This window comes from Pseudomonas fluorescens, assembly GCF_902497995.1.
Taxonomy (GTDB): Bacteria; Pseudomonadota; Gammaproteobacteria; order Pseudomonadales; family Pseudomonadaceae; genus Aquipseudomonas; species Aquipseudomonas fluorescens_BK.
Genome location: NZ_CABVII010000018.1, coordinates 57672 through 115342, shown reverse-complemented (window position 1 = coordinate 115342; position 57671 = coordinate 57672). Strand labels below are relative to the sequence as shown.

The following is a 57671-nucleotide window of genomic DNA, read 5'->3' as shown; positions in this document are numbered from 1 at the left end:
AAATCGCATACGATCATCAAATTCCGCTTGTTGAACCTGTCGATGTAGACACCGGAAGGTATTGACGCAAGCAGCACGGCAATAGAAGCCATGGCACGGAGTAAGCCAATCTCACCTGGAGTTGCACTTAGCGTGGTAATAGCGAGCAGCGGAAGAATTATATTGGTGATAGCCGAGCCCATCTCGCTGACGGACTGCCCCATCCAAAGGCACATGAAGGTTCTGTCCCGCCAGAGCGAATTTTCTTTAATAGTCAAACAATAAACCCCCTACATTTCTTCCACCCGTAACGGGCGGCTCCATACTCCTTTATACCGCTTACTACTTTTAAGTAACCAAGAGCTCAGACTTGTCAACTTGCAAACTGAATCCATTAATTTCGTCAGCAGTTTTTTATTGGCGACACAAAAAAACGAAGGCGTAAAGACTTTTTCGCAATCAAAAAACCGCAACACTTCCTACACTTCCTACACTTCCTACACTTCCTACACTTCCTACACTTCCTACACTTCCTACACTTCCTACACTTCCTACACTTCCTACATGGAGCCGGCCGGCAGACGGTGTAGTTGAACGTGCAAATCGCGACCAAACTCAATCGCAGCCACTTGCTGCCTGCGCCAAACCTGTGGCTATTGCCCTGCCTGGGGCGCATCAAGATCGACCGGTAGAACGGCGTCATGCAAACCTGCACCACCGAGGACAGCACCGGGTGCATCCATGGCTGGCACGGCAGCAGTGAACCCGTCGGCCTTCAGGTGCGTTCGGAAGTCAGCATCATCGCCGGTCTGACCATGACCACCCTGCCCTCAGGCAACGCCATCGACTGGCAAATCTGGAGCGACGACTACTCAAGGGTCAGGTCGAGCCGTTCGAGATCATTGCCTATGAATTCCAGAAGGTTGTGCCGCTGGGTATTACCCCGAATGCAATCCACTGGCGCCACTCTGGCACCCTGCCGAACGCAACGAGGTGCCGGCCGCCAAATCGGCACCGGTATGATTGAGGTCGGCGAGGCTGAAGCTGGGAGACTGAAGATCAAGCCCCGAAAAGATTCCGGGGCTTGAAGTGGCACACTCGGCATCAGGACTTGCGTCCGCCACCGGGGGTTTGTTCACCTCCTTTGCGGCCCGCCTGGGAGGCTTTTTCCTTGTCATCGGCCATGTTGCCGCCGCGGCCGCTTCCTTGCCCACCGCCGGTCATCCGATCAGCGTCGTCCGACTGGCGTCCACCCGAACCCTGGCCACCCTTTTGGCCAGTTTGTGAGGCTTTTTCCTTGTCATCGGCCATGTTGCCGCCGCGTCCACTGCCCTGCCCGCCGCCAGTGGAGCGATTTGGATCACTCGACTGCCCGCCCGAAGCCTGGCCGCCTTTTTGGCCCGCTTCAGCAGCACGTTGTGGATCGTTGGCAAAATTGCCACCTGATGCCTCTCCGCCTTTCTTGCCGGCTTGCGAGGCCTTGTCCCGGTCATTGCCAAAGTTTCCGGGATTGTTGTTTCCGGTATTGGCCATTTCTGTTTACCTCTTATTGTCAGTAACGAGCGCATTGCTCGTATACTTCCGAGGGCACGGAAAATCGAAAGTTTGAACGCAAATGCAACTCTCGCGACGAGCGGAACCGGGCGCTTGGTTCCAATTAAATGCGGGCGAATCGACTGGCGGCGAGGTCGATGAGAATCATCCTGTTTCCTGGATTTTTTTCAGAATGGGTCAATCCTTTATTAAGGATAAAGAGCCGAAAGAGTTCCTTGCAACTGAAGAGTCGAGAGGCAAGCCGATGACCGAACACATCATCCATTTCCACTGCCAGATCGATCAGGGAACGACCGAACGCTTCAGGGACCGTTGCCTGGAAGCCATCGACGAGGGCGCGACTTCGCTGCTGCTGAATCTTTCTACCTGCGGTGGAAGCACCAACTTCGGCTTCACGCTTTACACATTCCTCAAGTCATTGCCCGTGCCGCTGTGCGCAATCAACGCCGGCAACATCGAATCGATGGGCATCATCATGTTCCTGGCGGCAAATCGCCGTATCACCTCGCCCCACTCGCGCTTCCTGATACACCCGATGAACTGGTACTTCAGCCAGAAATCGGTTGACCATCAACGCCTGCGTGAATACCTGTCGAGCCTGGACAACGACCTGGCCCGCTATGTGCAGATCTATGCCCTGGAAACCGCCGAAGCCACCACCAAACTCGATATTTTCCATTGCCTTTCAGCGGAAGAGAAAGTCATCGCCGCCCACGAATCCCTGGCCTATGGCATTGCGCACGAGATGAAGCAGATGGTATTTGCCGATGACGTCAAACACTGGAAAGTCAGTGGTGGATGAAAGCGGCACATTTGCCAATATCAGCTAGAGTAAAAAAACCCTGATTAGCAGTATGTTGATCCAAATCAACCAGTAATCAGGGCTAAGCAATCCTGTTGAATTTTTTTTGACGCGGCCACTCCCTTGTCTGTGAACAAATGGAGGGGCTCCCCTACCTGAACCAGGCAGAACGCCGCTTAAATCATCTCCAGGCCTCAAGCGCAGAAGTATGGAGTGACTGACGTTAAATGGCGCGAATCCGCAACATTGGATTGGACGGAGGTTTCAACGTCATGGCCCCAAGCTATCCGCAGCACGCCGTGGTCACCGATATCAATGATCAACGCAGTGTGATGTTGAAGAAAATCGGCAATACCGCTATCCGCATGCATCATCGAGCCAGTTGTCACTGTGGCGCCGTCATTCTGGAGATCCATTTACCGGACGGTGTTCCCAGCCCACACCGCTGTGACTGCTCGTTCTGTAAACGCAAAGGCGCAATCGTCGCAGCAGTCGCCTGGGCAGATCTCAAGGTGATCAGGGGCAAGTCCGCGCTGTCGAGATACCAATTTGGCAAGCATGTGGCCGAGCACTACTTTTGTAAAAACTGCGGCACCTATACACACCACCGACGCAGCACCAATCCGGAAGAGTTCGGTTTCAACATCGGCTGTCTGGAAGGGGTCAATCCCTTCGACCTGAACGATGTCCCGGTCGCGGATGGCGGGGTCTGGAACTCACTGTGAACCCGGTGACTGCGGGGTTTGGCGATGCTCTCACGTCAGACGGGAGGTCCGTTGCGGACCTCCCGTCACACGCCCGGTCAGGAAGTGCCCAATCCTCGCGACAGGTCGGCGGCACTCGCTGCGTTCGTGGATGCCGGGCGCTGCTCCCCATCCGGCTTGACGTCCATATCGGCGTGATCCGTGGTCTTTGTCACCGTATCGCGCACCGCCTCAAACCCCTCCCGGGCCTGCTGCTTGACCTTGTCGGCCAGGCCGGCGCTGGTCTTGCCCAGGTAGCGTTGCTCAGTCGCCGTCGAAGGTAATGCCGCGCCCAACATGGCGCCCAACGCGATGCCCGCAGCAGCGACCATCAGCGGTTGCTCCTGCAGCAAATGGCGCAATTGATGACTGACCACCTGGGTGCTGCGGACCAGACGGTCACTGGCATCATGCATGGCATGGCTGATGTTTTCCGTGGTCGCCCCCAGATTATCGCTCAGGTGCGCCGCCTTGCCTTTGACCGACTGATAGCCCTCCTTGAGGGTATCGGCGCCTTGGTGCAGATGGTCACGCGCGCTGTCGATACCATCGGTCAAGCCATCGACCCACTCCCCCGCCTTGTCGAGCGGGCTCGGCCCGACTCGATAGGACGGACGTGGCGTCGGCGGACGGTTCTGGCTCATCATCATCCACAGCAGCCCAACGGAGGTCAGGACCACGGGCATCGGGTTATTACGTACGCTGGTCCCCAGGTTGGTCAGGAATGTCGTGCCATTGCTTTGCATCATGCTCAACGCCTGATCGAATACCTGACCCGGCGTGAATTTGCTTTCCAGCGCATCAACGATATTGCCGATGTTTGCCCTTTGCGCATCGATTTCACGTTCGATGGCTTCGGGACTTTTGTCTGCTTCGGTTTCTAATTCACGGTTCATGAGACTTTCCTCCGCAGCGCTTCCTGGTCTTTACTCAAGGCGCCCAGCGTACGATCGGGCTTGAAGTGGGACGGCTCGAATTGTTTCTTGCCTGTCTGCAGCATGGCGAACCCGATGATCATCACCACGACCCCGACTATCAGGGCGGCCAACCACGACGCCATGAACAGGCTCAGGCCGTAGACGGCGGACATCAACAAGATGATGAACCCCGCCAGCAGCACAATCGCACCACCCGCCACACTGGCAATGCCGGCCTTGAGCGTAGTGAGGCTGGCTTGCAGCTCAGCCTTGGCCAGCGCCAGCTCCTTGGTGAAGAGATCGGGCACTTCGCGGGACAACTGCCGCAACAATCCAATGACCGAAGCGTCCTGTTCAGGAACGGACAGCGGCCTTGAGTTCGGCAGATCCGGATCTTTTCTGTTCATCACAGCTCTCCTTTGAAGGATGTCGAGCCAGGTGTCGACATCGTGGCAACGTCCGAAGGGTGGTCTTGTTCATTCGGCGAGGCAGGTGTGATACCGGTGGCCAGGCCTGCCCCTGAATCGGTGCGCGGTGCAACGGAGGTTTCATAAGGGCGTTGCGCACCATAACCCTCCGATGCAGGCATCGAGTTGCCGGTGGCCGGTTCACCGGCAGCGGAAAAGGTCGCCGCGGGGCTGCTGCCGGCTTTCAGGAAGCGCGACAAGCCGAAGCCCAGCGCGATACTGCCGGCAATGAACAGGGCCGGATTGTTACGCGCCAGGTCGGCACTGTCATGGAACAACTGTTCGGCACTTTTACCGCGCAGACTCCCTGCCAGGCCACTCATGGATTGCGCCATGTCCGAGAGGTAGTCGGACATGCCAAGCGTGTCGTTGCTTTGCAGCTCGGACACGAAAGACTTGGCGCCCTTGGCCAGTGCCTCGATCTGATCCGCCGCGGTGTCACGGTACTGCCCGAACTGCGCATCGACCTGTTGCCTCGCGCCGCCGAGCACCTCTGTGACGTCTTCCTTCAAATGTTGAAAGTCTTGTTCGGGTCGCCCAATGTCGTCTTGATTGTCTGTCTGAGTCCCAGCTCTGGTGTCTGAAGTATTCATGACGTTCCTCGCCTTCCATATAAAAAAAGCGTTACAGGGTTCGCCACGAAATACCCGCAGCCCCCCTCATTTCAAAGGACGGAGCGCAGCTGTCAGGAGTTCCAAAGGAATGATGAGCGATGCGGTGTGGAGTGAGAAAGACGACATTCAGTCATCTCGATGGAACCCTGTTTTCACCCCGCCCTCTATCGCTCACCATCCCCGCGCAACGGGAGCATCTGAGCATGGACAACCTGAGCACAGTCCTTAAGGAAAACGCCGAGCCCCTGCCCGATGCCGACAGCGAAGACTTTGCCGGGCTATTCGATCGTTTCGGCCAGGCCCGGGTGGTACTGATCGGTGAAGCCAGCCATGGCAGCCATGAGTTTTATCAGGCGCGTGCCGCGATCACCCGGCGCCTGGTGACCCATCATGGCTTTACCATCGTCGCGGTGGAGGCCGACTGGCCGGACGCCGATCAGATCGACCGTAGCGTGCGAGGAAGGGACAAAGGTGGCTGGCACGAAGCGGCCTTCACGCGCTTCCCCACCTGGATGTGGCGCAACACCGAGGTCCAGCGGTTCACCCGTTGGTTAAGCAAGCACAATCAAGCGCTGGCGCCTGAAGTGCGCGTGGAGTTTCGCGGACTGGATGTGTACAGCCTGCGCAGTTCGATTCGCGAAGTGCTGGGCTATCTGGAAGACACCGAGCCGTCCATGGCCCGTGAAGCCCGGCAACGCTATGCCTGCCTGACTCCGTGGCAAAACGACCCGGCGCTTTATGGCCACTACACCGAGCGTGGCGGCATGGCCACTTGCGAGAGCGCCGTGCTTGAACAACTGCAGCAGCTATTGAACCAGCGTCTAGCGTTGATCGGACAGGATGGCGAAGCCCTGTTCAACGCCACGCAGAACGCCCGGGTCGTTCATGCCGCCGAGCAGTATTACCGGGCGATGTATCGCGGCAGCACTACGTCCTGGAACCTGCGCGACCGGCACATGTTCGAAACCCTGCAAGGGGTGCGTTCGCGCCTGGGTCGCAATGCCAGGGCGATTGTCTGGGCGCATAACTCCCATGTCGGTGATGCCCGGGCGACGCAGATGGGTGACAGCGGCCAATTGACCCTTGGCCAACTGTGTCGCGAAGCCTGGGGCGACGACACCGTGCTGATTGGCATGGGCACCGATCAGGGCACCGTGGCTGCCGCCAGTGACTGGGATGGCCCCATGCACATCAAGCAGGTACGGCACGCCCTGCCCCATAGCTGGGAACATGCGTTTGTCGAGGCCGGCCATGCCAAGGCCCTGTATGACTGGCGCTACAACCTTCGTCAGGCCTTGCGCCCGGCGCTGTCGGCACGCTTGCTCGAACGGGCCATCGGCGTCATTTATCGACCGGAAACCGAGCGTCAGAGCCACTACTTCGAAGCCTCCCTGAGTGATCAGTTCGACGCTTATCTATGGTTTGCCCATACCCGGGCGATCACGCCGTTGGCTACCGAACACTCCTCGAGCCATGAACAGGACACCTTTCCCTTTGGCATTTGACTCAGTCTTGGGTGTCGAAACCATTGAGGAGCTCAGACGCGCACTGCTGCGTTGAATGGGCTGCCGCCTTCGCGGGCAAGCCCGCTCCTGCATCTCAACTCATCCAGTTACCACCATCGACGTTATACGTTTGCGCCACCACATACTCGCTCTCGGACGACGCAAGAAAAATGGCCATCCCCGTCAAATCTTCAGCCGTACCCATTCTTCCAAAAGGCACCTCCTGCCCCACGAGCTTTTTCTTTTCACCCAGTGGCCGGTTCTCGAACCTGGCGAACATGGCATCGACGCCATCCCAGTGTTCGCCATCCACCACACCGGGTGCGATGGCATTCACGTTGATCCCGTGCTTGATCAAATCCAGGCCGGCTGACTGCGTCAGGCTGATAACGGCGGCTTTGGTGGCGCAATAAACCCCCACCAGCGCCTCTCCCCTGCGTCCCGCCTGACTGGCCATGTTGATGATCTTGCCGCCGTGCCCCTGACGGATCATCTGCCGCGCCGCAGCCTGCAGGGTGAACAGGGTTCCGGCGACGTTGATCGAAAACAGGCGTTCGAAGCTGTCGCGGGTGATGTCGACGACGGGCGCCAGGTCGAACAACGCGGCGTTGTTGATCAGGATATCCAGCTTGCCGGTCTGCTCGATGACGGCGGCAATGGCGTTATCGATGGACGCCTGGTCGGTCACGTCCATTTCCACGGCGTAGGCGTTTGGCCCTAATTCGTCGGCCGTGGCCTGGGCTCGCTCCAGGTTGATGTCGGCGATGGCGACCGTTGCCCCTTCGTTGATGTAGGCCTGGGCGAAGGATCGTCCTATGCCGCGGGCCGACCCGGTGACCAGTGCACTTTTGCCTTGCAGTCGTTTCATTGATTGTTTATCCGTTTGTTTGAAAAGGTCGGCGATCTTCATTTCACCGCGCCAGACAACTCGATTACAGCAGCTTGGATTGCCCCGGACAAACCCATAGCGGATGCTCGACCGATACTTTTTTAACCCGCCGCTGGATAACAGCCCAGAGAGCAAAAAAGTATCAGTCGTGGGCAATAACGGCGCTAGCAGGCACCCGCCGAGAGGGGGTATGTTGGTCGCACACAAAGATCAAATAACAATAAAAGGGGCATGCCATGCCTGATAGCCGAGCCGCTCTGTTCGAACAGCGACCCGCCGAGCTGGAGGTCATCCTGCCTGAGCCCGATCATTGCTTTCGTTGGTACGAACACGACTACCCCTACGCCCTGGCTCGCTGGAATCATCATCCTGAATTCGAGATTCATCTGATCCGCCAAGGCAGCGGCAAGCTGGTCGCCGGCGACTACATAGGTGCGTTTGGCGCAGGTCATGTGGCGCTGATCGGCCCCGACCTGCCCCATGACTGGATCGGCGACCTGGCGTCCGGTGAATACCTGGCGGGGCGCGATGTGGTGCTGCAGTTTGACGGTGCAGCCCTCCTGGCCTTGCGGGGCACCCTGCCTGAGCTGGGTGAGTTGCAGCACCTGTTTGCACGTGCCCGTCGTGGCCTGGAGTTCACCGGGGCAACGGCCGTACAGGCCGCTCGACTGCTCGAAGACATAGGTCCCGCGCAAGGGCTCGAGCGCTTGATCCTCTTCCTGCAATTGATCAACACGCTGTTGAAAGCGCCCCTGCAGGAGGCGCACCTGCTGGCCAGTGCCTGCTATGCGCCGACGCTGGATGACCGTAGTTCCGAGCGAATCAACAAGGCCTTCGACTACCTGCTGACCGAACTGACAGGTGATCTTCGGCTGTCGGTCATCGCTCAACGCCTGGACATGAGCGAGCCGGGGTTTTCGCGCTTCTTCAAAAGGATTACCGGCCACGGCTTCATCGATCTCATGCGCAAGCTCAGGGTCCAGCGTGCCTGCCGGCTGCTGTTGCAGACAGAGATGTCGGTGGCTGACATCTGCTTTGAAGTGGGCTACGCCAACCTCTCCAACTTCAACCGGCATTTCCGGATCGAAATGGACCAGACACCGAGCGAATATCGTCGCGCAACGGCAATGACGCTGTTCAATCGCAACGCGATTCATCCCGCCCTTCCCTACACCACAGCCCATTGAACGAGTGATGCCAGGCGATCGCCCTGATCAGCCAACAGCCATCACTCCAGGAAAAAAAGAGGAAATGACCATGGTATTGCCTCGCGCAATCGTATTTGGCGAAGCCCTGACCGACCTTGTCCAGGGTACGCCCGGACAGTGGCAAGGCTATCCGGGCGGAGCGCCCTGGAACGTGGCTCGAGCACTCAGTCGACTGGGCGTCGACAGCGCCTTCGCCGGATCCGTCAGCACCGACTCCCTGGGCGACGAGATCGCCCGGCAGACGGAAGCGGCAGGTCTGGACAGGCGATTTTTACAACGAGTAGACCGCGATCCGCTGGTCGCCATCGTTCCATCGAGCCGCCCTCCACGGTATTTTTTTGCGGGAGAGGCCGATCTGTTTTTTGATCCGGGCCTGCTGCCGCCAGGATGGATCGAGCAGGCGCAAGTGTGTCATTTCAGCTGCATCAGCCTGGCTCGTCAGCCGCTGGGAGACCGCCTGGTAACACTCGCCGAACAAGCCAAAGGCGCCGGCAAACGAATCAGCTTTGACCCGAACTGGCGCAATTTGATGGACAGCCATTATCGGCAACAGACGTTCCCGACGATGACCGCCCTGGCCGACATGATCAAGCTGTCCGACGAAGACCTTCGGCACATTTATCCAGGGCTGAGCGAACACCGGGCACTGGATGAGCTTCGCGCTCTTAACCCGATGGCCGAGATCCTGTTCACCCGAGGTGAACACGGAATGCTGCTTCACACCCCCGACAGCCAGTACGAGCAGCCGGCGATTCCGGTGACCGTGGCCGATACTGTCGGTGCGGGCGACGCGTGCATGGCCGGCTGGCTTGCATCGGATTTGCTCGGCATTACCGAGGTGCGCGAACGCCTGCAATTTGCCGCAGCCTGCGCCTCCCTGTCGTGCCGCCATGCCGGAGCCCATGCGCCGACATTGGCCGATGTGAACAGTCTGCTGCAAGCGACTGGCACAAGCTTGTAACCCCGCTGATACACCCCTCCAGCGCTTTGTCAATACCCGACAGACAGCCGGGGGGTGCAGCCGTTTCCGATGCTACGCTTCACATTCCCGAACAGGTTGAAGCGATGCATAACGAACTCTCACTCCCCCGCCGCTCGACGGTGCTCCCATGAGGCGAAGCCTGATGATGGGCGGCATTACCGTGGCGATTTTCGGTGCGATGGCCTACGGACTCATCCAGTGGAACACTGTCGAAAACCGCAAGCAGAGCGCTCAGTGCAGCGAAGCCAAGCAGGCACTCAAGGGCGTGGAAATCCGTGCACGTGCGTTAGCCGCCGGCTTGTCGGTAGAAGAGTATGCCAAGGATGAGGAAGCCAAGGTGGCGGCTCTGATCGAAGCGCTCGACGCAGCGACCAATGAAGCCGAGGTCAACCGTGTGATCGAAGCTCACGCTGCCTCCATCGAAGCCCAGGCAGCGGCTATCGACGCGGAGATTAATGCTCCAGGCGAGCAGATATTCCTCGACCAGCGACCCTTGAAACGTCGGATACCGGTCGAGGTCAAACAGGAACTGCAACGCGCCGCGAAAGCGGTCAGCGTGGCTTGCAGTTAGCGTTGCGATCGCTCTGACACTTTATGTCAAACAATATTCAGACCATCACCCGCTCAAAACCGCCTGCAGCCATTGATACCCAGGCCAGTTTTGTCGCCAGTTGATACCATCCAGCACACTGGTATGAAGCTTTAATGTCTGGAAGAACTTTTGTGAACATCATCCGTCAGTGGCTACGGCAACCCTACGCACGTCTCATCGCCCTCATCGGCCTGGTTCTGATCACACCCCTGTGCCTGCGTGCAGCGCTGGGATGGTCGAATCCACATGGATACCTGTCGGACCTGTGCATTGCGAGCGTGCTCATCGTGCTCCTGCACCGTCGCCCCTGGTGGCTGGCCCTGCCGATATTGTTGGCCTGGGGCTTCATGACCGTGGCGACCGCCGAACTGGTCAGCGCGGTCGGTCGGCTGCCCAACCTCTCGGACTTGCACTACCTGATCGATCCGCAGTTTCTGGAAAACTCCGCCGGCGGCGGACTCGCCCAACCCTGGCTAGCCGGCACCTTGCTGCTGGGGCTGATTGCGTGGCTGTGCACCCATTGGCTGGGCGCTACGACACCTGCACCGCGCTTGCCCCGTCATGCCTGGTCCGTGCCGCTGCTGCTGTTGATCGCTCACTGGGGGGCGCAACACCTGCAACCTACCGACGCCGACCAGTGGCACGTGTTCAACTTGCCGCACCAGGTGCTGGCCGCTGGCGTGGGCGAGGTTCAAGCTCGCGCAGAAGACTGGCTGGAAGGTGACGAGATCGATGTCGCCCCGCAGATGGCGGGCCTCACCGAACTCGACCTGACCGGCCAAAAACTGCTGGCAGCCCCGGGACGTGCGCGCAACGTCTTGATCATTGCCCTGGAAGGCATTCCCGGCGCCTATGTCGGGGTCAACCGCCAGGCCCTGCGCAGCAGTTATCAAGAGAACCTGATGCCCCATCTCAGCCAGTGGGCGGGACGGGGCATGAACACGCCGGACTACGTGCTGCACAGCCACCAGACCATTCGTGGCCTGTACGCGATGCTCTGCGGCGATTACGACAAGCTCGACAACGGCACCCCAAAAGGGGTCGAGATGCTGACCCAGAGCGAACGCAACCAGGCCTGCCTGCCGGCACAATTGCGCAAGAATGGCTTCTCCACCCACTACCTTCAGGGCGCCGGGCTGCGCTTCATGGCCAAAGACAAGATCATGCCCCACATCGGTTTCGACGCGACCCATGGCCTCGAATGGTTCACCAATGCGTCCTATCTGGACTTTCCGTGGGGCAAGGATGACAAGGCCTTTTTCGAAGGCGCGCTGGACTACGTCGGCCAGCTTGAGAAAAACAACAAGCCGTGGATGCTGACGCTGCTGACCGTGGGCACCCATCAGCCCTACTCGGCCCCGGACGACTATTTGCAGCGTTATGACACCGCCAAGCAAGCCGCCGTGGGTTACCTGGACGATGCCCTTGGGCAGTTTCTCGGCGGCCTGGAACGCCAGGGCATCCTCGAGGACACCCTGGTGGTGATCACGTCCGACGAATCCCACGGCATCGACGGCGTGCGCCTCGCTTCCTCCTGGGGCTTCAACCTGACACTGGCACCCGAACAGGAACAGCTCCCGCAGATCAAGACCGGGGTCTACGGACATGTCGACCTGAGCACCTCGATCCTCGACTACTTCGCCTTGCCTGTCCCGCCGACCCTGAGCGGTCGCTCGCTGTTTCGCCAGTACGACACCGGCCGCGAGATCATGTCGTTCACCAATGGCAAGCTGCGCTACCACGATGGCCAGGGCACTTTCACCGAGTGCGACTTTCAACAGCGCTGCCGGTATTACGCCAGCGAAGGTTTCATCGCCGATCGTGCCACCTTGACCGGTCAATACGGGGGCAAGCGTGCGCGCCAGATCGCGGCAAGGGCCGCAGCCCTGGATCAAACGCTGTTGCAGACACCGCTGAACCTGCACTACCAGTTCGGCAGCCCCACCATCATTCCTCTCCAGGCGCAGATAAAGGATGACTGGGCCGACAACCTGATCGGCGCGCAGTACCTTGAAATGCCCAAAGGCTCGCACACCCGCGTGCGCCTGACCGTGCGCTCGGTAGACCCCCAACAGAACGCCTACATCCAGCTCAAGACCAAGGAGCTGGAACAGGATGTGGAATTGGGCCTGCCGACAGAAATGCTGGTCACGGCCGACCAGCCGCTTGAGATGGATTTCAGCTTCCCCAATCCGCAGTCACGCAAGGCATTCTCTTTCCACCTGCTGGGGTATGGGTCGGGCGCGGTCGAAGTCAGTGACTTCAGTGTGATCACCGAACTACCGGGGCAAGAGGCATCGCCGACCGAGCCCCTCGACGCTGACATCGCCGAATCGAGCTGACCGGCGAAGGGCTCCTCGCCCACTCCGGGGATGGTCAAGCCGACTGCATCCCGGCCTCTGCCTGCATGGGGGAGTCTCCTTGAAATCGTTAGAACCCTGGCGGCCAACAGCTGGCCGCCGAGGGGGGCATCAGTGCTGTTGCACAAAGTCCAGGATCAGCCGGTTGACCTGCTCGGCCGCTTCCATTTGGACCATGTGTGCCTGACCCGGCAGGATCTCGACTTGCGCCGACAGCCCGGCGCTGTGGGAGGCCGGAATAATTGCGTCGTCACTGCCCCAGATCAGCAATACCGGCTGCCGGCCTTCCTGCACCACGCCGCGTAGATCCGTGGTTTGCCGGCCATCGGCAAACACCCCCGAGATCAGCAGGCGCAAGGCCGCGTCCACCCCTTCCAGGCGCTTGTACTTGAGCATGTCTTCAAGCATCTGCCGGTTGACCAGTTCCGCATTGGAGAACAGCTGGACCAATTGAGGCTTGAGGGCGTTGCGGCTGGCCGCATCGACAAAACCTTGCAGGTATTGGCCGTTGATTTCGGCGCCCAGACCGGCGCTGCCGATCAAGGTCAATGAACGCACCCGCTGCGGCGCCAGCCGTGCGGTATTGAGCGCTACCGCACCGCCCATGGAGTGGCCCGCCCAATGCGCAACGGGAATATCCAGATGGTCGAGCAGTGCCAGCAGCACTGCGCTCAGCTCATCCAGGTCGCCCCGCTCCAGTTGCTTGGTCGACTCGCCGTGACCCGGCAGATCGAGGGCGATCACCCGCCGCCCGGCGGCCAATGCTTCGTGATTGAACAACCAGTTGTTCAGATCGCCGCCAAAGCCGTGCACCAGCACCAACGGCACCCCGCCTTCGCCGCGCTCGAAGTAACGGATCAGCCGCCCGTCCAGCTCGACCTTCTGTGGCTTGGGCCCGCTGTCCTCCTCGGCACCGGCGCCGGGAACGAACGCGGCCTGGAACTGTTCGACCACCGCATCGATCTGCGCCTCGCTGGCCTCGCCGTCGACCACGATGCCGAGCAAGGCACCCACCGCCAGGGTTTCATCCTGGCGCGCGATCTGCCGGCGCAGCACGCCGGAAAACGGTGCTTCGACGCTGCTGGAAATCTTGTCGGTTTCCACATCCAGTACTTCGTCGCCCTTGGTGATTGCCTGCCCCTCCTCCTTGAGCCAGACATCGACCCGGCCTTCGGTCATGGACAAGCCCCATTTGGGCATGGTCAAGGTATGGATCTGGCTCATGAACGCTTGCTCCACTCGATCAGTTTGAGCACGGCGTTTTCGATCTTCGCCGCGTCGGGGATGTAAAGGTCTTCCAGGGCGTCGGAAAAGGGCACCGGCGTATGTGGCGCGGTCACCATTTCGATCGGTGCCTTGAGCGCGGCAAAGGCCTTTTGTGCCACCAGGGCCGAGATATCGGTGGCCATGGAGCAGCGCGGGTTGGCCTCGTCGATCACCACCAGGCGTCCGGTCTTTTCCACGCTTTCGAGGATGCTGTCTTCATCCAGCGGGCTGGTGGTGCGCAGGTCGATGACCTCGCAGTCGATGCCGCGCCCTGCCAGGCTGCGGGCGGCGTCCATCGCCGTGTTGACCATGCGTCCATAGGAGACCAGGGTCACGTCCTTGCCATCGCGCAGGAAGTTGGCTTCGCCGAAAGGAATGCTATAGAGCTCTTCCGGCACCTCGCCCTGCATGCTGTAGAGCAGTTTGTGTTCACAGAAGATCACCGGGTCGTTGTCGCGGATGGCCTGGATCAACAGCCCCTTGGCGTCATAAGGTGATGACGGGCAGACGACTTTCAGCCCGGGGATGTGGGTCCACAGCGAAGTGAGCATTTGCGAGTGTTGGGCGGCGGCCCGCAGGCCCGCACCGACCATGGTGCGGATCACCAGCGGGGTGGACGCCTTGCCGCCGAACATGTAGCGAAACTTGGCCGCCTGATTGAGGATCTGGTCCAGGCAGCAACCGGCGAAGTCGACGAACATCAATTCGCACACCGGGCGCACGCCACAGGTGGCTGCGCCTACCGCGGCACCGACATAGCCCAGCTCTGACAACGGCGTGTCCAGCACTCGCCCGGGGAATTGGTGATAGAGGCCCTTGGTCACGCCCAGCACCCCGCCCCAGGCGTCGTTTTCACCGGGAGCACCGGCACCGCCGGCGACGTCTTCACCCATGATGAACACACTGGGATCGCGGCGCATTTCCTGGGCCAGGGCTTCGTTGATTGCCTGCTGATAGCTGATTTTTCTCGCCATGATGATGGTCTCGTTTTTTGTTATGGGGGGCGTTCAGGGATAGGAAACGTAGACGTCGGTAAGCAAGTCGGCCGCGCTTGGCTTGGGGTCGGACTTGGCCTTGCGCACGGCGTTCTCGATCAGCAGGTCCACTTCACTATCGATCTGGTCCAGCTGGCTGGCATCGACCATTGCGGTGCGGGTGGTGCTGTCGCGAAATTGCATCAGGCAGTCGTTGTGCTCGCGGAAATACTTGACCTCATCCGGCGCCCGGTAGGTCTGGGCGTCGCCCTCGAAGTGACCGTAGTAACGGGTCAGCTTGACTTCGATCAGCGACGGCCCTTCGCCGGCGCGGGCCCGCTCCACAGCAGCACCGGCCGCTTCGTGAACGGCGAAAAAATCGAAGCCGTCGACCGTGACCCCGGGCATGCCGAAACCCGCGGCGCGGTCGGCGATGTGATCGCAGGCCACTGACCAATTGGAGGCCGTGGCCTCGGCGTAACCGTTGTTCTCGGCAATGAACAGGCACGGCAGGTTCCATACGGAGGCCATGTTCATCGCCTCGAATACCGCGCCTTCGTTGGAACCGCCGTCACCGAAAAACACCACCGCGACGCTGTCGGTCCCCTTGAGTCTGGCGGCCAGCGCTGCGCCCACGACCAAGGGTGCACCGGCGCCGACGATGCCGTTGGCACCGAGCATGCCCTTCTCGAAATCGGCAATGTGCATGGAGCCACCCTTGCCCTGGCAGACCCCGGTTTTCTTGCCGTAGATCTCGGCCATCATCCCGTACACATCCACGCCCTTGGCGATGCAATGGCCATGGCCCCGGTGGTTGGACGCGATGCAATCGTCATCCCTCAGGTGAGCCATGACACCGGCGGCCGAGGCCTCTTCGCCGGCATAAAGATGGACGAAACCCGGGATCTCGCCGGTGGCGAACTCCACGTGCAGGCGCTCTTCGAAAACGCGGATGGTGCGCATCACCCGGTAGGCATGCAGCAATTGTTCAGTGGTCAGCTGTGTCGACATTTTTATTCTCCAGGGTGTCTTGAGGCTCAAGGTTCAGAGGGTGTTGCGGGTGTTCACGGCCGATGGCCAGCAGCCGCTGTCGTGCGGCATAGGCCAGGGCCGTATGGACGTCGATGCTCAGCGGGCCGCCGGCATCGAGGGTGACGGTGGGCAGGTCCCGGGCGTTGAATTCGATTTCCCGCTCGCCATCCAGGGCCAGGGTGCCGCTGGCCAGGCATAGGCGATGGGCCACGCCTGGCTCCAGGCTGCCGGCGGCCAACACGCCGCAGCCTTGCAACAGGCCAGGCGCCAGTGGCACCAACAAGGCTTCGGGAGATTGCGGGTCAAGGCGCATCCAGGCGCCACCCGGGGCTTGGCGCGATACCGGAAACCACAGGCCGCAAAGGGCCGAGATGCCAATGGACTGGGGTTCGGCGAAGGTCACGAACACCTCGGCCAGATCAACCCCGCGGCTGATCGCACGGGCACCGATAAAGGGCAGCGAGGACACGGCCACATCCACCAGCGCCACTTCGCACAGGCCCCGACTTGGCACCTGCACCAGCAGGCGCTTGTTGCGGCGCAAGGCGATTTCGGGGGGAATCCGCCCGCTGGCGAATAACCCGCCGGCCAACCCGGCGCTGGTGGCTTCACGCAACTCCGGGAAGGCGTTGTTGGTACCTGTGGACAGGGTCAGCAGTGGAATGTCGCCGACTTCGGCCGCCACCGCCTTGTGCGTACCGTCACCGCCGAGCACGGCGATCAGCGACACACCGCGTTCAGCCATCCAGCGTGCTGCCTGACGAGTGTCCGCCACGCTCTGGCGCAAGGTGATATCGAGGAACTCCAGGGTTGGCCAGTGGCTGCCGCGCGCCTGCCGACCATGACTGTTCTTGCGCACCGCAGCGGCGATGCCGGTCATGTCGGTGGGCATCAGCACCCGTTCGACACCGGTGGCGCCAAAAGCCGCCAGCAGGCGCTGGATCACCGAGACCTTGTCGGTGCTGGAAAACAGCCCGGCGTTCGCCGTCAGGCGCCGTACGTCGCGGCCCGACGCCGGGTTGGCAATGATGCCGACGGTCAGGGGCAAGCGACTCATGTCGCCACCACAGGCAGAACAGGGAAAGGGCCTCGGCAGGAGGACATAGGGCACCTCTTTTTATTATTGGGTTACCGGTCGGGCGGGTTGCCGGTCGGACAGTGCAATCGCTAGAGCAAGGCCGGTGCCAGATTTGCAAAAAAGCTCCACGAGGCCTGTTCCAGAGCGGTCTTGCGCGGCTTTTCAAGTGATGTGGGTCTCGCTCGAATGAGACGTCCCATGCCAGCCTGCACGGGCTGACCCTGAGACGCTGAGACGTTGCGTCTCACCTTTGCCGTGGGGGAATCGACGCTTGTCGAGCGTCCATGAACGGCGCTTAATGGCCGCACAACTAAAAGAAGATGGAACCGGAGGCCTTAATGCTTTCCGCACACTCGAAGGCGCATGTCGATTGCGTCAGTCGTGTCTTGAAAAATGCAGCGCACCTGCCGCAGTTGCCGGTATCGGATCTGATTCTCGATTCCTGGCGCCGCTCCATGGAGCAACACCACCTGGACCCGGGCTCATTGCAAGGTCCACGCATCCTTTCGCCGAACGTGCTGCAGGAGTGCCGGGAACGCTCCGAGCTGTTCCTGCGCATCGCCAGCGAAGAAGTCGCTCGCCTGCACGGCCGGGTGCGCGATGCCGACTACTGCGTGCTGCTCACCGACGCCCAGGGCCGGACCATCGACTACCGCGTGGAAAGCACTATCCGCAATGACTGCCGCAAAGCCGGCCTGTACCTGGGCACTTGCTGGTCGGAAGGCGAGGAAGGCACCTGTGGCGTGGCCGCGGTGCTGACGGCGCGCGCACCGGTCACGGTGCACAAGCATGATCACTTCCGCGCCGCATTTATCGGCCTCACCTGCTCTGCCGCACCGGTTTTCGACCCCCGAGGCGAATTGCTCGGGGTGCTCGACGTATCCGCGGTGCGCTCCCCGGACGACCGTCGCTCCCAACACCTGATCCGGCAGATGGTGGTGCAGAGTGCGCGGGAAATAGAACACGCATTTTTCATGAGCAGCGCCCAGGGTTATTGGGTGCTGCGGGCTCACAACAGTCCGGGTTACGTTGACAGCCAACCCGACTACTTGCTCGCCTGGGACGATGACGGCCGACTGCAGGCGCTGAACCCTGCGGCGCGGCGACTATTGCAAGGCTTCGGTCAACTGCCGGAGCACATCAGCCAGGTGTTCGATCAGCAGTTATTGCATCGGGCCCGGGACGGATCGCTCTGCCTGCTTCAATGCCAGGGTGGCCGCCCTGCCTTGCACGGGCGACTCAGCATGCCTCGTCGGGCACAACGCCCCCCTGCGCGTCGGCTGCTGACACAAGCCGAGCTTGACCCGCGGCTGGAAGAGGGCCTGCGCCTGGCAGTCCGGGTCAAGGACCGCAATTTACCGGTGCTGATCCAGGGCGAGACCGGCTCCGGGAAGGAAGTCTTCGCCCGCCAGTTGCACCAGGCCAGTCGCCGCGGCGAGCGGCCTTTTATCGCTGTGAACTGCGCGGCCATTCCGGAAAACCTGATTGAGAGCGAGCTCTTTGGTTATCTCCCCGGCGCCTTCACCGGTGCGTCGAGCAAAGGCATGCAAGGCCTGCTGGAACAGGCCGATGGCGGCACCCTGTTTCTCGATGAAATCGGCGACATGCCCCTGCCCTTGCAAACCCGGCTGCTGCGGGTTCTGGCCGAGGGCGAAGTGGCGCCGCTGGGGGCGTCACGCAGCAAAGCGATCGACATTCAGGTCATTTGTGCGAGCCATCGCGACCTGGAAGCACTGGTCACCTCTGGCGTGTTTCGCGAAGACCTGTATTTTCGCCTCAGTGGCGCGCGCTTCCAATTGCCACCCTTGCGCGAACGCAGTGATCGACTGGCCTTGATCAACCGGATACTGGACGAAGAATCGTCGGCCTGTGGTGTGTCGATGCAACTGGGCGACGCCGCCCTGGAATGCCTGCTCGGCTACCGCTGGCCGGGCAACGTGCGCGAACTGCGGCATGTACTGCGTTACGCCTGCGCGGTGTGCGAGACCCAACTGATTCTGTCGAGCGACTTGCCCGGGCAACTGCTCGCCCACAGCGGCGATGATCCGACTTCAGACTGCCTGGAACGTTGCGCAAGTCCGGAACGCCAGGCGCTCATCGATGCCCTGGTCCGTCATCGCTGGAAACCGACCGCCGCGGCCAAGGCGTTGGGCATCTCCCGGGCCACGCTATATCGACGAGTGCATCAGCATGCCATCGATATGCCGGGCAGAGACCGAACGTGAAACGGCGGTTGTCCAAAGGTGTGTATTCCCCGCAGCGTATGGCACGACGAACAGCAGTCGCTGCTGCAGAGCCCTGGGGTAATTTCTTGAGGAAAAAGAAAGCATTCAATAGGCCGGCGCGAATTTTTTGGTGCCTGGAATCAGTTGGATCCGATTGATTATTAAACTGCTATCATTCGGGGAGGTTGGCCACGATACAGGGACATATGATGAGCAGCGCAGCTAAACACGGTTGGAAATGGGCTTACGAAAAACTCCGTGGATTGCACTGCTCCCGTTCCACGGCGCTTTACCGGGCGACCCTCTATTGGCTGCGCGGCGACACCGGAGCATGTACCAGCCAGGACAACTGGCAGAAAATCCGTCTTCGACGCTGATTACCCCATTTACCAGGCGATTTCAGGTCATTCCTGCTCCCGCATCTCAACCGACATGGCTTTTGCATTGCGGCGCAGCCTCCCCCGAACGCGAGATCCGGACGGAGAGCAACACCGCAGATCAACTGTGGGAGCGGGCTTGCTCGCGAAAGCGGTCGATCAGTCGCCATCAATGTTAAATTTGATGGCCCCTTCGCGAGCAAGCCCGCTCCCACAGTTTGATCTGCGGTGATTGTTACATTGGCGTACCTTCTCAGCTCAATTCGCTTTCCCGAATCAGTTTCTTGTTGATCTTGCCGACACTGGTTTTAGGGATCTCGGCGACGAACTTGAACTGCTTGGGGATCGCCCATTTGTTGATGCGGCCACGCTCGACAAATCCTTGAAGGTGCGTCTCCAGGATCTTGCGGTCGAGGTACTGCCCAGGCTCGCACACCACCAGGGCCATGGGCCGTTCACCCCATTGTTCATCGGCAATGCCCACCACCGCGACCGACATCACCGCCGCGTGTTCGCTGATCAGGCTCTCCAGCTCCAGGGAGCTGATCCACTCCCCGCCCGTCTTGATCACATCCTTGATGCGGTCCTTGATTTCCACCCCGCCCAAGGGGTCGATGGAGGCCATGTCACCGGTGTGCAGCCAGCCGTTGTGCCACAGCTCTGCACCCTTTTCGGGCTCCTTCAAATAGCCTTGGGTCAGCCAGGGCGCGCGCACCACGATCTCGCCCAGCGACTCGCCGTCATGGGCAACGTCATTGCCACTGGCATCGATGATTTTCAGGTCGACCATCGGCACCGGCGTGCCGGTCTTGATGCGGGTGGCCAGTTGCGCTTGCATGGATTGATCGAGGTCTGCGTCACGCAGGTAAGTCAGGCACAGCAACGGGCAGGTTTCCGACATGCCGTAGCCGCTGTGCACCTGAATGCCTTTGGCACTCGCTTCGCTGGCAATGCCCAAGGTCAGCGCGCTGCCGCCCAGGAGCATTTTCCAGCCCTCGAAAGACGTCTGCTTCGCTTCATCACAATTCAGGATCATTTGCAGAATCGTGGGCACGCAATGGGAAAAGGTGACCTTTTCTTCTCGATAAAGCCGGACCAGGCTATTGGGCTCGTAACGGCCGGGGTACACCTGCTTGATCCCCATCAGGGTCGCAACATAGGGCACGCCCCAGGCATGCACGTGAAACATCGGCGTGATCGGCATGTACACATCATCGGAGCGCAGCAGCGGCAGGCCTTGATAGACGCCCAATGTGCCCACGGCATTCAAGGTGTGCAAAACCAATTGGCGATGGGTGAAATACACGCCTTTCGGGGCGCCAGTGGTGCCCGTGGTGTAGAAAAGCGTCGCCACCGAGTTTTCATCGAAATCGGGAAAGTCGTACTGGTCTGCCGCACCGGACAGCAACTGCTCGTACTCCCCCAGTACAGGTAAAGACGTCTCGGTTGCGCTGTCGTCCGTGAGCTGCAGGTAGCCTTTGACGGTGTTCAGCTGTCCGTGAATCTGTTCGACCAGAGGCAGAAAATCGTCATGCACCAGCACCAGGTCGTCCTCGGCGTGGTTCATGGTGTAGAGCACCTGATCCGGCGAAAGACGGATGTTCACCGTGTGCAGCACCGCACCGATCATCGGTACGGCAAAGAAGCATTCCAGGTAGCGATGGCTGTCCCAGTCAAGCAGGGCCACCGTATCCCCGGCCTTGACGCCGGCCGCGGTCAAGGCGTTGGCCAGTCGGCGGATCCGCTGGTTGAGGGTCTGGTAGCTGTAGCGCAGTTTGTCGGCGTAGACGATCTCCCGACCCGGTTCGTAGCGCACGCCGGACAACAACAATTGCTTGATCAGCAAGGGGTAGGCATAGGCGCCGTCGGCGGGCGGAATTATTTTTGTCGCCATCATGGTGGAGGGTCCTTGTTCTTTCGATCAGAAGTGCGCTGCGTCCAGCTCGTAGAGGGATTCGCTACCGGCCTTGACCGAAGCGCTCAACGAGTGGATGCGCGGCAGCAGGCGGGCGAAGTAGAAACGTGCGGTGCCCAGCTTGCTGGCGTAGAAATCTTCCTCGGCCTGTTTGCCCATGGCCGCGTTGGCCATCCGTGCCCACATGTAGGCATAGGCCGTATAGCCGAATACCTGCAGGTACTCGACCGAGGCGGCGCCGATTTCGTTGGGATTGCCCTGGGCTCGATCCAGCAGCCACGCGGTCAGTTCGTCGAGGGTGTCCACAGCGGCATTCAACGGTTGGGTGAACTCGCCAAGTTCAGCACTGGCATTGGCGGTGAAGTGGCGGATTTCGGCGGCGAACAACCGGTAGAGCGCCCCGCCGCTGCCGACGATCTTGCGCCCGGCCAGGTCCAGGGACTGGATGCCGTTGGTGCCTTCGTAGATCTGGGTGATGCGCACATCGCGCACCAATTGCTCCTGGCCCCATTCGCGAATATAGCCATGGCCGCCGAAGATCATCTGGCCGTGCAGGGTGGTTTCCAGGCCCATGTCAGTCAGAAACGCCTTGGCAATCGGCGTCAGCAGCGACACCAGTTGCTGGGCGCGGGTGCGGGTTGGTGCATCATCGCTGTACTTGGCGGTATCCAGTTGCAGGGCCACGTAGCTGGAGAACGCCCGCCCACCCTCGTTCAAGGCTTTCATGGTCAGCAGCATCCGACGTACGTCCGGGTGCACGATGATCGGATCGGCGGCCTTGTCCGGGTGCTGCGCACCGGTCGGCGCACGACTTTGCAGACGGTCCCGGGCGTATTCGACGGCACTCTGGTAGGAACGCTCACCCAACGCCAGGCCCTGGATACCCACCCCCAGACGTTCGTAGTTCATCATGGTGAACATCGCCGCCAGCCCCTTGCCCGGCGCATCGACGATCCAGCCGGTGGCCTGGTCAAAGTTCATCACGCAGGTGGCGGAGGCCTTGATACCCATCTTGTGCTCGATGGAACCACAGGACAGCGCGTTGCGCTCACCCAGTGAGCCATCGGCATTGACCAGCACCTTGGGCACCAGAAACAGGGAAATGCCTTTGGGACCGGCGGGCGCATCCGGCAGCCGGGCCAGTACCAGGTGAATGATGTTCTCGGTCAGATCGTGTTCGCCACCGGTGATGAAGATCTTGCTGCCGCTGATCTTGAAACTGCCGTCGGCCTGGGGTTCGGCCTTGGTGCGAATCAGGCCCAGGTCAGTGCCGGCATGCGCCTCGGTCAGGCACATGGAACCGGTCCAGGTGCCGGCGTACATGTTCGGCAGGTAGCGCTCCTTGAGTTCCTCACTGGCGTGGGCATTGATCGACAGGCACGCACCGGCGGTCAGCATGGGGTACAGGCCGAACGACAGGCTGGCCGAGTTGACCATCTCCTCGACCTGGGCCGAAATGGCCTTGGGCATGCCCATGCCACCGAACTGCGGATCGCCGCCGACCCCCACCCAACCGCCTTCGGCGAATGCCTGGTACGCGGCGGCAAAACCGTCCGGAGCCTGGACCGCACCATTGCTCCAGGTGCAGCCCTGCTCGTCGCTGCTGCGGTTCAGCGGAGCGACGACAGCGGCGCTGATCTTGCCGGCCTCTTCAAGGATCGCGGCGGCCGTTTCTTCATCGATCACCTCGGCCAGGCCGGGCAATCCGGCCCAGAGCCGGGACACCTCGAAGACCTCGTTGAGTACGAAGCGCATGTCGCGCAAGGGAGCTTTGTAATCAGACATCGTTGGCTTACTCGGAAGTGGTCAGGACATGCGGCATGTCCTGACGTTGGGATGTACCGGTTTTACCGGTTTGCGCCACAGGGGCTTGTGCAACGGGGTGACGCAGCAGGAAGTACGACAGGGCTGGAATCAGGATCAACGCCCCCAGCATGTTCCACAGGAACATGAAGGTCAGCAGGATGCCCATGTCGGCCTGGAACTTGATCGGCGACCAGACCCAGCACACCACGCCAGCGGCCAGGGTAATGCCCACCAGCCCGACCACCCGGCCGGTGAACGCCACCGCCTTGCGGTAGGCCTCTGCCAGCGACAGGCCCTGGCGCTGGTAATGCAACTGCACGCTGAGCAAGTACAAGGCGTAGTCCACACCGATGCCGACGCCCAGGGCGATCACCGGCAGGGTCGCGACTTTCACGCCGATGCCCATGACCACCATCAACGCCTCGCAGAGGATCGAAGTCAGCACCAGCGGCAACAGGGCCACCAGCGTCGCGCGCCAGCTGCGGAAGGTGATCAGGCAGAACAGCGTCACCGCGGCATAGACGTAAAACAGCATGGTGCGGTTGGCCTCGCGCACCACGATGTTGGTCGCGGCCTCGATGCCGGCACTGCCGGCGGCCAGCAGGAACTGGCGATCCGGAGTGCTGTTGTCCTTGGCGAACTGTTCGGCAATGGCCACCACGGCGTCCAGGGTCTCGGCCTTGTGGTCCTTGAGGAAGGCGATCACCGGCATCAGCGAGCAGTCGTTGTTGAACAACTCCGGGGAGTTGACCGAGGCTTGCTGTGCGGCGTAGTTCAGCACGTCCTGGTTGCGCTGGATGCTGTTGAGCTTGGGGTTGCCCTCGTAGGTACCGGCGGTGATCTGCCGTACCGCGTTGACCAGCGACGACGTCGCCTGCACCCCAGGAGACTGCTGCAACTCCCAGGCCAGACGGTCGGCGAGGATCAGCGTCTGGTAGTTCAGGCAGCCTTCCGGCGCGGTCTTGATCATCACCGCGAACATATCGCTCGACAGCGCGTAGTGGCTGGTGATGTAGGCGTTGTCGCGGTTATAGCGCGAGTCGGCACGCAACTCCGGTGCGCCACTTTCCAGATCGCCGATCTTCAGTTGCAGGCTGACCATGAAGCCGCCGATGCCCATCAGCGCCGCGACCAATACTGCCCCGGTCGCCCACTTGCGGGTCGTGAAGCGATCGAGCATGTCCCACAGTTTGCCGAAGCCTTTATGCCCTTCGGCACGGGTGTCGATTTTCAGCGCGCGCTCGGCCGCCTTCGCGCCGACACCGATGTAGGACAGCGCCACCGGCATCAACAGCAGCGAGGTGAAAATCAGCACCGCCACACCGATACTGGCGGTGATGGCCAAGTCGCGGATCACCGGAATATCGATCAGCATCAACACCGCGAAGCCCACGGCGTCGGCCAGCAGCGCCGTGACGCCGGCAATGAACAGACGGCGGAAGGTGTAGCGTGCGGCGATCAGCTTGTGGGTGCCACGGGCGATGTCCTGCATGATGCCGTTCATCTTCTGCGCCGCGTGGGACACACCGATGGCGAAAATCAGGAACGGCACCAGGACCGAGTACGGATCAATGGCATAGCCCAGCCAGGCGACGATGCCCAGTTGCCAGACCACCGCGATCAGCGAGCAGCCGACTACCAGCAAGGTGCTGCGCACACAGCGAGTATAGAAATAAATGATGACCAGCGAGGTGACCACGGCCAGGCCGAAGAACATCATCACCTGGATCAAGCCATCGATCAGATCGCCCATCAGTTTGGCGAAACCGATCACCCGGACTTTGTACTGGCCCTTGCCCTCCTCCCCGGCCTTGCGTGCAGCGCTGTCGCCGGCGAATTCGATCTTGTCGCGCAACTGCTCTTCGAGCATCTGCGAAAAGGCGTGGTAGTCGATGCGCTGACCGCTGGCCGTGGCCTTGTCCAGCAGCGGTACGATCAGCATGCTCGATTGGTAGTCGCTGGCCACCAGGCTGCCAACGATACCGGCACGGGAAATGTTCTGGCGCAGCTGTTCTATTTCTTCCGGCTTGCCCTGGTAGGTATCCGGCATCACCGGGCCACCCTGGAAACCTTCCTCGGTGACTTCGGTCCAGCGCACCGCCGGGCTCCACAACGACTTCATCCAGGCGCGGTCGACGCCTTCGGTGAGGAACAACTGGTCATTGACCTGCTTGAGCACGTCCAGATAGCCAGGGTCGAAAATATCGCCCTGGGTGTTCTCGACCACCACCCGCACCGAGTTGCCCAGGCCGCGCAACGACTGACGGTTTTCCAGGAAGTTCTGGATGTACGGCTGACTCTGCGGAATCATTTTCTCGAAGCTGGGACGCAGCTCCAGGCGAGTCACCGCCATATAGCCCAGCACCACGGTGGCCAGCGCCATCAGCAGCATGAACAGCGGACGGTAGTTGAACACCAGCCGCTCCAACCGGTTGCCGGAGCACCGATCGAAGTCCCGCAGATCGCGGATGACCGGCATGGCGTCTTGTTTGATATTGCCCATGTCTGGGTTCTCGCTCTAAGGGTTCGAGGGCTTATTCAACGGACAGCGTCCGTGCACCACGGCTGCCAACCACCGCCAGCGCACCGTTGGCGGCGCGCGTAACGCCCGTCACCGGCACCGGCTCGACTTGCCGCGTCCAGTGCATTTGCGCACCGACTCCCTGGCTCGCCAGCCTCTGCCCGCCCTGGGTGAACAAGCGGTAATCACCCTGGGCATCGACGATGCCGGCGGTGATGCTGATCTGCAGGCCTGTGTCCAGCGGGGTCCAGCTGCGACCGCCATCGGTACTGCGCAGCACAGTGCCGCGCAAGCCGTAGACCAGCGCTTCCCCAGGCTTGCCGACCACGCCGAAAAAACTGCCCTGGTACGGTGTCTGCAGGGCGGCGAAGCGCTGCCCCGCGTCATCCCATTTGAGCAACAAGCCCTGTTCGCCGGCGATGTACAGCGCATCGCCGGTGGAGGCGATGGCATTGAGATGAAAGCCCTGCGGGTTGTCGGTGCGGTCCTGGAACGGCGTCCAGCTCTGGCCGCCGTCCTCGGTGCGCAGGATCAGGTTGAACACCCCGACCACATAGCCGAGGTGGTCGTTGGCGAACCAGACATCGAGCAGGGGTTTGTCGGCACCTTGTGCCACCAGGCGCTCACCTTCAGCGACCAGCAAAGGCCATTGCTCGTTGCCAGGCTCTGCACTGGCCAACGCCTGGTAATGCTTGACCAGCAAGGCACCGATCTCGCGGCCGTCCAGTTGTTTGCGCCAGGTCGCACCCGCGTCGTTGCTGTGCAAGATCACGCCGTCACCGCCCACCGCCCAGCCCTGGGTGGCGGACGGAAAACTCACGGCATTGAGATCTGAACTGACCGGCACCGCTGCCTGCTGCCAGTGCTTGCCAACGTCATCGGAATACAGAATGTGACCACGCTGCCCGACTGCGACCAGACGGTCGCCGGCGTGGGCCATGCCGGATAACGGGCTGTTGACGGCCAGGGCGCTGACCTTGGCGGGCAGATCCAGCACATCGACATAACCGGACGCCTGGCTGAGGCCCTGCCACATTGCAAGCAGAGCGCCGAGCGCCAGCTGCAGGTAATTTTTATACGAACACATACCGCGTCCTCTTCGGAAAACCGCGCAGGGACACACATCCGTGTGCCTGACGTTCAAACCTGGCGCCCGCAACGATCGGCAGGCGCCGACCGTCGTGCGATCCCCTGCCTGGCAGGCAGCGGACCGAACGGACGCTTTGTCAGGGGTTGTTGCTTAACGAATCCCGCTACCGGCCAGGGATTCCGCCGACCATTGCGTCTTGGAAAGCGGATCGATGTACTTGATGCCGCCGTAAGGCCCGACCACGCCGTTGATGTTGTAGGACCCCACCACCATGTCGTAGATCATGAAGGGCGTGGAATCGGGGATCTGCTTGTCGTAGCTCTGGCTGAGGAAGGCGAAGGAGCCACGGTACAGCTTGCCGCTCGAGTCATACTGGTCGGAGGCCAGAGCGGTCCAGCTGTCTTCATCGAGGAAGAAGCGGCGCTTCTGATAGATGTGGCGGGCGCCGGCCTTGAGGGTGCCCTCCACCACCCAGACGCGGTGTTTTTCCCAACGCACGTAATCGGGCGCCAGGTGATTGGCCGTGGTCAGCGCCTTGGGGTCCTGGGCGTAGGTCAGCTTGTAGGTGTTGTACGGCACAATCATTTCCTGCTTGCCCACCAACTTCCAGTCGTAGCGATCCAGCGCACCGTTGAACACGAACACATCGTCGTAGGTGCCCGCGCCGGCGGTGCCCGGGTTAGGCGTGTCGTAGGCCAGGTTCGGGGCCAGCTTGACCCGACGCTGACCCGGCAGGTACTGCCAGGCACGGCGTGGTTGCTGCAGCGGGTTGGCGGCGTCCTTGAGCATCACCGCTTCACCGGCCCGGCGCGCAGGGCCGGTGTAGGACAGCTTCATCTGGTAGTACACGTCGGCGCTGCTGATCGGCTGCGCCAGGTTCTCGTAGATCGGATAGGAAATGAACGCCTGCCCGGTGGTCGCCAGGCTCGGCACGCCGGCGGAGTCGACGTTCCAGGAGTCGTACTTGGAGTTGATGCTGACCCCCTGATAACGCAACAGGAAGTTCCACATCGCTTCGTTGCCCGACTGTGGAATCGGAAACGGCACGCCGGGCAGTACGTTATCGATGGCCAACCCGCCCTCAAGGGACTTGGCGCCAGTGGCATTTTTCAGGCCATTATCCAGCACGGCTTTTGGCAACGAGACGGTGCGGTGGGTCGGATACACATTGATGTGGAAAGTTGGATAGCGCTTGGCCAGTTCCACGGTGGTCGCCGTGAGCGCGCCCTTGTACTGATCGACGTTCTTGCCGTCGATCACCAGCAGCGGTTTTTCATCGGCAAAAGGATCGGGGCGCATGCTGTCACCGGTTTTGAAACCGGCCGGCGGCGTGGTCAGGCCACCGGCATAAGCGGGAATCGAACCATCGGCATTCCCGGCTTTTTCAGCCCCGACCAGGGTCAGGCTGGTGCCGAGCCTGGCGGCTTCCTGAGTCGATACAGCGGCCTGCGCCTGGGCGGCGATGACCATCGCCAGCGAGGTGGCCAACACGGTTTGAACAAACTTCATCTTATTATTCTCCTGCTTACTTTGAGTAAGCCAGTGGTGAATCAAAAAGTGGTTTTCATCGTCAGGTAAACGGCGCCACGGTCCTCGGTCGTGGCCCCACCACCGGAGAAGGCTGAGTAGCCACCGGCGTAACAGGCGTAGTTTTCATTGCCGCTAAAGGCATTGGGTGTGGAGCCGTCGCCGCTGCCGGCACTGGCCGCGCCGGTGCTCAGTCCGCTGGCGTCGCACTTGTCGGTCTTGCCGAAGGCGTCCACGTACTTGAGGTCGATGAAGTATTTGTTGTACACAACGGCGCCCACGCCCACGGCATAGTTACCGGTGTCTTTGGCACCGCCACCGGACACCGGTGACACGCCGTCGAGGCCGACGTTGATGGACATCGGTGCGCTGAGATCGACCCCCGGGAATACCTGGTACCAGGTCGGTGTGAAGTTGACCGCGATCCCCCAATTGTCCCGGGTCGCTGCGTCGATGCCGCGGTAGGTGTCCTTGCCCTTGTAGAGCGCTTCGTTCTTGCTATCGAGCTTGAGCAGGTTGCTGTAGTACAGCTCGGCAAGCAGGCTGGCCGAATCGAACACCGGGGTTTTCGGGAAGGTCATCAGGCCGTTGAGCGTCCAGTGCAAGGTGTCGCCGGTGGCGGCCATGCTGTCGCCCTTGTGCGGGGTGTCATAAACCACACCGGTGGCGGCCGTACGGGCCGGCAGCAGGCCAAGCCCCTGGCCCAGACCGAGCGGGCTGTTGGTGCTGACAATCGCCGGAATACTGGCCAGCGGCATGTTGTGACGAACGTTCAGGTCCGAACCGACGCTCACCCCGCCAACGTCCTTGGACAGGCTCAGGCCAACGATCTTGATGTTGTCGGCATAGGCCATTTGATAGGTGGCGGTGCTCAACGAGTTGAGCGTATTGACCACCGCAGGCACTTGCCCTGCCGGCGGGGTGCCGTTGGGGTTGGCCGAACTCAGGCCCCTGGCGTCCAGCCAGGCTTGCGGCAGGATTTCCGAGGTCTCGCGGTAGTAAACGCCGAGGGTGCCATCCAGCCAGGCCGGCGACCACTTGGCCATGATGCCCCAGTCGCCGCGCTTGTCCGGCGTCAGGTCGTGGCCGCGACGCACATTGGTCAGCCCGTTGCAGGGCGCCAGGCCACACCCCAGCGGGCTGCCCGGCACCACGCCATTGGTGTTGCCCAGCAGGAACGATTGCGCACCGAAACCGACCAGATCGGAACCGCCATAGTAAGTGCCGGCTTCCGGCAGGCGAGCGGCATCCCAATCGAGGAAATACTGAGCGCCCACGGTCAGCTCGGGATTGAGGGTGAACGACATCGACAACTGGTTGCGCGGAACGAACAGTTCCTTGGCTTCGGTACCGGGCGAGGCGGCCAGCTTGGCCAGGTCCAGGCCGGACTGGCCGTAGCTGATCGAGTGCACCGGGTTGAGCAGCGTCTCGCCCCAGAACACGTTGTGCTGGCCGGCCTTGACGTTCAGCAGCGATTCCTCGCCCACTTCGGTGCTGTAGAACACGAAGGCATCGAGGATTTCGCCGGAGGGACCGGTGTAGTAACGCCGGGCATAGTTGCTCAGGTGCGGGCTGCCAAAGCCGACGTTGTCATTGGTGACGCCGGCCAGGCGCGGGTCATTGGCGACCAGGCCAGAGGTCGAACCGTTGCCGTTGACGAACGGATTGGAATTGGAACCGGTGTTCTCGTAGGCCTTGTCGTACCAGCTGGCGGCGCTGACACGAAAGCCCATGTGGTTCTGGTAGACCACATCCATCTCGGTCAACAGGTCGACACGGTTGGCGATGTTGGTCCCGGCCTTGCGGAAGTTGTAGTCGCCGTCGTTGTTGTTCGGCGTTCCCAGCATGCGTGTGTCGGCGCTTTCGGTGCGTACGCCGTAGTTGTACTTCACGGTGTTATCCAGACGCACGGCCCAGTCCGGGCTCCCTGTGTCGAGCTCGACCGCCTGCGCGACCGGCACGACAGCGACCAGAATGGCCGAGGCCAACAGGGTGTAACGCGAGGGTGCAAACCCGTGGCGCTTATTGTTGTACATTGCGTGTCTCCGCCTTTTTTTATTTGTTTTCAGCGCAGCTGCCCTCTCGATGACTCGACTGGCGTTATGCGCCAGGGGCTTTTTGTAGGACCGACATTAAAGAGCGCCAGCCCGAGGCGCTTTTCATTGGGCGTCAGGCACTTTTCTTTTCATGACAAATTTCCAGGCGTCAGTGCGCAGCGACCATTGGTCGAAATCCCCCCAGGTTCGCTGCGGCTCACTGTAATCACTGGGTGAGCGTCGATTGCTGCAGGACAAGGGTGGTGATTGCGGACAGAATCGGGCGAGCGCCCGGGGCAACGTCACAACTGTTCAATTGCCGATGTGCTGGATATAGTCGCCACGCTAATTCGAATCGCAACCAGCCCAGGAAAGACCTTCGCATGCACAAGCTTGTTCGCGCCGCCGTCTTGACCAACTACCTGGAGGTCACCCAGTACCTGGGGTTCAACCCGCGCGATGTACTCGCCGGCGTCGGCTTGAGCAAAGCCAAGCTGCTGGCGCCTGAACACCGCATCCCCATCGATGCCGCCGTGCGCCTGCTGGAGGATTCGGCCGCCGCCAGCGGCTGCCAGAGCTTCGGCCTGAGCATGGCCGAGTCGCGCCAGCTCTCGCACTTCGGCGTGGTCAGCCTGCTGCTCAGCCACCAGCGAACGCTGCGTGATGCGTTGCAAGTGTTGGTGCATTACCGTCATCTGATGAACGACTCGCTGGCCCTGTTCATTGAAGAGGCCGGCAAGATGGTGATCATTCGCGAAGAGGTGGTCGCTGATTCGTCCATGTCCTGCCGACAAGCCAATGAACTGGCGATCGGGGTGATGTTCCGCCTGTTCGCCGCCCTGCTCGGCACACACTGGCAGCCCTACAGTGTCAACTTCACGCACCAGCCTCCCGACAACCTGCAACTGCATCGCCGTCTGTTCGGCTGCAAACTGGAGTTCGGCAGCGAGTTCAACGGCATCGTCTGTCCCAACACCAGCCTCGACATGACCAACCCCCATGCCGACCCGGCCATGGCGCGTTACGCCCAGAGTTACCTCGACTCGCTGCTGGGTCACGAAGGCCCTTCGATGCTGTTCGAGGTGCGCAAGGCCATCTACCTGTTGTTGCCGATGGGACGCGCCACCATCGAGCAGATCGCCCAGACCCAGGGCATGAACGTTCGAACGCTGCAGCGCCGCCTCAAGGACGACGGTTGCGCCTTCAATGACTTGATCAATGACGTGCGCCGTGACCTGGTGTTGCGCTACCTGGACAACCCGAATTACTCGTTGGGCCGGATCGCGGACATGCTCGGCTACTCCATGGCGAGCTCCTTCACACGCTGGTTCATCGCCCAGTTCGGTATGCCGCCGGCGGCCTGGCGCAGCGCGCAAAAACAACCCAAGGCACCCGGCGAGCCGAGCCCCCTGCCCGCCCCCACAGAACCCTCGGACGACTGAAAGAGGCTGCAAAAAAAAAACGGCGACTGCTGGTACAGTCGCCGCGAAAGAGCCGGTGTTCGTGACACCGCGCCATGGTGGTTTCGTAGGAGCCAGGCTTGCCGGCGAAGGCGCTTTCAAGGACGCCTTCGCCGGCAAGCCTGGCTCCTACAGGTCCGATTTGCCCTTGAGAAAAAACGCGGTCGTCTTTGTGGGGGCGCTTCGCACCCCAGCGGGAGCAAGCTCCCTCGCCACAGTGTTGTGTGCCTACATTCCCCAATGCAGTAGCAACAGCACCAGGACCACGAGAAACACCGTCTCCCCCACCATCAACAGGATGGGCTTGATGCCCACCGCCGCCAGCTCCTTGAGTTGGGTTTTCATGCCCAGGGCACTGATGGACACCACCAGGCACCAACGCGATAGCTCATTGACCGAGCCCTGCACCACCGGGGCTATCCAGCCGGTACTGTTGATACAGGCCAGAATCAGAAAGCCGACGGCGAACCAAGGCAGCAGCGGTGGGCGCTTGCCGGTCGGATCAGCACCCTGCATACGCGTGACCATCGCCGCACAAACGATCACCGGCACCAGCATGGCAACCCGCATCAGCTTGACCACCGTGGCCGTATCGCCGGTCTCGGTCGACATGCTGTAGCCGGCTCCGACGACCTGGGCGACATCATGGATGGTCGCCCCCAGGAACACCCCGGCCACTTGTGGCGACAACGACAGCCAATTGGCAATCATCGGGTACACAATCATCGCCAGGGTCGACAGCGCCGACACCCCGATCACGGTGAATAAGGTCGCGCGTTCTTTCTGCGGATGGTTCGGCAATGCCGCCGCCAGCGCCAACGCGGCCGAGGCACCACAAATCGCGGTGGCCCCTCCGGTGAGCATGCCGAACAAACGCTGAAAGCCCAGGGCTTTGGCGGCGATCACCGAAACGCCGATGGTCACCACCACCAGAATCACTACCAAGGCTACAGGCTTCCAGCCCAGCGCAGCCATCTGCTCGAGGGTGATGCGCATGCCCAGCAGCGCCACGCCGATGCGCAACACGGTGCGTGCGGTGAACTCGATGCCGGCCTTGCAGGCACCGTCGCCGGCCAGGAAATTCAGCGCCATGCCCAGCAACAAGGCGAACAGCATGACCGGCGCGCCGTAGTGCTCCGACAGAAAGGACGCCGCAGCTGCCACGATCAGGCTGACGATAAAACCGGGTGCCAATTCGCGCGTTCGGCTGTGGATACGGGTGAGAGCGATGGCGCTCATGGCGTGGACTCCTCGCAAGAGATGACAATAAATGCCTGGCCGTCGATGATCTCGACCGGGTAGCTGGCGACTTTGACAGCCGTGGAATTGAGCAAGTAACCACTGCGCAGATCAAAGCGCAGGCCATGGGCACAGCACTGAATCACCCGCCCCTGAAGGCGCCCGCCACACAGCGAGGCGCCCTGGTGCGGGCAACTGTCGTCGATGGCGTACAGGTCCCCTTCGACGTTGAACAACGCCAGGCTTGTGTCATCGAATTCGAACAGCGCACGGCCGCCCGCCGGCGGGTGTTTGTCGGCAGGCACGGGGATGCGCCGGTTCATGCAGAGTGGCGCTCTTGATCACTGTCTTTCAGTGCCTGGCTCATGGCCCCGAGCAACGCCACTGCCGGTTGCGCGCCCACCACCGTCATGCGGCGATCGAACTGAAAACTCGGCACGCCACTGCTCGCCCCGGGTGATCCGGCAAATGGAGTGGCGTCGCCCATCAGGCAGTCGGCCACGGCCTGTGCATCAATGCCGCAGGAGCGAGCAATCGCGAGCAAGGTCTCACGGCAACCCAGGTCTTCGCCCTTCTGGAAATAAGCGGCGAACAGGCGCTCGAGCAAGATGTCCCGTTGGGCAACATTACCCAGCTCGCTTGCACGCTCGAGCAAACGATGGGCGTCCGCGGTGTTGGGCATTGTCGCGATGCGGCCCAAGTCGATGGCCAGTCCGACCGCCGCCGCAGCCTGCTGTACCTGGGTCTGGCGCATGGCCACAGCGTCGGCATTGCCCAGACGCTTGCGATAGAAGTCGGCGAAGGGCTCACCTTGTACCGGCAATTGAGGCAGCAACTGCACGCCATGCCACACCGTGGTGATCTGCACACCCGGGTGGCGATTGCGAAACTGTACCTGCGCATGCTCCAGTTGGCGCTTGCCGATCAGGCACCAGGGGCAGATGAAATCGAAGAACACATCAACACGTAGACGACCACTCACACCTTCACCTCTAACACCGCTTGGCTCATCGAATCGTGGACTTGCTCGCCTTTGAGCCGGGCAATGTCCTGGTGGTAATGACACTTGGCATAAAAGAACACGGCCGCTGCCGCGATGCTGACCAGTGGCACCATTTGAAAAGCAGCCTGCAAGCCGATGAGGTCGGACACCCTGCCGGTGATGAACGGCCCGGGCGCCAGCCCCAGCATGTTGTTGGCCAGAGTCAACGTGGCGAAGGCCGTGCCATGGACCGAGTAATGGGTCAGGTTGGCAACCATCGCTCCACAAGGCCCGGTCGTGCCGGCGGCGATCAACATGCCGAGGCAGATCAGCACCAATTGCGCAGGCCCTGGCGGCAGGGCGAACGCCGCCGACAACAGCAGGCAACTGCCCAGGCAGTAGGCGATGGCCAAGGCGACTTTGCGCTCCGGCGAATGGCGACTCAGTCGATCGCTGAGCATGCCGCACAGGATCATCCCCGCACCGCTGCACAGCACGATGATCGCCGCGACGCCGCCCGCCTTGTCCGTGGGCATGTGGTAATAACGATTGAGGTAACTGGGCATCCACACAATCACCGTGCCGCCGACGAACAGTTGCAAGCCACTGCCGATGTAGGCAGCGATCACCGAGCGGCTGGAAAACAGCGTACGCAACGGGCGCTTGACCGCGGCAGATGCCTTGTTCGCCGCCAGGGCGGCTCGTTGCGGCGCAATGCGTGCTTCCTTGACGATCACCGGGTAAAGCACGGCCAGCAGCAGGCCGAACAGCGACATGCCGGCAAACGACCAGCGCCAGCCAAGCTTGGCGGCGATTGCACCGCCCAGCGCCATGCCCAGTACCGAACCGAACATGCCGCCCGCCATGAAGGCACTGGCCAGCGTTGCACGCAGGTGTTTGGGGAACACTGAAATCACTACCGCGATGCCGACGCTGCCATATGCCGCTTCGCCGACGCCGACCATGAATCGTGCAATGAACATCTGCTGATAGTCCTGCGCCAATGCACAGCCCAGCGTCGCCAGACTCCAGAGCAAGGCCATCAGCGCCAGGCTCTTGACCCGGCCAAAGCGGTCGGCCATCAGCGACAGCGGGAATGTCAGCAGGCCGACCATCAGGGCGACAATGCCACTGAGCAGGCCGAGCTGGCTGTCACTCAGGGCCCATTCGCCCTTGAGCATCGGGAACACCGCGTTCAGTACCTGACGCGACATGTAATCGGAAATCAACAGCCCGAACGTCAGGGCGAAGACAATCCAGGCATACGGGCGCGCAACGCCGGCAGCACAGTCGTCATCGTCTGCGGCGATTGGGTGAAAGGCCATGCAGCCTCCTCAAAGCTTTGTTTTATTGTTGTTATCAGCGCGTTGCAGGGCGGCGAGCGGGAGGCCTTGACCTCCCGCTTCACCTGCCGATCAGCCGCGTTGCGGCACGCCTTTCTGTCCAGTCTTGCGGTTGGGGGCCATACCGTTGGCCAGCAGCGTTTCTTCGATGCTCTGGTACTGCACACCAATGCGGTAAATCTCACGGGCTTCTTTGCCGGTGGCGATTTCGCGACCCAGCTCATGAGCGATGCGCACGGTTTGCTCGATCTGCGCCACCGAGCCGAAACGATCGCCCTTGTGATCGATGATCGTGTCTTCATTGCCCACACGCGGGTGCATGCCCATGGCCATCGACATGGTGTTGAACGGCATGACGTTCTTGAGCAGCGACTCGGAGGTCAGGGTGCAACCGTCCGGCGCGCGGTGGATGAAGTTGAAGAAGTTGAACGGATTGGGCCCATCGAAACCGCCACCGATACCGATCCAGGTCAGGTTCAACGGACCCTTGTAGACGCCCCTGCGCACCAGACGCTCAAGGGTTTCCATGGCATGCATGCCGGTCAGCTGGAAATGCGGCTGGATGCCGTTGGCCATCAGGCGCTTGAGGTGCTCGGCGACCCAGGCCGGGCCTGCCGGTACGGTCATCTCGCTGTACGCCGCCTGATACAGGGGGTTGGCCAGGGACGTGCCTTCCAGGTACTCCGGATACAGCAGTTCCATGATGTTCATCTGGGTGGTGTTGATGGCCACCGTGACCTGATCCGGTTTTGGCGTCAGCTCGGCCAGCATGTGGCGCGTATCGTCCGACAGCCACAGGGCCGCTTCGCCATCGCTTTCCGGCGCGAAGGAAATCGAACCACCGACCTGGATGATCATGTCCGGCACGGCTTCACGCACACCGGCGATCAACTCGTTGAACTTTGACAGGCGCTTGGAACCCTTGCCATCCAGCTCACGCACATGCAAGTGCAGGACTGTGGCACCGGCCTCATAACAATCGACCGCTTTTTGCACCTGTTCGTCCATGGTCAGCGGGATGTCTTCGGGGAAGTCTTCCGGCATCCACTCGGGGCCGTACGGGGCCACGGTGATGACCACCTTTTCCATGTTTTCCGGGTGCAGGGAATCGTCGAAGAATTGCATGGTTTACTCCTGTTCTTATGATTGTCGCGCCCACCCGGGATAGTGCCGGGCAGACGTGTTTACGAGTGCGAATGCAGAAAGGGTCGATCAGTAGGTCTTGTCACCAATGATCCCGGCACGCTCCATCTTGCGATGGCACGGCGGGTAATCCATGACGGCGTAGTGCTGGGTGCTGCGGTTGTCCCAGATGGCGACGCTGTTGGGCTTCCAGCGCCAGCGCACCTGAAACTCGGGGATGTAGGCCTGGCTGATCAGGTAACGCAACAGCTCGCTCGCGCCCGGGTTGGCGTCCTGGCCGAAGCGTACCCGCTCGGGGGTGTGGTAGTTGCTCAAGTGCGTGGTGAAGGCATTGACGAACAGCACCTTTTCCCCGGTTTCCGGGTGGATGCGCACCACCGGGTGCTCGGCATCCGGGTACATCGCCTTGAGCGCCAGACGCTTTTCGATCGGCATGGCAGCGCCAAAGCTTGCTTCGATGCTGTGGCGGGCACGCAGGTCGGCGATCTTCAGCTTCACGTCTTCCGGCAAGCGCGCGTAAGCCTCGACCATGTTGGCCCACATGGTATCGCCGCCCACCGGCGGGCACTCTACGCAACGCAGCACGCTGCCCAGCGGCGGCGCCTCGCGCCAGGTGGCGTCGGTGTGCCAGGAGTTCTCGTAACGGTCGACCGGACTGTCCGGATTCTTGTAGACCTGGACCAGCCCCGGGTGATCCGGGTGGCTGCCGACGACCGGGTGATCCTCCAGCTCGCCGAAGCGGCGGGCAAACGCCACGTGTTCCGCGCGACTGATGTCCTGGTCGCGCAGGAACAGCACCCGATGCTGGAGCAACTGGGCTCGAATCTCGGCAAAAAGACCGTCGTCATGCACCGCATCGGCGAGGTTGACGCCGATCAGTTCGGCGCCAATGCTGCAGGTCAATTGTTCGACTTTCATGGCTGGCGACTCCTTAAATGACGAAAATCGACGAGCCCGTGGTCTTGCGTGATTCCAGGTCGCGATGGGCCTGGACAGCATCCTGCAAGGCATAGTGCTGGTTGATCTCGATCTTGATCCGGCCACTGCCGACGTGGTCGAACAATTCGCCGGCCAGGGCGGTTTTTTCTGCCGGGTCGGCGATGTAATCGGCCAGCGCCGGGCGGGTCATGTACAGCGAGCCTTTCATCGCCAGCAGCGCCGGATTGAAATCAGGAATCGGGCCGGAGGCGGTACCGACGCAGACCATCAGGCCACGCCGCTTGAGCGAATCCAGCGAGCCCATGAAGGTGTTCTTGCCGACGCTGTCGAATACCACGTTGACGCCCACGCCGTCCGTCAATTCACGCACGCGCTGGGCGACATCTTCGTGGCTGTAATTGATGACATGGTCACAGCCATGGGCCAGGGCAATGTCACCCTTGACCTCGGTGGACACGGTGCCGATCACGTTCAGGCCAAGCAGCTTGGCCCACTGCGAAACGATCAGGCCGACACCCCCGGCAGCCGCGTGCAGCAGAATGCTGTCGCCCGGCTTGAAGTCGTAGATGCGCCGCATCAGGTAGGCCGAGGTCAGGCCGCGCATGGTCATGGCTGCAGCCGTCTCGAAACTGATGGTTTCCGGCAGCTTGATCAGCGGCGCAGCCGGGATCAGGCGTTCGGTACTGTAGGCACCCAGGGTGTTGAGAAAACCGGTGTAGGTGACGCGATCGCCCACCTCTACGTTGGTCACCCCCTCGCCGATGGCCTGGACCACACCGGACGCTTCAACCCCCATGCCATTCGGCATCGGGATCGGGTAGGTGCCATTGCGAAAATAGGTGTCGGCATAGTTCAGACCGACCGCCACGTGACGAAGACGGACCTGGCCTGGACCGGGTTCGCCGACATCGACCTCTTCATAGCGTAGGACGTCGGGACCACCGGTTTCGTAGAAGCGTACGGCGTTGGCCATTTTTTCTTATTCTCCAGTCTGTGCAGCGTCGATTTGCGCTGACTGGACTGTAGGACGCAGCCTGGCGAGCCGCTTTGCATCAGACGACAATGGCTTTTCATTTCATGACAGCTGGCCGCCGGCAGCAATGCCTGCGGTGGATGACTTATCCGGTGCCCCTCGATACCCTGCACACATCGGTACCTGATGGTGTTCCAGGTCAAGCCACCCTTTCTCAGACGAGCATGTGATGAAATCCCCTGCAGGTTTGCTGCTGTCGGCTATCGAGCTGGACCGTGCCAGTGCCATCCCCCTGTACCGCCAACTCTATTTGCAGATCCGCAAACAGATTCTCAGTGGCAAAATGCAAGGGGGCGTGCGCCTGCCGTCGACGCGGACCCTGAGCAAAGAACTGGCGCTGTCACGGATCACCATTCTCAATGCCTTCGATCAGCTGATTGCCGAAGGTTTCCTGGCCTCGCGCACCGGGGCGGGCACCTATGTCGGCGATGAGTGGGAGCGTCGAGGGATTGCCGACGACGAGCAGCAGCGCCAGCCCCCGCGCCTGTCCGACCTGAGCCAGTCCATGTTGTCCCTGCGCAGCAATCATTTCCAAGGAGTTTCCTATTCCGGCTGGGCCGCCGGGAGCCCAACCTCATTCCTGCCCAGCCACAGCGCTTACGACGCGTTCCCGCAAGCTGTCTGGAAACGTCTGATGAACCGCCACCTGCACAAGCCAACCAAGGCCATGCTCGGCTATGGCGAACTGCAAGGATTGCTGGCCCTGCGCAAGGCGATTGCTGAATACGTCTTTGATTCCCGTGGAATCGACTGCAGTGCCGAGCAGGTGGTCATCGTTTCCGGCGCCCAGCAAGCCTTTAACCTGCTGGGCATGCTCTTGCTAAATCCACAGGACAGCGTATGGATGGAGGATCCGGGGCATATCGCGGCGCGAATCGCACTCCAGGCTCAGGGTGGTCTGGTGGTCCCGTTGCCTATCGACGAACAGGGGATCGATATCCAGCAAGGCCTGGCTCGGTGCCCTGACGCCCGCCTGGTGTTTACTACGCCTTCTCGTCAGCATCCCTTGGGCGTCACCATGAGTTATGCGCGGCGCCAGGCACTCATCGACTGGGCCGCGCAGTATCAGAGCTGGATCATCGAGGACGATTGCGACAGTGAGTTCCGCTACAATGGCCGCCCCCTGCCTGCACTCTACGCCATGGACCAATGGGCCCGGGTGATCTACGTCGGAACGTTCAGCAAAGTGCTCTTCCCCTCGCTACGACTGGGTTACGTGATACTGCCGCACGCCTTGATCGAACCCTTCTGCACCCTGCGCGCGGTCATGGATCGCAGCCCGCCCACACTGCTGCAGGCCGTGACAGCAGACTTCATGCGCGAAGGCCACTTCCTCGGCCATATTCGCCGCATGCGGGCGCTGTACCAGGCTCGCCAGCAAGCACTGGTCGAGCAACTGCAACAACGGCTGGGCGATTTCTTCAAGATCACCCCGGTGGAAGCCGGCATGCATCTGATCGCCTGGCTGCCACCGCAACTTGATGACGACGCCATCGCCAAGGAACTGGCCAGGCATAATATTTACACCTATGCGCTGAGCGACTACTGCATCGAGCATGTCCTGCCACCTGCTCTATTGATCGGTTTTGCCGGCACGCCTGAGGACCAGGCCGAGGAGCGCGTCGAAGCACTTGCCCAAGCCTTGAGCAGATTGGGGTACCTGCAACAGGCCACTTGAAGCAAGGCAAGTGGTCCTATGATTTAACTGATAATGGATCTATCGAGAGTTCCTGACTGGCGCGATAAAGGTTGCGCCGGTAGACCCGGCGTCTGAACCAGGAATGACTCGAATGAACAATAAGATCCAAGAGCGATTCAATGCCTTGCTCAGCCACAAGGCTGCCGGGGCCGGAACCCCTCCCCTGCTGACGCAGGCACTGGCCGGCCAACTGCTCGACCGGCTTGGGCAGATGCGCTTGTTTGCGCATGCCTATCCCTTGCTGACCAACCTCACCCATGGCCGTGTCACACCTGCCGACCTGCTGGACTTCGCCTATCGTCACGAGTTGCAAGGTCTGAGCCTGCATTTGCTGGACGGCGAGGAAAACAGCCTGAGCCAAATGACACCCGCACAGCTGCAGGCGTTTGCCGACAAGGCCAATGCGCTGGGACTGGATGTGCACCTGGAAATCAGCAGCACGCTGAAAAAAGATGTCGATCAGGTGATCGCCATTGCCAAGGCCCTGGGCACCCGCAACATCCGCGTTTACTCACGCTACGAGGGGACGCTGTCCCGGGTCATGGACGTGATCGAGTCAGACCTGCATTACCTCGCGCAGCAGGCAGATGAGCACGACCTGTTCTTCGACTTCGAGCAGCATGAGGAACTCAAGAGCGCCGAGATCGCGCAACTGCTGACCCGGCTGAACCACCCTCGCCTGCACGCCTTGTTCGACTTCGGCAACATGATCAATGCCTGCGAACAGCCCCTGCAGGCGCTGCGGACCCTGGCGCCGCACATACGCCAGACCCACCTCAAGGGTGTGCGCATCGTCCCCGAGCAAAACGGCTTCGGCCATTACGGCGTGCTGCAGGGCAGCGACGAAGACGACCTGCCCAGCGCACGCATGCTGTTCGAACTGTTGATGCTCGGCGACTCAACCCCGCAAGTGATCGCGTTCATTCTCGAGCAGGAAAATCACTACGTCGCCCCGGCGTTCCGCCAGACCGTCGAGGCAGCCGATCCCTTCATTGCGTACCGGGAAATGAGTGAAACCGCCCTGCCAGTCGGCTATTCGCTGGAGCGAATGCTGGCCGATGAACACCGCTGGGCGAATAACCAGGTCGCCTATGTACGCAGCCTGCTGGCCGAGTTCCGAACCCTGGCCGAGTTGACCCTGGCCACCCGCGAAAACGCCTGAACCTGACGTGGAGAACAATAATGACAACTCGTGACAAGGCCAAATGGCTCAGATTCCTGATTCTCATCCTCGGTGGCGGCACCATCTACAAGCTGGCGAACCTCAAGGACGCCTTCTACATACCCATGCAAGAATTCATGGGCTTGAGTCACACTGAGATCGGCCTGCTGTTGAGCGCCAACGCCATCATCGCCACCGCGTTGTTCGTGGTCGGCGGTATTCTGGCGGACCGCTACGACACGCGCAAACTGATCCCCATCGGTCTGATCGGTACCGGTGGCCTGGGCCTGTATCTGGCGACCTTTCCGCCGTTCAGCAATCTGCTGATCGTGTTCAGCCTGCTGGCCGTCTGCGCCGACTGCATCTTCTGGCCCTCGCTGCTCAAAGCCATCCGCAATCTGGGTGACGATCAGGAACAGGGGCGGTTGTTTGGACTGCTGGAAGGTGGGCGTGGCGTCATTGACACGCTGGTGGCTTTTTCGGCGCTGGGCGTCTTCGTGGCCATGGGCTCCGGTGAAACCGGTCTGAAATCGGCCATCCTCTTCTACTCGGTCATCGACATTCTTGCCGGAACCCTGACCTGGTTCCTGCTCAAGGGCGGCAGCGCGCAGTCGACTGCCAAACCGAAGAACGGTTTGTCGAACCTCCTCGAAGCCATCAAGGTGCCGGGCATCTGGCTGGTCAGCCTCAACGTGTTCATGGTCTACATCGTCTACTGTGGCCTGACCTATTTCATTCCCTACCTCAAGGAAATGTACGGGCTGCCCGTGGCACTGGTGGGCGCCTACGGCATCATCAACCAGTACTTCCTCAAGATCCTGGGCGGCCCCGCCGGTGGTTTCATTGCCGACAAGCAGTTCAAGAGCACCAGCCGTTATTTGAAGTGGGCATTCCTGGCCTTGCTGCCGCTGATGGGCGTGATCATGCTGATCCCGAAAAACCCGGGGTTCATCTATGCGGGCATGGCAGCCACGCTGTCCTTCGCGCTGATTGTGTTTTCCATGCGCGGCGTGTTCTGGGCGCCCATGGGTGAAGTCGGCATCCCTCAACACATCACCGGTTCAGCGTTCGGTATCGGCTGCCTGATCGGCTATGCACCGGGCATGTTCGCTTACGTCATCTACGGCGCCATCCTCGACCATTTCCCTGGCCAGCAAGGCTACAACTATGTTTTCAGCCTGATGAGCCTGTTGGCCATTGTTGGATTCATGGTGTCCAGCCTGCTGTACAGGAGCGTGCGCAATAAAGCCACGGCGACCGGTGAGGTCAGTGCAGCGCAAACCTGACCGGCGCGACCTGTCATCAGCGAGCGAGATCTGAACACTCAGGACGGGCCCGGGTCGGGAAATGCGGAACCGGCTCGGTGTCCGTCCCGAGTCCGGGTTGCTCGACGCGAATGAAACAGGTCAACACCGCGCCCACCAGGTACAACGCTGCATAGACCCACACCACCCCTTGCACCCCCAGCCAGGAAATCGTCAGCGTCGCAATGGCCGGCCCCATGAAATTCGACAGGCCGGCGGCCAGGTTGTGGGCAGAAATGGCCGCCCCCTGACGCTCAGGGGCAATAGCGAGAAAGACCGCGCCCATGGGCACGAACGCCGAGACGCAGATTCCCAGTGCAACCGCGGCGACGATGGCCAGTTCGAAGTGGGCGCCATACATCAGGGGCAAGTAATAAAACGCCAGGGTCGCCAGCGCGCCGCCGACACAACCGAACCAGCGCATCTGCCGTAGCCAGCCGATCCGGTCACCGACCCAGCCCCACATCACATTGGTGAAAATGGTGACGATGAACATCACACCCCACAGATGCAACCATTGCTCCATGGTGAAACCGATCTCGGCCGACGTCAGGTACAGCGGCATGATGACCGGAAAGCCGAACAGCGTCAGGTTGCAGATAATTCGCACGATGGCCGTGATCAGAATGCTGCGTTGATCGAAGAGGATCGTGACCCCTCGGCTCAACTCGCGCAAACGTTCGGCGAGGCGTTTAGGTGTGTCCGCCGTTGCCGCGCCTCGATCCTTGACCATGAACACAATCAACACCGCAGCCAGCGCGACCCAGAATGTCGCCATCCACAGCGTGCCGATAAAACCGATCCGCGAGATGCTCAGGCTCGGAAGATACGTCCCGAGAAAACCGATACCGATGGAATACATGGTCCAGTACCAACCCATCGCTGAAGCAAGGCGAGCACCGGGCGTTACCTGAGCAATCCAGACCAGGAATGCGTAGATGAACAAGGGGTAGGCAAGCCCGCGGATGCCGTAGAAAAGCACCATCAAGGGGTAGTTCTGTGCGCTCAGGCCGAATGTCAGAAACAACCCATGGAAGACCAGCCAGGCCACGACGCCGACCAACATGATTCGACGCGGGCCGAAGGTCTCGGCCAGCACACCGGAACTCCAGCTGGACAAGGCGGCGAGCAGGCCATACACCGTGAACAGAAAGGAAGCCTGGGTCGGAGTGAAACCCAGGTCGACGATGTACCGCGACAGGAAAGCCAGCTCAATGCCGTCCCCTGTCATAAACAGAGCAATGGCAACGTAACCCCATATCAGACATACAGGCATGCCCAGCAACAATCCTCGAGACGACTCGCGAGTGACCATGGTTGTTCCTTTTTTTTGTAGTTGTAGATAAAGCGGCAGCCGAAGTGCGCATGACAAGATCGGCTGGTGCTGCCGCAAGAATCCCATCGAAGGAAGGCCGTGGCTAACGCGTGAGAGCATGCTGACTGATACTTTTTTGCAGGACGGTGCAAAGATTCAATTCGAGTGGGACCCCAATCCAATCAATGGGCATATCCCTTCATTTCTATTGGGCATTAGCTTTATCGCAACACAATTTGACCTGGCGAAGAATTTTTCTTGCCCAAATGCCGGTCAGGGCTAAGGTTATTTGAGCTAAAACGAGCAAAACTCGAGCAAAAACATGTTTACGAATACATGTTCCCCACTTCGAGGATCAGACATGCATCCATCCTTTCAGCAGCGCATCGATGAGCTCGGCGACTTGCTCGTCCACTCCGATGCAGCATCCATCGATTTCTACTGGCGCAATCGACTGAAGTCGCGCCGCGGTGTTCGCTTTCAAGTGGTGGCCCAGAAGCTCGGTCTCTTCCAGGTCGTCGAGCGATATACTGGCAAGACCTGGACCTTCCATAACTACCGGGAGGCCTTGGATTTCGCCATCCAACTCGAGGAGAAGTCCGACCGTCGAATGGCGGGTGCGCGCGGTTCGGCGAGAAGCTTTCGGGTCATCCCGGGATCGGTGTAGGCAACCGCTCCCGTCGGATGGGAGGGGCGCGGTGTTCGGCGAGCTGATGCCGCTTCCGCGAGTTGGGTAGGCCGGTCAGATGATAACGCGCTGCGCAAGCCGTGTTCGCGCACGGCGTCGCTGCTGGCGTTGAATCGGTTAGTTGAGGCCTTGCCCCAGCATCACGCCATTAACGGACTCTCCGTATAAGTTTACGCCGTCGCCCTCATGGTATTTCTTGCGGGTCTTTTCAACGGAGCCATCGACCAGACGCGGATCTTGAGGTCGCTCATGGCTATTGATGTAGGCGGCGACATGCCAGGCTTCGTCATCCGTCAGGGAACCGCCCTTACCTAGCGGCATGTTTTGCTTGATAAAACCGGCGGCAGTATTGATACGGTGCATCCCCGCCCCCCAGTTGTAAGAGTCCTTGCCCCAAAGCGGCGGAAATACGAACACGCCTGCGGACTTCTGGCCCTGCCCTTCCCCGCCATGGCAGATGGAGCATTGTCCGGCATAAATCTGTTTCCCTTTAACCAGATCGAAGCCTTTTTCAGGGGCAGGGATAACAGGATAGAGCCGCCCTGGAAGGTCCTCGCCCACAGGCGCTTTGGTCGCGAGCCAATAGGCATAGGTGCCGAGCGCTTTCATCACATGGCTATCACTGGAAGGTGCCTTGCCGTTCATGCTGAATTCGAAGCAACCCTGCATGCGCTCGGTAAACGTATTGACCTTGTCGTTCTTTTTTCGATAGGCCGGGTACATGCCATAAGCGCCCCAAAGAGGAGCAGACCCTGCCTTACGACCTTGATCGAGGTGGCAATTGCTGCAGTTAAGTCCGTTACCCACAAACTCAGGGGCATTTTTCTGGGTATTGATGAAAATATCCCGCCCTTCCCGCACCAGCACCCCGAATGCATTGTCTGGCAGCTCCGCCTCTTGCGGTGGAGTAAATACCGAAGGGCTGGATTGCCTGGCCGGCTCGCCCGCCACTACTGAATCGTTGTGAGCATTGCCAACGCTTGGATGTGCGACCGAGTCCTTCGCCATGGGCGCCATGTCGCGCTCTTCGTAAAACGTCTTCGCAACCAGAAGCGGCACGGCTATCGCTACGGTGAGCAGTATTTGCGCTGGAAAGTTCATTGTTTAGCCTCCCCGCCCAGGCTGGCGAAATAGGCTGACAAGTCTTGAATTTCGGTGTCACTCAGCGAGCGCGCGATATGACTCATCAAGTCATTTGGATCATTCTTGCGCGTACCACTGCGCCAGGCATTCAACTGTGCTGCGATGTAGGCGCCGGACTGGCCAACGAGCGGAGGAAAACTTTCTCCCACGCCGCGGTTACCCACCCCGTGACAAGCCACACAGGATGGAATATTACGACTCCAGTCTCCTTGTTTCACCAGCTTTTCAGCAGCGCTGCCATTACTTCCTGCGGGATCCAGATCAACACTCGGCGCAGCGATAGCCATTGCACCCAGGTAGCTGGCAACAGCCTTGCCTTCGGTATCGTTAAGTGCCACTGCGATGGGTTGCATCACGGCGTTGGCCCGCTTGCCTGAGCGAAAATCCTCAAGCTGCTTGACCAGGTAACCCTGTGGCAGGCCCGCCAGACGGGGAAATCCTGCGCTATCGGTGCCCATCCCATTGGCGCCATGACAGGTGGCGCAGGCCATGGCTGCAGGGGACTCGCCCCCTTGGGTGTAGATTTTCTGCCCTTGGGGCTCGGCGTTTGCTGCGGTCGCCAGCATGAAAACACAGGCGCCAATGCTGGTCTTGAGACCGAATCTCGTTGCAAGACTCACGGTTCTGAACTCCTTTTCGGCTAATTCACAGCGTCAGCCAACTACTTATGTCCCATGCGAGGAGTGTAGATAGAAAGCGATAGATCACGCTGTAATATTTTTTAGGAATATCCTTATACCTTAAAATACTATTGTCAATTTTCATCTACGCAAAACCGCAGGTGACTCGTGAGTTCGCCAGGGGGGCGTTAGTGGCCCATCGCGATAGACAGAATCGGCCAAACGCAGTCATCAGGTGTCAAGGAAGTCCGAGGAGAATTGCTTAGCCAGGCTATCCGAAACCATTCAAGCGACGCTTCATAACCAAAGACCCTCGTTATCGGCGTCAAGCACCGCCCTGACTTGCTCTGTATGTTCGCCACGCGTCGGTATCATCCCCGGCAGGACCACTCGGCCATCAAAACGAGGTGCCGGGTGGGCCTGCAACATGCCGTCACGCTCGAAATACACCTCTCTCTGGGCCATGTGCGGATGCCTGGAAGACTCCTGCGGGCTGAGGACCGGAGCGAAGCACACGTCTGTCCCTTCGAGCAGCTCACACCATTGCTCGCGCGTACGGCTGCTGAAGATTGTCTCGAACGCTGAACGCATTTCTCCCCAATGACTCATGTCCCATTGCCTGGCGAAGCGAGGGTCGTCGCCCAGCTCCAGTTTTTCCAGGAGTAGCGCATAGAACTGTGGCTCCATGGACCCCAGGGAAATGTAGTGGCCATCCGCGCAACGGTACGTGGCATAGAAATGGGAGCCATCATGCATGCTCTTGCCCCGCTGCTCTCGAATCCCGCCACGGGGCACCATCGACAACAACAGCTGCATCATGTGCGCTGAGCCATCGACGATGGCTGCATCGACCACGGTGCCTTTACCCGTCGTGCGCGCATTGAGGATGCCCGCCAGCAGACCGATTGCAAGATAAAGGGCCCCACCGCCAATGTCGCCGATCAGCGTAATGGGCGAGGACGGCGCTTCGTCCTCGGTCCCGCAGTAGTACATTGCCCCTGACAGCGAGATGTAGTTGTTGTCGTGACCTGCCGCCTGCGCCATCGGGCCACTCTGACCCCAGCCCGTCATACGCCCGTAGACCAGCTTCGGATTGCGAGCCAGCAAGACCTCTGGCCCCAACCCGAGACGCTCCATCACGCCGGGGCGCATGCCTTCGATCAGCGCGTCCGCGCTTTCGATCAGTTTCAGTACGGTCTCGCGCCCCTCGGCTGTTTTCAGATCGGCTATCACGGAGCGCTTGCCACGATTCATCGCGCTTTTCGCAGCTTTCTTCTCGCCGGTAACAGAGGTAGCTTCGCCACGCTCAACGGCGATGACCTGCGCTCCCAGGTCTGCCAGATGCATAGCGCAAAACGGCCCCGGGCCGATGCCGCAGATTTCTACAATTTTGATGTCGCCCAGCATGAGGATTCTCTTCTCTCGTCCAGTTGCGCATTGGAGGTCGGGACCAGGACTGCTCAGCCCTGCCCGCCCCTTCACCCGACACTCACTGGTCGAAGACAATCACCGAGCGTGCCAGCTCGCCGCGACGCATCTCGTCGAAGGCAATATTGATGTCTTCCAGTTTGATGCGCTGCGAAATCATCTCGTCGAGCTTGAGCCGACCCTGCATATAGAAGTCGGTCAGGCTCGGCAGATCGACCGGAAAACGGTTCGAACCCATGATTGACCCTTGAATTCGGCGGGCTTGCAGAAGCTGGAAAGGATCAAGCTCAAGCTTGGTGCCCGGTTTCATCATGCCGATGATCGTGGCGCAGCCGCCGCGTTTGAGCATGCCGAATGCCTGCTCGGCCGTCTGCTTGAGGCCGATGCATTCGAACGAGTGATCGACGCCACCTCTGGTCAGCTCGATCACCTGTTGGACCGTCTCGCCATTCTTCGCGTTGATGACATCGGTGGCACCAAACTGTCGGGCCAGTTCCAGCTTCGAATCGAGCATGTCGATGGCGATGATGCGGCCGGCACCGGCCAGCACCGCGCCGTTGATTGCAGCCAGGCCAATGCCGCCGCAACCCAGTACAGCCACGGTCTCACCCGGGCGCACTTTGGCACTGTTGAACACCGCGCCAGTGCCGGTAGTGACGGCGCATCCGAGCAGCGCGGCGCGGTCAAGCGGCATGTCACGGCGGATGGCGACCAGCGCATGTTCATGGACCAGCATCTGTTCGGCGTAGGCGGACAGGTTGGCAAATTGCGGCATGGGTTTTTGCACGTAGGTCAGGCGTGGTTCGTCGCCCTTGCTGCGACGGGTCTCCGGCGATACGCACAGCGACAAGTGGCCGGTGACGCAATGGGCGCAATGGCCGCAGTAGACCGACAGGCACGTGACCACGTGATCACCCGGTTTGACGGTGCGTACGTCCGAACCCACCTGCTCGACAATACCGGCCGCCTCGTGACCAAGCACCACGGGGGCCGGATGCGGATACATCCCGTCGACGACATGCAGGTCCGAATGACAGACACCCACAGCGACAGTGCGCACCAGGACTTCACGCGGCCCCGGTTTGCTGATCCCGACTTCCTCGATCGTCAAAGGGGAACCCGGCGTGTGGAATACGGCTGCTTTCATGATTTACCTCGATAAAAAATTTGTTGTTTTTGTTTTGGTTACGCAAGCGCTCAGGCCGCTCACGCGATGACTGAATAGGCAAAATCTTCACAAACTTCGATCGGTCAGCCCTGCCCAGAACCCCTCGGAACCTGCGGCAATGGCCGCCTGCCCCAACACCTTGGCCCAATGCGCATCACTGCCGAATTCATCACGCCAGGACCAAAGGCGACGCGTGGCAAAATGCAGGGTGTGTTCATGGGTAAAACCGATAGCGCCGTGCACCTGATGCACCACCGACGCAGCCAGCGTCGCGGCCTCGCCGGTGCACACCTTGGCCACCGCGATGTCGAACGCCAGCGTGCTGTGGCTGCCCGCCGTTCCGAGGAACAGGTCGCTCGCGCTGCGCAAGGCAACTTGCACAGCCATTCGTGCAGCGCCCGTGGCACCGGCCATTTGTGCCAGGTATTGCTGCAATACCTGTTGCTTGCCGATCGGCTTGCCGAATTGCACGCGTTCATTGGCGTACAGCACCGCCTTGTCGACCGCGGCTTCAAGCGCGCCAACCAGCGTGCAAGCGCGTATCAAAGCACCGAGATGCCACACCGGCTCGTGCAGATCGGCCAGTTGCAGTTGACCGGTGGCCAGACTGCTGGCGTTGGCGAAAACCAGCGTATCGCGCTCTTCATCGGCAATATTGCTACCGGCTGCCAAGGTGATGGCCGCCTGGCGCAGGTCGACCAGCGCCAGACGCTGGTCATCGGCAACGACGGCCCAGCGACAACTGCGCGCCCACGGCACATTGACGGCTCGGCCGTTCAGATGCGTCCCCTCTTTTTCCAGTTGCAGATCGCCCAGGCGGCCGGCCTGAATCAGGGTGATCGGCCCTTCCGGCACTTCCATCCCGGCGTGGGCCAACAGTGCTGCACCGAGCATGGTTTCCGCCAACGGCAGAGGCGCCTGCCAATAGCCGATGGCGTGCAGCACCGGACTGGCTTCGAGCCAGCTGGCACCGCTGCCGCCAGCGGCTTCCGCGACCAGCGCGCCGGGCAGGCCATTGTCGACGACCATCTGCCACAGCGACTCGGCCCGGTGGCCGTCATCGAAGCGTTCGAGCAATTCACGCGTGACCTGCCTGGCGAACAGGCGCTCGACACTGTCGGCGATCATGGATTGCATTTCTGAAGGGATGCCGTCGTCCGCACCCTGGTGATTGATCGTTGTATTCATCGCAGTCCAAGGCCTCCGGCAATAATGCCGCGCAGAATTTCACGAGTGCCGCCCCGCAGCGAGAAGGACGGCGCGCTCTGAGTCAGGAAGCGCATCACCTGGTCGAGGTCGGAACCGGGCTCACGCTGATCACCGAACAGATCGTGAGCGACTTCCGGAATGGCCTGTTCGAGCAAGGCGCCCTGGTCCTTGACCACCGTCGCCGGGATGGCTGGATTTTCTCCACGGGCGAGCATGCCGGCGACGCCCAGCGACATCTGCCGCAGCGCGGCATAGCGTGCCGCCAGACGGCCGAGGCTGACCGCATGTCGAGTGTCTTGCGGGTCGGCCTCGTCAAGCATCGCCAGATACAGCTGGGTGCTGCTCAGGTAGCGCTCCGGACCACTGCGCTCCAACGCCAGTTCCGCGGTGACCTGCAGCCAGCCATTGCCCACCTCGCCGATGACGAAATCATCGGGAACGAAGACGTTTTCCAGGAACACTTCATTGAAATCATGCTCGCCGAGCATGTTGTAGATCGGGCGCACGGTCACGCCGGGGGCCTTGAGGTCGATCAGCAGTTGCGACAAGCCTGCGCGGCGATTGCCCTCCTCCTTCGGCCCGGTACGCAGCAGCGTGATCATGTAGTGGGCCAGATGGGCGCCCGAAGTCCAGACCTTGCTGCCGTTGACGATCCAGCCGCCGTCGGTTTTTTCCGCACGGGTGCGCACGGCCGCCAGGTCGGAGCCGACGTCGGGCTCACTCATGCCGATCGCCAGAAGCGTTTCGCCGCGGGCAATGCCCGGGACAATCTGCGGGGCCAAAACCTCCGGAGAGAATTTGATCAACAACGGGCCGCTCTGGCGTTCGGCCACCCAGTGCGCCCCCACCGGCGCGCCTGCCGCGAGCAGTTCCTCCAACACCACGTAGCGCTCCAGCGCACTACGCTCGTGACCGCCGTAGCGCTTGGGCCAGGTCATGCCCAGCCAGCCGCGCTCGCCCAGCTTGCGGGTGAATTCCGGTACTAGGCCGACGAGCCCTTTGGCGCGATCGGCCGGCGAATAGTGCTTGAGCTCTTCGGCGAGAAAAGTACGGACCTCTGCACGCAGCGCTTGCGTCTTGGCGTCCAGCCTACAAGGCCTGATATCGAGTGCCTGCATGGTTTCTGCTCATTGGATTTTTTAGGGATAGTCGATCAATACACTTGTTGGTCGACCAGCAAGCAACTAAGCTATCAGCATTCTCGCAACGGGATCAAGCACCATCGATCCCGTGGATTTCTTCAGTTTTACGGAGCATCTGATGACTACTTTCACCCCCTTCACTCCCGGCCGCGGCTTGACCCTTGATCTGCAAGGGCACGTGGCCACGCTAGAGTTCAGCCGTCCGCCACTGAACTTCTTCGATCAGGAATTGATCATGGATCTGGTGGCGGCACTGGCCTATCTGGACCAGTTGCCGGCGTGCCGCGTCGTTATCCTGCAGGCCGAAGGCAAGACCTTCTGTGCCGGCGCCGACTTCAGTGGATTGGGGCAGAACGGCGAAAAAATTCTCCCGCGCAAGTTGTATAAACACGCCGTGCGCCTGTTCCGCACGGCCAAGCCACTGATCGTCGTGGTAGAAGGTGCCGCCATTGGTGGAGGCCTGGGCCTGGCACTGGTGGGCGACTACCGCGTCACCAGCGAGAAGGCCCGTTTCTCTGCCAATTTCAATCGCCTGGGCATGCACCAGGGCTTCGGCATTTCTGTTACGCTGCCGCGCGTCGTCGGCCTCCAGATGGCTTCCCTGTTGATCGCCACCGGCCGTCGTATCGATGGTGCGCAAGCCGTGCGCATCGGTTTGGCGGATGTGCTGGCCGAGCCTGGCGAAGAGCGTCAGGCTGCCCGCGCCCTGGCTGAAGAAATCGCCAAGAGCGCCCCTCTTGCCGTCATGTCGAGCCGCCAGACGCTACGAGCCGGCCTCGCCGATGCAGTGGATGCGATCATCGACCGCGAGGCCTCGGAACAAGAGTGGCAGGTCCTCACCAACGACTTTGCCGAGGGCAACAAGGCGATGCGCGAGCGTCGCGATCCTGAATTCACCGGTACCTGATAACTCGCCCATGGATACTCCCGACCAAAGCACATCCCACAGCACCCGCCGAACCCAGGTGGAGCGGCGCACCGAAGCCGAACAATGCATGCTGGAGGCCGCACGCCAGATCGTCGCGCGCAAGGGCTGGATTGGCCTCACCTTGGCCGAAGTGGGTCTGCAGGCCGGTTACAGTCGCGGCCTGGCAGCGCATCACTTCGGCACCAAAGCCGGCCTGCTACGTGCGTTGGCCGGGTTCGTCAATACCAGGTTCATGGGCGTCGTCGAGGACAAGGCGCCCCGACGCCAGCCCGGACTGGACACCTTGCTCGGCTACATCGATGCATACTTCCTGCGCGACGACGCCGAATGGACCAACGCCCGCGCTTTGCTCGCCTTGATGGCAGAGGGCGTGACGGTTGAATCGGAGTCCGCAGCGATACTGGCCGAGTACAACAATTCAGTGCGAATGACCCTCGCCAAACAAATCGAAATCGGCATCGGCAACGGCGAGATCCATACCGACAACGATCCACTGACAACCGCCACCGTGCTGATTGGCACGATGCGCGGCATGATGCTGCAGCTGCTGCTCGATCCATCGACGGCTGACCCGGCGCTGTTGCATAAACAACTGCTTCGACTCATCAAGACCCTGCTGACCTCGCCCTGCGACTGAACCACGAACCCTGTAGGAGCCAGGCTTGCCGGCGAACCAGGCGCCGCGGTGTGCCTGGTGCACCGCGTCATCGTCCTTCGCGGGCAAGCCTCGCTCCTAATTCAAAAAAACCGCTAAAAAACAGCGCACAGCGGTTCCCACCGATGAGCGCTACAGGTTCGGGGTTTAGCGCTTGATCATCGCGTCCACCATCTGCCGCACCTGCTCGGTGAACGGTGGCCGCGTGATGTCCGGACCGTCTGCGGCGCGCAGTACCGGCTTCGGATGGCTGAAGGTAACAAAGCCCTGGTGACCGAGATAACTGCCCATGCCGCTGTTGCCAACCCCGCCAAACGGCAGGCTGTCGACACTGGCATGGAGCGCGACGCTATTGATCGTCACCCCACCGGAAACGGTGCGTTCGAGGACAAATTTTTCCTCGGCCGCATCGCTGCCGAAGTAGTACAACCCCAGCGGACGCGGATGAGCGTTGATGTAGGCAACCACCTCGCGCATGTCCTTGTAAGGCTTGATCGGCAACAGTGGCCCGAAGATCTCGTCCTGCATGATCTTCAGCTCGTCACCCGGATCGCACAGCAAGGTCGGGATCATCTTGTGATGAGGCTGATCGGCGAAATCTTCTTGCGCCGGGTTCAGCTCGATCAACTCGACGCCAGCCGCACGGGCCTCTTCGAGGTAGCTTTGCAGGCGCTCGAAATGGCGGGTGTTGATCACCGAGGTGTAATCCGGATTGTCCTTGAGGCTCGGATAGAATTTGCCGACCGCCGCTTTGGCATGCTCGATGAATTCTTCCAACGACTCTTCAGGAACAAACACGTGATCCGGCGCAAGGCAGACCTGACCGGCATTCAACAGCTTGCCCGCCAGGATCTTGCCCGTTGCCGACTGCAGATCGGCAGAGCGCGACACGATGGCGGGTGACTTCCCCCCCAGTTCCAGGGTAACCGGCACCAGGTTCTCGGCGGCGGCGCGCATCACATGCTTGCCAACGCTGCTCGCTCCGGTGAACAGCAGATGGTCGAATGGCAGACTGCAAAACGCCTGGCCGACCTGCGCGTCACCCGTGACGATGGCTATCTCGTCCTCGGCGAAGGTGGCGCTGAACATCCGTTGCATCAGTTCGGCACACATGGGGGTCAATTCGGAGACTTTGACCATCGCCCGGTTACCGGCCGACAGCGCACTGGCCAGCCCCTGGATGACCATGCCCACCGGGAAATTCCAGGCCGTGACAATACCCACCACGCCCAGCGGCTGATACTGAATCCAGGCTTCGCCACGGTCGGCGGCACGCTGCTCGGGTTGCATCCACTCGGCAATCCTGGCCCTGGTTTTTTTCAACGACGAGAGCGGGCCCAACAGGTCGATGATGCGCGTCAGGTCGTGGCTGCGGTGACCGAAATCGGCCGCCGCCGCCTCAACGATTTCCTGCTTGTACTCGACCAGCATGCCGATCAGGCGATCGAACAGTTCGCAGCGTTGCTCGGCAGTCCAGATGTCATTCGACAGATAAGCCGTGCGCTGCCTGGCGAGGATTTCACGCATGCGCACCACTTCAGGTAATTCGATCTTGCTCATTGGAGGGTTTACCTTCTCATTGTGGGTTTTTGCGACCCTTCAGGTCGGCGCGGGACACTGGCCCCGCGCCGCTGCCGGTCAATCGACTTTTTTCATCCTGGTGGTATCCAGACGCACCAGGCCGAAAGCCATGCCGTACTGAATGGCACCGGATTCATTGACCTTGATCGCCGAGTACATGCCATTGAAACGCGGATCGCTGCCGGTATGGATCTTCAACACAGTGTCGCCGCTGTCGAGGTCCATGCCGATGTGGTAGCGGTCGTTCCAGTCGCGGGTGAAGTAACCGTCAATGATCGCCATCCGCCCGCCACCGCTGATCATCGGCACCGTGGAGATCGACGACACGTCATTGCGCATCCACAGCTGTTTCCACCCGTTGCTGTTCTGGTCCCACTTCAACATCGCGACACCTTTCGGCCCGGGACGGGTAGCACCGTTGAGCATGCTCACGTAGTAGTTGTCACGCGCCAGGTAAGGGGCATCTTTGCTGATGATGTTGTTGACCACGAAGGCGTAGTCGCCGTAGGTCGACACCGATTGCTCGGACTGCACGGTTTCCACATCGGCGCCCATGTCCACTTGCTGCTGGTCAGCGATGCGTGCCGACCGCGTGCCGGGCTTCTGCTTCCAGCCGGCCGGCAACTGGTCGCGCCAGAAGGCCACCAGGCGCATTTTCTGCGCGCCGTCGGTGATCACCACGAGCTTGTCTTCGTCCGGCCCGAAGCCCATCAACGTCGGGGTCGAGCCCGTACCGTCGGCGACTTTCAAGGCGGAGATGCGGATACCGCGGTCATAGGCCGCTTTCCAGGCGCCGCTGGCCTCGTCGCTGTGAATCTTGCCCTTGGCATCGACCACCAGGCGGTACATGTTCTGGTTCGAGGCCACATAGACCGCCCCGCCACCGGCCTCATCGCCATTGGCAAAACCGTTGAGGAACAATTCGTCCGCGCCATCGACGGCATAGGTGTCGACGATTTCGAGGGTTTTCGGGTCGAGGGTGATGACCTTGCCGCCGACGGTGTTGAGTACCAGATAGCCGTTGAAGGTCATGCCCATGCCGAAGTTGAAATCGACCGGGAAATCAGTGCCACGCTTGACCTTCTCGTTGTCGTACAGCGTCTCCGACAGCACACGCACCAGCGGTGTCCCCATGCCGGAGTCAGGCTTTTTCGGATCGAGCTGGTCGACACGGAAAATCTGCCGTCCACCGGCACCGATGAAGGCGTCCTCACGGGTCAACATCGAATAGAGGGCGCCGCCACGCAACTGATCGTTGATGCTGCCGATCATCCGGTTCGGCTGCCCGCGCATGTAGTCGAGCAAGCCCTGCTCGTCCTTGTTGTCGAGCAACCGTTTGACATCCTGGGTCTGCCTCAGGCGTTGCTCGTCGCTGACCTTGTCAAAATCGGGCAACTTCAGCGGCATTTCGGTGCGTGCCACTTCAACCAGCTTGCCGTCGACTTTGTTGTACTTGCGCAAGCCAAGGCCGGACCACCACCACGTGACCATGGTGTCACCCACTTTGTCGACGAAATGCGGCATGCCGCCCGCATCGCTGGGCAGGTAAGTCACCGACTCCGGTGTCAACTCGTAGGACCCACGCGGCACCGCAATCTCGGTGCTATCGGTCTGCGCGCTGTTCCAGTGTGCCTGGTTGCTGAAGGTCTGAGCCAGATAGGGATTCATGGGCGGTGGCGCAGATTGGGCAGCCGCCATGGCGGACAAGCCTGCCAACGCCAGGCCCGCGCCCAGCTGTGCGAAGCGAAGCTTTGTGATTGTTATGCTTCTCATTGTGCAACTCCTTGAAGGAATGAACTCGGTGCCAAGGTGCTAACCGCGCTGGAGCAACACCTGCGACGCAGAGCCTACGAAGCCCCCGTCACTCACTCCCCCCCCCACGATGAGTAGGGCACCGCCGATGGCCTGCCGGTAAAGCGTCACCGCGAACTCCCGGCACTTTCATCCCCCCCCACCGCGGGGAGGGATACAGCGACAGCCACCCCGGCAGCATTCCTCCAGTCCCTCGGACACATGGCTCACCCCCCAGGAGTCGCCTGCCGATCCTTTTACAGACACTGGAGTCCGTAATGCACATTCAACGATCCATCTTTCGCGAAGACCATGAAATGTTCCGCGAAACCGCCCGCCGCTTCTTCGAGCGCGAATGCGTGCCCCGTCAGGCCGAATGGGACGAGGCCGGCAAGGTTGACCGCCAGACCTGGCTCAAGGCCGGTCGCGAAGGTTTGTTGTGCACCATGGTGCCTGCGGTGTATGGCGGTGGCGGCGGCGACTTCGGCCACGCGACGGTCATCAACGAGGAAATGCACCGCGCCGGCGTTTCCGGCGTCAGTTTCGGCCTGCACTCGGACATCATTGCGATGTACATCGTGCGCTTCGGTACCGAGGAGCAAAAACATCGCTGGCTGCCGAGCATCTGCAGTGGCGAAACCATCCTCGCCCTCGGCATGACCGAACCGGGCAGCGGCAGTGACCTGAAGGCTGCGCGCACCACCGCGATCCGCGACGGCGACGAATACGTCATCAACGGCAGCAAGACCTTTATCAGCAACGGCATCAATTGCGACATGGTCCTGCTGGCCTGCAGAACCGATCCGACGGCGGGCTCCAAAGGCATCAGCCTGATCATGGTGGAAACCAGCCGCGAAGGCTTCCGCCGTGGCCGCAAGCTGGACAAGGTCGGCCAGCGTGCTTCCGACACCGCCGAGATGTTTTTCGACGATGTGCGCGTCCCCGTCGGCAACCTGTTGGGCGAAGAAGGCAAAGGTTTCGCCTACATGATGCAGGAACTGCCACAGGAGCGACTGGGCATCGCCATCTACGCCGCGATTCGCCTGGAGCGCCTGCTGGAGCAGACACTCGAGTACGTCAAGGACCGCAAGGCCTTCGGCCAGTCTGTGTGGGATTTCCAGAACACCAAATTCAAGCTGGCCGATGCCAAGGCTGCCTCGGTCGCGGTGCGCACCATGGTCGATTACTACATTAGCGAACACATGCGTCGCAAGCTGACGGTGGAAGAAGCCGCCATCGC

50 protein-coding genes (2 of these 50 cut by a window edge) are annotated in these 57671 nt (G+C 60.8%); 18 read left to right on the top strand and 32 right to left on the bottom strand.

The annotated features are described in order from the left end of the window. A protein-coding gene (locus F8N80_RS20835; RefSeq protein WP_224790729.1) for an MFS transporter crosses the window boundary here: on the bottom strand, positions 1–257 show its start. Its footprint begins 1000 nt before the window's first position; only the first 257 of its 1257 coding nucleotides appear in the window; the start codon lies at positions 255–257; its stop codon lies off the left edge, out of view. 423 nt (positions 258–680) lie between these two features. On the opposite strand from F8N80_RS20835, the gene F8N80_RS20825 reads away from it, so the two are divergent. Continuing rightward, entirely contained in the window at positions 681–1067 is a 387-nt protein-coding gene (locus tag F8N80_RS20825) for a hypothetical protein (protein WP_224790728.1), read from the top strand. A 16-nt stretch (positions 1068–1083) separates the two neighbouring features. Here the strand turns inward: F8N80_RS20825 and F8N80_RS20820 are convergent, their stop codons facing one another. Next, on the bottom strand, positions 1084–1512 hold the full coding sequence (locus F8N80_RS20820) for a general stress protein (RefSeq protein ID WP_150744670.1): 429 nt from the start codon (positions 1510–1512) through the stop codon (positions 1084–1086). Between the two features lie 265 nt (positions 1513–1777). Here F8N80_RS20820 and F8N80_RS20815 point away from each other — a divergent pair, with 265 nt between their 5' ends. Next, on the top strand, positions 1778–2335 hold the full coding sequence (locus F8N80_RS20815) for an ATP-dependent Clp protease proteolytic subunit (RefSeq protein WP_150744671.1): 558 nt from the start codon (positions 1778–1780) through the stop codon (positions 2333–2335). Positions 2336–2667: 332 nt separating this feature from the next. Continuing rightward, on the top strand, positions 2668–3060 hold the full coding sequence (locus tag F8N80_RS20810) for a GFA family protein (RefSeq protein WP_150744743.1): 393 nt from the start codon (positions 2668–2670) through the stop codon (positions 3058–3060). Between the two features lie 77 nt (positions 3061–3137). Here F8N80_RS20810 and F8N80_RS20805 read toward each other — a convergent pair whose 3' ends face one another. Genes F8N80_RS20805 through F8N80_RS20795 form a run of 3 tightly spaced genes read right to left on the bottom strand, consistent with a single transcriptional unit; the run spans position 3138 to position 5055 of the window. Continuing rightward, positions 3138–3974: a DUF3618 domain-containing protein gene (locus F8N80_RS20805; RefSeq protein ID WP_150744672.1), complete on the bottom strand. Its 837-nt coding sequence runs from the start codon at positions 3972–3974 to the stop codon at positions 3138–3140. After that, positions 3971–4402, bottom strand: coding sequence for a phage holin family protein (locus F8N80_RS20800; RefSeq protein ID WP_150744673.1), 432 nt, complete (start codon positions 4400–4402; stop codon positions 3971–3973). The genes F8N80_RS20805 and F8N80_RS20800 overlap by 4 nt, the downstream gene beginning before the upstream one ends. Continuing rightward, on the bottom strand, positions 4402–5055 hold the full coding sequence (locus F8N80_RS20795; RefSeq protein WP_150744674.1) for a hypothetical protein: 654 nt from the start codon (positions 5053–5055) through the stop codon (positions 4402–4404). The genes F8N80_RS20800 and F8N80_RS20795 overlap by 1 nt, the downstream gene beginning before the upstream one ends. A 224-nt stretch (positions 5056–5279) precedes the next feature. Here F8N80_RS20795 and F8N80_RS20790 point away from each other — a divergent pair, with 224 nt between their 5' ends. Beyond that, entirely contained in the window at positions 5280–6581 is a 1302-nt protein-coding gene (locus F8N80_RS20790; RefSeq protein ID WP_150744675.1) for an erythromycin esterase family protein, read from the top strand. Between the two features lie 94 nt (positions 6582–6675). On the opposite strand, the gene F8N80_RS20785 is transcribed toward F8N80_RS20790, so the two are convergent. After that, positions 6676–7449, bottom strand: a complete 774-nt coding sequence (locus F8N80_RS20785) for an L-iditol 2-dehydrogenase (RefSeq protein WP_150744676.1) — start codon at positions 7447–7449, stop codon at positions 6676–6678. A gap of 257 nt (positions 7450–7706) precedes the next feature. Between F8N80_RS20785 and F8N80_RS20780 the strand changes: the two genes are divergently transcribed. The 4 genes from F8N80_RS20780 to F8N80_RS20765 all read left to right on the top strand — a co-directional run bounded on the left by F8N80_RS20780 (position 7707) and on the right by F8N80_RS20765 (position 12594). Continuing rightward, entirely contained in the window at positions 7707–8657 is a 951-nt protein-coding gene (locus F8N80_RS20780) for an AraC family transcriptional regulator (protein WP_150744677.1), read from the top strand. A gap of 70 nt (positions 8658–8727) precedes the next feature. Further along, on the top strand, positions 8728–9639 hold the full coding sequence (locus tag F8N80_RS20775; RefSeq protein WP_150744678.1) for a carbohydrate kinase family protein: 912 nt from the start codon (positions 8728–8730) through the stop codon (positions 9637–9639). Between the two features lie 148 nt (positions 9640–9787). Beyond that, entirely contained in the window at positions 9788–10231 is a 444-nt protein-coding gene (locus F8N80_RS20770; RefSeq protein WP_150744679.1) for a hypothetical protein, read from the top strand. A gap of 134 nt (positions 10232–10365) precedes the next feature. Next, the gene (locus F8N80_RS20765; RefSeq protein WP_150744680.1) at positions 10366–12594 is read left to right on the top strand and encodes an LTA synthase family protein; all 2229 of its coding nucleotides are present in this window, start codon (positions 10366–10368) and stop codon (positions 12592–12594) included. A gap of 129 nt (positions 12595–12723) precedes the next feature. Here F8N80_RS20765 and F8N80_RS20760 read toward each other — a convergent pair whose 3' ends face one another. The 4 genes from F8N80_RS20760 to F8N80_RS20745 are packed head-to-tail and all read right to left on the bottom strand — an operon-like array spanning position 12724 to position 16941. Continuing rightward, a complete protein-coding gene (locus tag F8N80_RS20760; RefSeq protein WP_150744681.1) occupies positions 12724–13836 on the bottom strand; it encodes an acetoin dehydrogenase dihydrolipoyllysine-residue acetyltransferase subunit in 1113 nt (370 codons plus the stop codon). Then, positions 13833–14852: an alpha-ketoacid dehydrogenase subunit beta gene (locus F8N80_RS20755; RefSeq protein ID WP_150744682.1), complete on the bottom strand. Its 1020-nt coding sequence runs from the start codon at positions 14850–14852 to the stop codon at positions 13833–13835. Before F8N80_RS20755 ends, F8N80_RS20760 begins: the two co-directional genes overlap by 4 nt. Positions 14853–14885: 33 nt before the next feature. Then, the gene (locus F8N80_RS20750; RefSeq protein ID WP_150744683.1) at positions 14886–15863 is read right to left on the bottom strand and encodes a thiamine pyrophosphate-dependent dehydrogenase E1 component subunit alpha; all 978 of its coding nucleotides are present in this window, start codon (positions 15861–15863) and stop codon (positions 14886–14888) included. Then, positions 15841–16941 (bottom strand): ATP-NAD kinase family protein, encoded by a 1101-nt coding sequence (locus tag F8N80_RS20745; protein ID WP_150744684.1) that lies wholly within the window; start codon positions 16939–16941, stop codon positions 15841–15843. Before F8N80_RS20745 ends, F8N80_RS20750 begins: the two co-directional genes overlap by 23 nt. A gap of 359 nt (positions 16942–17300) precedes the next feature. Between F8N80_RS20745 and F8N80_RS20740 the strand changes: the two genes are divergently transcribed. Then, on the top strand, positions 17301–19187 hold the full coding sequence (locus F8N80_RS20740) for a sigma-54-dependent Fis family transcriptional regulator (RefSeq protein ID WP_150744685.1): 1887 nt from the start codon (positions 17301–17303) through the stop codon (positions 19185–19187). A gap of 630 nt (positions 19188–19817) precedes the next feature. On the opposite strand, the gene F8N80_RS20735 is transcribed toward F8N80_RS20740, so the two are convergent. From F8N80_RS20735 to F8N80_RS20710, 6 genes are all read right to left on the bottom strand, one after another. Then, the gene (locus F8N80_RS20735) at positions 19818–21461 is read right to left on the bottom strand and encodes a fatty acid--CoA ligase (RefSeq protein WP_150744686.1); all 1644 of its coding nucleotides are present in this window, start codon (positions 21459–21461) and stop codon (positions 19818–19820) included. A 24-nt stretch (positions 21462–21485) separates the two neighbouring features. After that, positions 21486–23264 carry an acyl-CoA dehydrogenase C-terminal domain-containing protein gene (locus F8N80_RS20730; protein ID WP_150744687.1) on the bottom strand — a complete coding sequence of 593 codons (1779 nt, stop codon included), beginning with the start codon at positions 23262–23264 and terminating at the stop codon, positions 21486–21488. Positions 23265–23271: 7 nt separating this feature from the next. Then, positions 23272–25788, bottom strand: coding sequence for an efflux RND transporter permease subunit (locus F8N80_RS20725; protein ID WP_150784589.1), 2517 nt, complete (start codon positions 25786–25788; stop codon positions 23272–23274). A gap of 31 nt (positions 25789–25819) precedes the next feature. After that, on the bottom strand, positions 25820–26893 hold the full coding sequence (locus F8N80_RS20720) for a WD40/YVTN/BNR-like repeat-containing protein (RefSeq protein WP_150744689.1): 1074 nt from the start codon (positions 26891–26893) through the stop codon (positions 25820–25822). A 153-nt stretch (positions 26894–27046) separates the two neighbouring features. Then, a complete protein-coding gene (locus F8N80_RS20715; protein ID WP_150744690.1) occupies positions 27047–28405 on the bottom strand; it encodes a DUF1329 domain-containing protein in 1359 nt (452 codons plus the stop codon). Between the two features lie 41 nt (positions 28406–28446). Then, positions 28447–30459, bottom strand: coding sequence for a DUF1302 domain-containing protein (locus F8N80_RS20710; RefSeq protein WP_150744691.1), 2013 nt, complete (start codon positions 30457–30459; stop codon positions 28447–28449). A 383-nt stretch (positions 30460–30842) separates the two neighbouring features. Between F8N80_RS20710 and F8N80_RS20705 the strand changes: the two genes are divergently transcribed. After that, complete coding sequence (locus F8N80_RS20705) at positions 30843–31901, top strand: AraC family transcriptional regulator (RefSeq protein ID WP_150744692.1); 1059 nt, start codon at positions 30843–30845, stop codon at positions 31899–31901. A gap of 246 nt (positions 31902–32147) precedes the next feature. On the opposite strand, the gene F8N80_RS20700 is transcribed toward F8N80_RS20705, so the two are convergent. The 7 genes from F8N80_RS20700 to F8N80_RS20670 form a co-directional block, all read right to left on the bottom strand. Continuing rightward, complete coding sequence (locus tag F8N80_RS20700; RefSeq protein WP_150744693.1) at positions 32148–33158, bottom strand: YeiH family protein; 1011 nt, start codon at positions 33156–33158, stop codon at positions 32148–32150. Further along, a complete protein-coding gene (locus tag F8N80_RS20695; RefSeq protein WP_150744694.1) occupies positions 33155–33481 on the bottom strand; it encodes a Rieske (2Fe-2S) protein in 327 nt (108 codons plus the stop codon). Before F8N80_RS20695 ends, F8N80_RS20700 begins: the two co-directional genes overlap by 4 nt. After that, entirely contained in the window at positions 33478–34140 is a 663-nt protein-coding gene (locus F8N80_RS20690; RefSeq protein WP_150744695.1) for a DsbA family oxidoreductase, read from the bottom strand. Before F8N80_RS20690 ends, F8N80_RS20695 begins: the two co-directional genes overlap by 4 nt. Continuing rightward, positions 34137–35465: an MFS transporter gene (locus tag F8N80_RS20685; protein ID WP_150744696.1), complete on the bottom strand. Its 1329-nt coding sequence runs from the start codon at positions 35463–35465 to the stop codon at positions 34137–34139. The genes F8N80_RS20690 and F8N80_RS20685 overlap by 4 nt, the downstream gene beginning before the upstream one ends. A gap of 90 nt (positions 35466–35555) precedes the next feature. Further along, the gene (locus F8N80_RS20680) at positions 35556–36608 is read right to left on the bottom strand and encodes a 3-keto-5-aminohexanoate cleavage protein (protein WP_150744697.1); all 1053 of its coding nucleotides are present in this window, start codon (positions 36606–36608) and stop codon (positions 35556–35558) included. An 87-nt stretch (positions 36609–36695) separates the two neighbouring features. Continuing rightward, positions 36696–37544 carry a TauD/TfdA dioxygenase family protein gene (locus tag F8N80_RS20675; protein ID WP_150744698.1) on the bottom strand — a complete coding sequence of 283 codons (849 nt, stop codon included), beginning with the start codon at positions 37542–37544 and terminating at the stop codon, positions 36696–36698. Between the two features lie 13 nt (positions 37545–37557). Then, a complete protein-coding gene (locus F8N80_RS20670; RefSeq protein ID WP_150784588.1) occupies positions 37558–38538 on the bottom strand; it encodes a quinone oxidoreductase family protein in 981 nt (326 codons plus the stop codon). 229 nt (positions 38539–38767) lie between these two features. Here F8N80_RS20670 and pdxR point away from each other — a divergent pair, with 229 nt between their 5' ends. The 3 genes from pdxR (at position 38768) to F8N80_RS20655 (ending at position 42745) form a co-directional block, all read left to right on the top strand. Beyond that, positions 38768–40276 (top strand): MocR-like pyridoxine biosynthesis transcription factor PdxR, encoded by a 1509-nt coding sequence (pdxR, locus tag F8N80_RS20665; protein ID WP_150744700.1) that lies wholly within the window; start codon positions 38768–38770, stop codon positions 40274–40276. Positions 40277–40388: 112 nt separating this feature from the next. After that, entirely contained in the window at positions 40389–41459 is a 1071-nt protein-coding gene (locus F8N80_RS20660) for a sugar phosphate isomerase/epimerase family protein (protein WP_150744701.1), read from the top strand. A gap of 20 nt (positions 41460–41479) precedes the next feature. Further along, the gene (locus F8N80_RS20655; protein ID WP_150744702.1) at positions 41480–42745 is read left to right on the top strand and encodes an MFS transporter; all 1266 of its coding nucleotides are present in this window, start codon (positions 41480–41482) and stop codon (positions 42743–42745) included. A 16-nt stretch (positions 42746–42761) separates the two neighbouring features. Here F8N80_RS20655 and F8N80_RS20650 read toward each other — a convergent pair whose 3' ends face one another. Further along, the gene (locus tag F8N80_RS20650) at positions 42762–44078 is read right to left on the bottom strand and encodes an MFS transporter (RefSeq protein ID WP_150744703.1); all 1317 of its coding nucleotides are present in this window, start codon (positions 44076–44078) and stop codon (positions 42762–42764) included. 118 nt (positions 44079–44196) lie between these two features. Here F8N80_RS20650 and F8N80_RS31230 point away from each other — a divergent pair, with 118 nt between their 5' ends. Both F8N80_RS31230 and F8N80_RS20645 read left to right on the top strand, forming a co-directional pair. Beyond that, positions 44197–44361 (top strand): hypothetical protein, encoded by a 165-nt coding sequence (locus F8N80_RS31230; RefSeq protein WP_191632955.1) that lies wholly within the window; start codon positions 44197–44199, stop codon positions 44359–44361. A gap of 78 nt (positions 44362–44439) precedes the next feature. Continuing rightward, a complete protein-coding gene (locus F8N80_RS20645; RefSeq protein WP_150744704.1) occupies positions 44440–44745 on the top strand; it encodes a hypothetical protein in 306 nt (101 codons plus the stop codon). Positions 44746–44883: 138 nt separating this feature from the next. Here F8N80_RS20645 and F8N80_RS20640 read toward each other — a convergent pair whose 3' ends face one another. The 6 genes from F8N80_RS20640 to F8N80_RS20615 all read right to left on the bottom strand — a co-directional run bounded on the left by F8N80_RS20640 (position 44884) and on the right by F8N80_RS20615 (position 51452). Further along, positions 44884–45867 carry a c-type cytochrome gene (locus tag F8N80_RS20640; protein WP_150744705.1) on the bottom strand — a complete coding sequence of 328 codons (984 nt, stop codon included), beginning with the start codon at positions 45865–45867 and terminating at the stop codon, positions 44884–44886. Then, on the bottom strand, positions 45864–46475 hold the full coding sequence (locus F8N80_RS20635; RefSeq protein WP_191632956.1) for a c-type cytochrome: 612 nt from the start codon (positions 46473–46475) through the stop codon (positions 45864–45866). Before F8N80_RS20635 ends, F8N80_RS20640 begins: the two co-directional genes overlap by 4 nt. A gap of 351 nt (positions 46476–46826) precedes the next feature. Beyond that, entirely contained in the window at positions 46827–47936 is a 1110-nt protein-coding gene (locus F8N80_RS20630) for a CaiB/BaiF CoA transferase family protein (protein WP_150744707.1), read from the bottom strand. An 82-nt stretch (positions 47937–48018) separates the two neighbouring features. After that, positions 48019–49104: a Zn-dependent alcohol dehydrogenase gene (locus F8N80_RS20625; protein ID WP_150744708.1), complete on the bottom strand. Its 1086-nt coding sequence runs from the start codon at positions 49102–49104 to the stop codon at positions 48019–48021. An 87-nt stretch (positions 49105–49191) separates the two neighbouring features. After that, entirely contained in the window at positions 49192–50313 is a 1122-nt protein-coding gene (locus tag F8N80_RS20620; RefSeq protein ID WP_150784586.1) for an acyl-CoA dehydrogenase family protein, read from the bottom strand. Beyond that, positions 50310–51452: an acyl-CoA dehydrogenase family protein gene (locus F8N80_RS20615; RefSeq protein ID WP_150744710.1), complete on the bottom strand. Its 1143-nt coding sequence runs from the start codon at positions 51450–51452 to the stop codon at positions 50310–50312. The genes F8N80_RS20620 and F8N80_RS20615 overlap by 4 nt, the downstream gene beginning before the upstream one ends. A gap of 142 nt (positions 51453–51594) precedes the next feature. Between F8N80_RS20615 and F8N80_RS20610 the strand changes: the two genes are divergently transcribed. Both F8N80_RS20610 and F8N80_RS20605 read left to right on the top strand, forming a co-directional pair. Continuing rightward, on the top strand, positions 51595–52383 hold the full coding sequence (locus F8N80_RS20610) for an enoyl-CoA hydratase/isomerase family protein (RefSeq protein WP_150744711.1): 789 nt from the start codon (positions 51595–51597) through the stop codon (positions 52381–52383). Positions 52384–52393: 10 nt separating this feature from the next. Then, positions 52394–53041: a TetR/AcrR family transcriptional regulator gene (locus tag F8N80_RS20605; RefSeq protein WP_150744712.1), complete on the top strand. Its 648-nt coding sequence runs from the start codon at positions 52394–52396 to the stop codon at positions 53039–53041. Positions 53042–53206: 165 nt separating this feature from the next. Here the strand turns inward: F8N80_RS20605 and F8N80_RS20595 are convergent, their stop codons facing one another. Together F8N80_RS20595 and F8N80_RS20590 are read right to left on the bottom strand one after the other, a co-directional pair. Beyond that, positions 53207–54619, bottom strand: a complete 1413-nt coding sequence (locus F8N80_RS20595; RefSeq protein ID WP_150744713.1) for a coniferyl aldehyde dehydrogenase — start codon at positions 54617–54619, stop codon at positions 53207–53209. A 78-nt stretch (positions 54620–54697) separates the two neighbouring features. Continuing rightward, complete coding sequence (locus F8N80_RS20590; RefSeq protein ID WP_224790726.1) at positions 54698–56413, bottom strand: hypothetical protein; 1716 nt, start codon at positions 56411–56413, stop codon at positions 54698–54700. A 296-nt stretch (positions 56414–56709) separates the two neighbouring features. Here F8N80_RS20590 and F8N80_RS20585 point away from each other — a divergent pair, with 296 nt between their 5' ends. Continuing rightward, positions 56710–57671: the 5' portion of an acyl-CoA dehydrogenase family protein gene (locus F8N80_RS20585; protein ID WP_150744714.1), read on the top strand. It continues 178 nt past the right edge of the window; the window shows 962 of its 1140 coding nt (coding positions 1–962); it begins with the start codon at positions 56710–56712; the stop codon falls past the right edge of the window.

Excerpts from the sequence above, each read along its gene's own strand:
- F8N80_RS20760 (WP_150744681.1), bottom strand. The coding sequence starts at position 13,836 with ATGAGCCAGATCCATACCTTGACCATGCCCAAATGGGGCTTGTCCATG.
- F8N80_RS20705 (WP_150744692.1), top strand. The coding sequence starts at position 30,843 with ATGCACAAGCTTGTTCGCGCCGCCGTCTTGACCAACTACCTGGAGGTC.
- F8N80_RS20700 (WP_150744693.1), bottom strand. The coding sequence starts at position 33,158 with ATGAGCGCCATCGCTCTCACCCGTATCCACAGCCGAACGCGCGAATTG.
- F8N80_RS20730 (WP_150744687.1), bottom strand. The coding sequence starts at position 23,264 with ATGTCTGATTACAAAGCTCCCTTGCGCGACATGCGCTTCGTACTCAAC.
- F8N80_RS20655 (WP_150744702.1), top strand. The coding sequence starts at position 41,480 with ATGACAACTCGTGACAAGGCCAAATGGCTCAGATTCCTGATTCTCATC.
- F8N80_RS20740 (WP_150744685.1), top strand. The coding sequence starts at position 17,301 with ATGCTTTCCGCACACTCGAAGGCGCATGTCGATTGCGTCAGTCGTGTC.
- F8N80_RS20825 (WP_224790728.1), top strand. The coding sequence starts at position 681 with ATGCAAACCTGCACCACCGAGGACAGCACCGGGTGCATCCATGGCTGG.
- F8N80_RS20755 (WP_150744682.1), bottom strand. The coding sequence starts at position 14,852 with ATGGCGAGAAAAATCAGCTATCAGCAGGCAATCAACGAAGCCCTGGCC.
- F8N80_RS20660 (WP_150744701.1), top strand. The coding sequence starts at position 40,389 with ATGAACAATAAGATCCAAGAGCGATTCAATGCCTTGCTCAGCCACAAG.
- F8N80_RS20790 (WP_150744675.1), top strand. The coding sequence starts at position 5,280 with ATGGACAACCTGAGCACAGTCCTTAAGGAAAACGCCGAGCCCCTGCCC.
- F8N80_RS20670 (WP_150784588.1), bottom strand. The coding sequence starts at position 38,538 with ATGGCCAACGCCGTACGCTTCTACGAAACCGGTGGTCCCGACGTCCTA.
- F8N80_RS20590 (WP_224790726.1), bottom strand. The coding sequence starts at position 56,413 with ATGAGAAGCATAACAATCACAAAGCTTCGCTTCGCACAGCTGGGCGCG.
- F8N80_RS20645 (WP_150744704.1), top strand. The coding sequence starts at position 44,440 with ATGCATCCATCCTTTCAGCAGCGCATCGATGAGCTCGGCGACTTGCTC.
- F8N80_RS20650 (WP_150744703.1), bottom strand. The coding sequence starts at position 44,078 with ATGGTCACTCGCGAGTCGTCTCGAGGATTGTTGCTGGGCATGCCTGTA.
- F8N80_RS20680 (WP_150744697.1), bottom strand. The coding sequence starts at position 36,608 with ATGCAATTCTTCGACGATTCCCTGCACCCGGAAAACATGGAAAAGGTG.
- pdxR (WP_150744700.1), top strand. The coding sequence starts at position 38,768 with ATGAAATCCCCTGCAGGTTTGCTGCTGTCGGCTATCGAGCTGGACCGT.
- F8N80_RS20765 (WP_150744680.1), top strand. The coding sequence starts at position 10,366 with ATGTCTGGAAGAACTTTTGTGAACATCATCCGTCAGTGGCTACGGCAA.
- F8N80_RS20770 (WP_150744679.1), top strand. The coding sequence starts at position 9,788 with ATGAGGCGAAGCCTGATGATGGGCGGCATTACCGTGGCGATTTTCGGT.
- F8N80_RS20820 (WP_150744670.1), bottom strand. The coding sequence starts at position 1,512 with ATGGCCAATACCGGAAACAACAATCCCGGAAACTTTGGCAATGACCGG.
- F8N80_RS31230 (WP_191632955.1), top strand. The coding sequence starts at position 44,197 with ATGCTGACTGATACTTTTTTGCAGGACGGTGCAAAGATTCAATTCGAG.
- F8N80_RS20635 (WP_191632956.1), bottom strand. The coding sequence starts at position 46,475 with ATGCTGGCGACCGCAGCAAACGCCGAGCCCCAAGGGCAGAAAATCTAC.
- F8N80_RS20605 (WP_150744712.1), top strand. The coding sequence starts at position 52,394 with ATGGATACTCCCGACCAAAGCACATCCCACAGCACCCGCCGAACCCAG.
- F8N80_RS20685 (WP_150744696.1), bottom strand. The coding sequence starts at position 35,465 with ATGGCCTTTCACCCAATCGCCGCAGACGATGACGACTGTGCTGCCGGC.
- F8N80_RS20775 (WP_150744678.1), top strand. The coding sequence starts at position 8,728 with ATGGTATTGCCTCGCGCAATCGTATTTGGCGAAGCCCTGACCGACCTT.
- F8N80_RS20720 (WP_150744689.1), bottom strand. The coding sequence starts at position 26,893 with ATGTGTTCGTATAAAAATTACCTGCAGCTGGCGCTCGGCGCTCTGCTT.
- F8N80_RS20710 (WP_150744691.1), bottom strand. The coding sequence starts at position 30,459 with ATGTACAACAATAAGCGCCACGGGTTTGCACCCTCGCGTTACACCCTG.
- F8N80_RS20780 (WP_150744677.1), top strand. The coding sequence starts at position 7,707 with ATGCCTGATAGCCGAGCCGCTCTGTTCGAACAGCGACCCGCCGAGCTG.
- F8N80_RS20725 (WP_150784589.1), bottom strand. The coding sequence starts at position 25,788 with ATGGGCAATATCAAACAAGACGCCATGCCGGTCATCCGCGATCTGCGG.
- F8N80_RS20620 (WP_150784586.1), bottom strand. The coding sequence starts at position 50,313 with ATGAATACAACGATCAATCACCAGGGTGCGGACGACGGCATCCCTTCA.
- F8N80_RS20750 (WP_150744683.1), bottom strand. The coding sequence starts at position 15,863 with ATGTCGACACAGCTGACCACTGAACAATTGCTGCATGCCTACCGGGTG.
- F8N80_RS20630 (WP_150744707.1), bottom strand. The coding sequence starts at position 47,936 with ATGCTGGGCGACATCAAAATTGTAGAAATCTGCGGCATCGGCCCGGGG.
- F8N80_RS20800 (WP_150744673.1), bottom strand. The coding sequence starts at position 4,402 with ATGAACAGAAAAGATCCGGATCTGCCGAACTCAAGGCCGCTGTCCGTT.
- F8N80_RS20675 (WP_150744698.1), bottom strand. The coding sequence starts at position 37,544 with ATGAAAGTCGAACAATTGACCTGCAGCATTGGCGCCGAACTGATCGGC.
- F8N80_RS20805 (WP_150744672.1), bottom strand. The coding sequence starts at position 3,974 with ATGAACCGTGAATTAGAAACCGAAGCAGACAAAAGTCCCGAAGCCATC.
- F8N80_RS20595 (WP_150744713.1), bottom strand. The coding sequence starts at position 54,619 with ATGAGCAAGATCGAATTACCTGAAGTGGTGCGCATGCGTGAAATCCTC.
- F8N80_RS20640 (WP_150744705.1), bottom strand. The coding sequence starts at position 45,867 with ATGAACTTTCCAGCGCAAATACTGCTCACCGTAGCGATAGCCGTGCCG.
- F8N80_RS20610 (WP_150744711.1), top strand. The coding sequence starts at position 51,595 with ATGACTACTTTCACCCCCTTCACTCCCGGCCGCGGCTTGACCCTTGAT.
- F8N80_RS20785 (WP_150744676.1), bottom strand. The coding sequence starts at position 7,449 with ATGAAACGACTGCAAGGCAAAAGTGCACTGGTCACCGGGTCGGCCCGC.
- F8N80_RS20695 (WP_150744694.1), bottom strand. The coding sequence starts at position 33,481 with ATGAACCGGCGCATCCCCGTGCCTGCCGACAAACACCCGCCGGCGGGC.
- F8N80_RS20735 (WP_150744686.1), bottom strand. The coding sequence starts at position 21,461 with ATGATGGCGACAAAAATAATTCCGCCCGCCGACGGCGCCTATGCCTAC.
- F8N80_RS20715 (WP_150744690.1), bottom strand. The coding sequence starts at position 28,405 with ATGAAGTTTGTTCAAACCGTGTTGGCCACCTCGCTGGCGATGGTCATC.
- F8N80_RS20795 (WP_150744674.1), bottom strand. The coding sequence starts at position 5,055 with ATGAATACTTCAGACACCAGAGCTGGGACTCAGACAGACAATCAAGAC.
- F8N80_RS20815 (WP_150744671.1), top strand. The coding sequence starts at position 1,778 with ATGACCGAACACATCATCCATTTCCACTGCCAGATCGATCAGGGAACG.
- F8N80_RS20615 (WP_150744710.1), bottom strand. The coding sequence starts at position 51,452 with ATGCAGGCACTCGATATCAGGCCTTGTAGGCTGGACGCCAAGACGCAA.
- F8N80_RS20810 (WP_150744743.1), top strand. The coding sequence starts at position 2,668 with ATGTTGAAGAAAATCGGCAATACCGCTATCCGCATGCATCATCGAGCC.
- F8N80_RS20745 (WP_150744684.1), bottom strand. The coding sequence starts at position 16,941 with ATGAGTCGCTTGCCCCTGACCGTCGGCATCATTGCCAACCCGGCGTCG.
- F8N80_RS20625 (WP_150744708.1), bottom strand. The coding sequence starts at position 49,104 with ATGAAAGCAGCCGTATTCCACACGCCGGGTTCCCCTTTGACGATCGAG.